The 56,603-nt window shown below is 40.5% G+C and carries 60 protein-coding genes and 3 pseudogenes (1 of these 63 running past the window's edge); 20 read left to right on the forward strand and 43 right to left on the reverse strand.

Annotated features, from left to right (window positions below):
• The coding region (locus tag HWQ58_RS02605) for a COR domain-containing protein (RefSeq protein ID WP_292857354.1) at window positions 1-2,111 on the forward strand (2,111 nt) is incomplete at its 5' end.
• The gene (locus HWQ58_RS02610) at window positions 2,095-3,780 is read left to right on the forward strand and encodes a COR domain-containing protein (protein WP_292857357.1); all 1,686 of its coding nucleotides are present in this window, start codon (window positions 2,095-2,097) and stop codon (window positions 3,778-3,780) included. The genes HWQ58_RS02605 and HWQ58_RS02610, both read left to right, overlap by 17 nt.
• 179 nt (window positions 3,781-3,959) lie before the next feature.
• Here HWQ58_RS02610 and HWQ58_RS02615 read toward each other — a convergent pair whose 3' ends face one another.
• Both HWQ58_RS02615 and HWQ58_RS02620 read right to left on the reverse strand, forming a co-directional pair.
• Complete coding sequence (locus HWQ58_RS02615; RefSeq protein ID WP_292857360.1) at window positions 3,960-4,565, reverse strand: Uma2 family endonuclease; 606 nt, start codon at window positions 4,563-4,565, stop codon at window positions 3,960-3,962.
• Window positions 4,566-4,768: 203 nt separating this feature from the next.
• The gene (locus tag HWQ58_RS02620) at window positions 4,769-6,382 is read right to left on the reverse strand and encodes an NAD(P)H-quinone oxidoreductase subunit 4 (RefSeq protein WP_292857363.1); all 1,614 of its coding nucleotides are present in this window, start codon (window positions 6,380-6,382) and stop codon (window positions 4,769-4,771) included.
• 997 nt (window positions 6,383-7,379) lie between these two features.
• Here HWQ58_RS02620 and HWQ58_RS02625 point away from each other — a divergent pair.
• Window positions 7,380-8,822: pseudogene (locus tag HWQ58_RS02625) on the forward strand (DUF262 domain-containing protein); the annotation flags it as partial.
• Between the two features lie 295 nt (window positions 8,823-9,117).
• Here the strand turns inward: HWQ58_RS02625 and acnB are convergent.
• From acnB to HWQ58_RS02640, 3 genes and pseudogenes are all read right to left on the reverse strand, one after another.
• Window positions 9,118-11,784 (reverse strand): bifunctional aconitate hydratase 2/2-methylisocitrate dehydratase, encoded by a 2,667-nt coding sequence (gene acnB, locus HWQ58_RS02630; RefSeq protein WP_292857525.1) that lies wholly within the window; start codon window positions 11,782-11,784, stop codon window positions 9,118-9,120.
• A 356-nt stretch (window positions 11,785-12,140) separates the two neighbouring features.
• Window positions 12,141-12,428 (reverse strand): annotated as a pseudogene (locus HWQ58_RS02635) (DUF4351 domain-containing protein); the annotation flags it as partial.
• A gap of 161 nt (window positions 12,429-12,589) precedes the next feature.
• Window positions 12,590-12,841, reverse strand: a complete 252-nt coding sequence (locus tag HWQ58_RS02640; protein ID WP_366837234.1) for a hypothetical protein — start codon at window positions 12,839-12,841, stop codon at window positions 12,590-12,592.
• 1,145 nt (window positions 12,842-13,986) lie between these two features.
• Here HWQ58_RS02640 and HWQ58_RS02645 point away from each other — a divergent pair.
• On the forward strand, window positions 13,987-14,178 hold the full coding sequence (locus HWQ58_RS02645) for a four helix bundle protein (RefSeq protein ID WP_292857366.1): 192 nt from the start codon (window positions 13,987-13,989) through the stop codon (window positions 14,176-14,178).
• Between the two features lie 175 nt (window positions 14,179-14,353).
• Here the strand turns inward: HWQ58_RS02645 and HWQ58_RS02650 are convergent, their stop codons facing one another.
• Both HWQ58_RS02650 and HWQ58_RS02655 read right to left on the reverse strand, forming a co-directional pair.
• Entirely contained in the window at window positions 14,354-15,427 is a 1,074-nt protein-coding gene (locus HWQ58_RS02650; RefSeq protein ID WP_292857369.1) for a GUN4 domain-containing protein, read from the reverse strand.
• A 3-nt stretch (window positions 15,428-15,430) separates the two neighbouring features.
• Window positions 15,431-15,922 carry a hypothetical protein gene (locus HWQ58_RS02655; RefSeq protein ID WP_292857530.1) on the reverse strand — a complete coding sequence of 164 codons (492 nt, stop codon included), beginning with the start codon at window positions 15,920-15,922 and terminating at the stop codon, window positions 15,431-15,433.
• A gap of 167 nt (window positions 15,923-16,089) precedes the next feature.
• Here HWQ58_RS02655 and HWQ58_RS02660 point away from each other — a divergent pair, with 167 nt between their 5' ends.
• The 3 genes from HWQ58_RS02660 to HWQ58_RS02670 all read left to right on the forward strand — a co-directional run bounded on the left by HWQ58_RS02660 (window position 16,090) and on the right by HWQ58_RS02670 (window position 17,502).
• Window positions 16,090-16,392, forward strand: a complete 303-nt coding sequence (locus tag HWQ58_RS02660; RefSeq protein WP_292857372.1) for a type II toxin-antitoxin system RelE/ParE family toxin — start codon at window positions 16,090-16,092, stop codon at window positions 16,390-16,392.
• The gene (locus tag HWQ58_RS02665; RefSeq protein WP_292857533.1) at window positions 16,385-16,678 is read left to right on the forward strand and encodes a hypothetical protein; all 294 of its coding nucleotides are present in this window, start codon (window positions 16,385-16,387) and stop codon (window positions 16,676-16,678) included. Before HWQ58_RS02660 ends, HWQ58_RS02665 begins: the two co-directional genes overlap by 8 nt.
• 113 nt (window positions 16,679-16,791) lie before the next feature.
• Window positions 16,792-17,502 (forward strand): Uma2 family endonuclease, encoded by a 711-nt coding sequence (locus HWQ58_RS02670; protein ID WP_292857375.1) that lies wholly within the window; start codon window positions 16,792-16,794, stop codon window positions 17,500-17,502.
• Between the two features lie 249 nt (window positions 17,503-17,751).
• On the opposite strand, the gene HWQ58_RS02675 is transcribed toward HWQ58_RS02670, so the two are convergent.
• From HWQ58_RS02675 to HWQ58_RS02685, 3 genes are all read right to left on the reverse strand, one after another.
• Window positions 17,752-18,036 carry a hypothetical protein gene (locus HWQ58_RS02675; protein ID WP_292857378.1) on the reverse strand — a complete coding sequence of 95 codons (285 nt, stop codon included), beginning with the start codon at window positions 18,034-18,036 and terminating at the stop codon, window positions 17,752-17,754.
• A 124-nt stretch (window positions 18,037-18,160) separates the two neighbouring features.
• Window positions 18,161-19,204, reverse strand: coding sequence for a GUN4 domain-containing protein (locus tag HWQ58_RS02680; protein WP_292857381.1), 1,044 nt, complete (start codon window positions 19,202-19,204; stop codon window positions 18,161-18,163).
• 3 nt (window positions 19,205-19,207) lie between these two features.
• Window positions 19,208-19,699 (reverse strand): hypothetical protein, encoded by a 492-nt coding sequence (locus HWQ58_RS02685; protein WP_292857536.1) that lies wholly within the window; start codon window positions 19,697-19,699, stop codon window positions 19,208-19,210.
• 375 nt (window positions 19,700-20,074) lie between these two features.
• On the opposite strand from HWQ58_RS02685, the gene HWQ58_RS02690 reads away from it, so the two are divergent.
• On the forward strand, window positions 20,075-20,785 hold the full coding sequence (locus HWQ58_RS02690) for a Uma2 family endonuclease (RefSeq protein ID WP_292857375.1): 711 nt from the start codon (window positions 20,075-20,077) through the stop codon (window positions 20,783-20,785).
• A 393-nt stretch (window positions 20,786-21,178) separates the two neighbouring features.
• Here the strand turns inward: HWQ58_RS02690 and HWQ58_RS02695 are convergent, their stop codons facing one another.
• Window positions 21,179-22,117 (reverse strand): GUN4 domain-containing protein, encoded by a 939-nt coding sequence (locus tag HWQ58_RS02695; protein WP_292857384.1) that lies wholly within the window; start codon window positions 22,115-22,117, stop codon window positions 21,179-21,181.
• Window positions 22,118-22,120: 3 nt separating this feature from the next.
• Window positions 22,121-22,633: a hypothetical protein gene (locus tag HWQ58_RS02700; protein ID WP_292857387.1), complete on the reverse strand. Its 513-nt coding sequence runs from the start codon at window positions 22,631-22,633 to the stop codon at window positions 22,121-22,123.
• 186 nt (window positions 22,634-22,819) lie between these two features.
• On the opposite strand from HWQ58_RS02700, the gene HWQ58_RS02705 reads away from it, so the two are divergent.
• From HWQ58_RS02705 to HWQ58_RS02725, 5 genes are all read left to right on the forward strand, one after another.
• Window positions 22,820-23,137 carry a 2Fe-2S iron-sulfur cluster-binding protein gene (locus tag HWQ58_RS02705; RefSeq protein WP_292857390.1) on the forward strand — a complete coding sequence of 106 codons (318 nt, stop codon included), beginning with the start codon at window positions 22,820-22,822 and terminating at the stop codon, window positions 23,135-23,137.
• Window positions 23,138-23,279: 142 nt separating this feature from the next.
• Entirely contained in the window at window positions 23,280-23,462 is a 183-nt protein-coding gene (locus tag HWQ58_RS02710; protein WP_292857393.1) for a hypothetical protein, read from the forward strand.
• 122 nt (window positions 23,463-23,584) lie between these two features.
• Window positions 23,585-24,649, forward strand: coding sequence for a DUF3326 domain-containing protein (locus HWQ58_RS02715; protein WP_292857396.1), 1,065 nt, complete (start codon window positions 23,585-23,587; stop codon window positions 24,647-24,649).
• 168 nt (window positions 24,650-24,817) lie between these two features.
• A complete protein-coding gene (locus HWQ58_RS02720) occupies window positions 24,818-25,414 on the forward strand; it encodes a CPBP family intramembrane glutamic endopeptidase (protein ID WP_292857399.1) in 597 nt (198 codons plus the stop codon).
• Between the two features lie 222 nt (window positions 25,415-25,636).
• On the forward strand, window positions 25,637-26,257 hold the full coding sequence (locus HWQ58_RS02725) for a CBS domain-containing protein (protein WP_292857402.1): 621 nt from the start codon (window positions 25,637-25,639) through the stop codon (window positions 26,255-26,257).
• 153 nt (window positions 26,258-26,410) lie between these two features.
• Here HWQ58_RS02725 and HWQ58_RS02730 read toward each other — a convergent pair whose 3' ends face one another.
• The 13 genes from HWQ58_RS02730 to HWQ58_RS02790 all read right to left on the reverse strand — a co-directional run bounded on the left by HWQ58_RS02730 (window position 26,411) and on the right by HWQ58_RS02790 (window position 34,006).
• Window positions 26,411-27,526: an LptF/LptG family permease gene (locus HWQ58_RS02730; RefSeq protein ID WP_292857405.1), complete on the reverse strand. Its 1,116-nt coding sequence runs from the start codon at window positions 27,524-27,526 to the stop codon at window positions 26,411-26,413.
• 224 nt (window positions 27,527-27,750) lie between these two features.
• Complete coding sequence (gene lptB / locus HWQ58_RS02735; protein ID WP_292857408.1) at window positions 27,751-28,479, reverse strand: LPS export ABC transporter ATP-binding protein; 729 nt, start codon at window positions 28,477-28,479, stop codon at window positions 27,751-27,753.
• 31 nt (window positions 28,480-28,510) lie between these two features.
• Window positions 28,511-29,008 carry an LptA/OstA family protein gene (locus HWQ58_RS02740; protein ID WP_292857411.1) on the reverse strand — a complete coding sequence of 166 codons (498 nt, stop codon included), beginning with the start codon at window positions 29,006-29,008 and terminating at the stop codon, window positions 28,511-28,513.
• Between the two features lie 256 nt (window positions 29,009-29,264).
• Complete coding sequence (locus HWQ58_RS02745; protein WP_292857414.1) at window positions 29,265-29,657, reverse strand: DUF309 domain-containing protein; 393 nt, start codon at window positions 29,655-29,657, stop codon at window positions 29,265-29,267.
• Window positions 29,654-30,019 (reverse strand): ferredoxin thioredoxin reductase catalytic beta subunit, encoded by a 366-nt coding sequence (locus HWQ58_RS02750; protein WP_292857539.1) that lies wholly within the window; start codon window positions 30,017-30,019, stop codon window positions 29,654-29,656. Before HWQ58_RS02750 ends, HWQ58_RS02745 begins: the two co-directional genes overlap by 4 nt.
• A gap of 210 nt (window positions 30,020-30,229) precedes the next feature.
• Entirely contained in the window at window positions 30,230-31,411 is a 1,182-nt protein-coding gene (locus tag HWQ58_RS02755; RefSeq protein WP_292857417.1) for a DUF58 domain-containing protein, read from the reverse strand.
• A 64-nt stretch (window positions 31,412-31,475) separates the two neighbouring features.
• Window positions 31,476-31,775: a type II toxin-antitoxin system RelE/ParE family toxin gene (locus HWQ58_RS02760; protein ID WP_292857420.1), complete on the reverse strand. Its 300-nt coding sequence runs from the start codon at window positions 31,773-31,775 to the stop codon at window positions 31,476-31,478.
• Complete coding sequence (locus HWQ58_RS02765) at window positions 31,772-32,038, reverse strand: type II toxin-antitoxin system ParD family antitoxin (RefSeq protein ID WP_292857423.1); 267 nt, start codon at window positions 32,036-32,038, stop codon at window positions 31,772-31,774. The genes HWQ58_RS02760 and HWQ58_RS02765 overlap by 4 nt, the downstream gene beginning before the upstream one ends.
• A 258-nt stretch (window positions 32,039-32,296) precedes the next feature.
• The gene (locus HWQ58_RS02770) at window positions 32,297-32,962 is read right to left on the reverse strand and encodes a transposase family protein (protein WP_292857426.1); all 666 of its coding nucleotides are present in this window, start codon (window positions 32,960-32,962) and stop codon (window positions 32,297-32,299) included.
• Window positions 32,937-33,203 carry a hypothetical protein gene (locus HWQ58_RS02775; protein ID WP_292857429.1) on the reverse strand — a complete coding sequence of 89 codons (267 nt, stop codon included), beginning with the start codon at window positions 33,201-33,203 and terminating at the stop codon, window positions 32,937-32,939. Before HWQ58_RS02775 ends, HWQ58_RS02770 begins: the two co-directional genes overlap by 26 nt.
• Window positions 33,197-33,598: a type II toxin-antitoxin system VapC family toxin gene (locus HWQ58_RS02780; protein ID WP_292857432.1), complete on the reverse strand. Its 402-nt coding sequence runs from the start codon at window positions 33,596-33,598 to the stop codon at window positions 33,197-33,199. The genes HWQ58_RS02775 and HWQ58_RS02780 overlap by 7 nt, the downstream gene beginning before the upstream one ends.
• Window positions 33,595-33,822: a type II toxin-antitoxin system Phd/YefM family antitoxin gene (locus HWQ58_RS02785; RefSeq protein WP_292857435.1), complete on the reverse strand. Its 228-nt coding sequence runs from the start codon at window positions 33,820-33,822 to the stop codon at window positions 33,595-33,597. Before HWQ58_RS02785 ends, HWQ58_RS02780 begins: the two co-directional genes overlap by 4 nt.
• Before the next feature lie 49 nt (window positions 33,823-33,871).
• Window positions 33,872-34,006, reverse strand: coding sequence for a hypothetical protein (locus HWQ58_RS02790; RefSeq protein WP_292857438.1), 135 nt, complete (start codon window positions 34,004-34,006; stop codon window positions 33,872-33,874).
• A 235-nt stretch (window positions 34,007-34,241) separates the two neighbouring features.
• Between HWQ58_RS02790 and HWQ58_RS02795 the strand changes: the two genes are divergently transcribed.
• The gene (locus HWQ58_RS02795; protein ID WP_292857441.1) at window positions 34,242-34,685 is read left to right on the forward strand and encodes a DUF29 domain-containing protein; all 444 of its coding nucleotides are present in this window, start codon (window positions 34,242-34,244) and stop codon (window positions 34,683-34,685) included.
• Between the two features lie 164 nt (window positions 34,686-34,849).
• Here HWQ58_RS02795 and HWQ58_RS02800 read toward each other — a convergent pair whose 3' ends face one another.
• Complete coding sequence (locus HWQ58_RS02800) at window positions 34,850-35,575, reverse strand: Uma2 family endonuclease (protein ID WP_292857444.1); 726 nt, start codon at window positions 35,573-35,575, stop codon at window positions 34,850-34,852.
• A gap of 16 nt (window positions 35,576-35,591) precedes the next feature.
• Here HWQ58_RS02800 and HWQ58_RS02805 point away from each other — a divergent pair, with 16 nt between their 5' ends.
• Window positions 35,592-35,735, forward strand: a complete 144-nt coding sequence (locus tag HWQ58_RS02805; protein WP_292857446.1) for a hypothetical protein — start codon at window positions 35,592-35,594, stop codon at window positions 35,733-35,735.
• Here the strand turns inward: HWQ58_RS02805 and HWQ58_RS02810 are convergent.
• The 8 genes and pseudogenes from HWQ58_RS02810 to typA form a co-directional block, all read right to left on the reverse strand.
• Window positions 35,717-35,959 carry a YgiT-type zinc finger protein gene (locus tag HWQ58_RS02810; protein WP_292857449.1) on the reverse strand — a complete coding sequence of 81 codons (243 nt, stop codon included), beginning with the start codon at window positions 35,957-35,959 and terminating at the stop codon, window positions 35,717-35,719. The two genes, HWQ58_RS02805 and HWQ58_RS02810, sit on opposite strands and share 19 nt — an antisense overlap.
• Window positions 35,960-35,963: 4 nt before the next feature.
• Window positions 35,964-36,203: a DUF4258 domain-containing protein gene (locus HWQ58_RS02815; protein WP_292857452.1), complete on the reverse strand. Its 240-nt coding sequence runs from the start codon at window positions 36,201-36,203 to the stop codon at window positions 35,964-35,966.
• Between the two features lie 192 nt (window positions 36,204-36,395).
• Window positions 36,396-36,629, reverse strand: a complete 234-nt coding sequence (locus HWQ58_RS02820; RefSeq protein ID WP_292857455.1) for a hypothetical protein — start codon at window positions 36,627-36,629, stop codon at window positions 36,396-36,398.
• Complete coding sequence (locus HWQ58_RS02825; protein ID WP_292857458.1) at window positions 36,613-36,888, reverse strand: BrnT family toxin; 276 nt, start codon at window positions 36,886-36,888, stop codon at window positions 36,613-36,615. The genes HWQ58_RS02820 and HWQ58_RS02825 overlap by 17 nt, the downstream gene beginning before the upstream one ends.
• An 85-nt stretch (window positions 36,889-36,973) precedes the next feature.
• Complete coding sequence (locus tag HWQ58_RS02830) at window positions 36,974-37,234, reverse strand: hypothetical protein (protein WP_292857460.1); 261 nt, start codon at window positions 37,232-37,234, stop codon at window positions 36,974-36,976.
• Window positions 37,231-38,400 (reverse strand): annotated as a pseudogene (locus HWQ58_RS38315) (GUN4 domain-containing protein). The gene HWQ58_RS02830 and the pseudogene HWQ58_RS38315 overlap by 4 nt, the downstream one beginning before the upstream one ends.
• A gap of 47 nt (window positions 38,401-38,447) precedes the next feature.
• A complete protein-coding gene (locus HWQ58_RS02840; RefSeq protein ID WP_292857462.1) occupies window positions 38,448-38,831 on the reverse strand; it encodes a hypothetical protein in 384 nt (127 codons plus the stop codon).
• A 195-nt stretch (window positions 38,832-39,026) separates the two neighbouring features.
• On the reverse strand, window positions 39,027-40,817 hold the full coding sequence (gene typA, locus HWQ58_RS02845) for a translational GTPase TypA (protein ID WP_292857464.1): 1,791 nt from the start codon (window positions 40,815-40,817) through the stop codon (window positions 39,027-39,029).
• A gap of 612 nt (window positions 40,818-41,429) precedes the next feature.
• Here typA and HWQ58_RS02850 point away from each other — a divergent pair.
• The 3 genes from HWQ58_RS02850 to HWQ58_RS02860 all read left to right on the forward strand — a co-directional run bounded on the left by HWQ58_RS02850 (window position 41,430) and on the right by HWQ58_RS02860 (window position 45,652).
• Window positions 41,430-42,800 (forward strand): serine/threonine-protein kinase, encoded by a 1,371-nt coding sequence (locus HWQ58_RS02850; protein ID WP_292857467.1) that lies wholly within the window; start codon window positions 41,430-41,432, stop codon window positions 42,798-42,800.
• Between the two features lie 68 nt (window positions 42,801-42,868).
• Window positions 42,869-44,335, forward strand: a complete 1,467-nt coding sequence (locus HWQ58_RS02855; RefSeq protein WP_292857470.1) for an ABC transporter substrate-binding protein — start codon at window positions 42,869-42,871, stop codon at window positions 44,333-44,335.
• 264 nt (window positions 44,336-44,599) lie between these two features.
• Window positions 44,600-45,652 carry a hemerythrin domain-containing protein gene (locus HWQ58_RS02860; protein ID WP_292857472.1) on the forward strand — a complete coding sequence of 351 codons (1,053 nt, stop codon included), beginning with the start codon at window positions 44,600-44,602 and terminating at the stop codon, window positions 45,650-45,652.
• Window positions 45,653-45,733: 81 nt separating this feature from the next.
• Here HWQ58_RS02860 and HWQ58_RS02865 read toward each other — a convergent pair whose 3' ends face one another.
• From HWQ58_RS02865 to HWQ58_RS02900, 8 genes are all read right to left on the reverse strand, one after another.
• A complete protein-coding gene (locus HWQ58_RS02865; RefSeq protein ID WP_292857474.1) occupies window positions 45,734-46,918 on the reverse strand; it encodes a M20 family metallopeptidase in 1,185 nt (394 codons plus the stop codon).
• Window positions 46,919-47,160: 242 nt separating this feature from the next.
• Complete coding sequence (locus HWQ58_RS02870) at window positions 47,161-47,724, reverse strand: pentapeptide repeat-containing protein (RefSeq protein WP_292857477.1); 564 nt, start codon at window positions 47,722-47,724, stop codon at window positions 47,161-47,163.
• Window positions 47,725-48,127: 403 nt separating this feature from the next.
• Window positions 48,128-49,888 (reverse strand): serine/threonine-protein kinase, encoded by a 1,761-nt coding sequence (locus HWQ58_RS02875; protein ID WP_292857480.1) that lies wholly within the window; start codon window positions 49,886-49,888, stop codon window positions 48,128-48,130.
• Window positions 49,889-50,138: 250 nt separating this feature from the next.
• Complete coding sequence (rpsU, locus tag HWQ58_RS02880) at window positions 50,139-50,327, reverse strand: 30S ribosomal protein S21 (protein WP_012407716.1); 189 nt, start codon at window positions 50,325-50,327, stop codon at window positions 50,139-50,141.
• 117 nt (window positions 50,328-50,444) lie between these two features.
• Window positions 50,445-50,768: an RNA-binding protein gene (locus HWQ58_RS02885; RefSeq protein ID WP_104909692.1), complete on the reverse strand. Its 324-nt coding sequence runs from the start codon at window positions 50,766-50,768 to the stop codon at window positions 50,445-50,447.
• Between the two features lie 629 nt (window positions 50,769-51,397).
• Entirely contained in the window at window positions 51,398-51,700 is a 303-nt protein-coding gene (locus tag HWQ58_RS02890; protein ID WP_292857484.1) for a hypothetical protein, read from the reverse strand.
• 184 nt (window positions 51,701-51,884) lie between these two features.
• Complete coding sequence (locus tag HWQ58_RS02895) at window positions 51,885-52,757, reverse strand: hypothetical protein (RefSeq protein WP_292857487.1); 873 nt, start codon at window positions 52,755-52,757, stop codon at window positions 51,885-51,887.
• The gene (locus HWQ58_RS02900) at window positions 52,757-52,990 is read right to left on the reverse strand and encodes a hypothetical protein (protein ID WP_292857490.1); all 234 of its coding nucleotides are present in this window, start codon (window positions 52,988-52,990) and stop codon (window positions 52,757-52,759) included. The genes HWQ58_RS02895 and HWQ58_RS02900 overlap by 1 nt, the downstream gene beginning before the upstream one ends.
• Before the next feature lie 870 nt (window positions 52,991-53,860).
• Here HWQ58_RS02900 and HWQ58_RS02905 point away from each other — a divergent pair.
• Window positions 53,861-54,043 carry a CsbD family protein gene (locus tag HWQ58_RS02905; RefSeq protein ID WP_292857493.1) on the forward strand — a complete coding sequence of 61 codons (183 nt, stop codon included), beginning with the start codon at window positions 53,861-53,863 and terminating at the stop codon, window positions 54,041-54,043.
• A gap of 463 nt (window positions 54,044-54,506) precedes the next feature.
• On the opposite strand, the gene HWQ58_RS02910 is transcribed toward HWQ58_RS02905, so the two are convergent.
• Window positions 54,507-55,601, reverse strand: coding sequence for a hybrid sensor histidine kinase/response regulator (locus tag HWQ58_RS02910; protein ID WP_292857495.1), 1,095 nt, complete (start codon window positions 55,599-55,601; stop codon window positions 54,507-54,509).
• A gap of 718 nt (window positions 55,602-56,319) precedes the next feature.
• Between HWQ58_RS02910 and HWQ58_RS02915 the strand changes: the two genes are divergently transcribed.
• Window positions 56,320-56,603: the 5' portion of a response regulator transcription factor gene (locus HWQ58_RS02915; RefSeq protein WP_292857498.1), read on the forward strand. Its footprint extends 436 nt past the window's final position; only the first 284 of its 720 coding nucleotides appear in the window; its start codon is at window positions 56,320-56,322; its stop codon lies off the right edge, out of view.

Consider the following 56,603-nt stretch of genomic DNA (forward strand, 5'->3'; position numbering starts at 1 on the left):
TGAATTTAAGCGGCAACCAATTAACGACACTGCCAGAAGCGATCGCCCGCCTGCAACAACTCACTTCCCTAGATTTAAGGGACAACCAATTAACGACACTGCCAGAAGCGATCGCCCGCCTGCAACAACTCACTTCCCTAGATTTAAGGGACAACCAATTAACGACACTGCCAGAAGCGATCGCCCACCTGGAAAAACTCACTTCCCTAAATTTAAGGGACAACCCCATCGAAAAGCCACCACCAGAAATTGTTGCAAAAGGTATTAAGGCGATTAGAGATTATTTTCGACAACTGGAAGCAGAAGGCACAGATTATCTGTACGAGGCAAAGTTACTAATAGTTGGCGAAGGAGGAGCAGGGAAGACAACACTGGCGAAGAAAATTGAAGACCAAAATTATCAACTCCGAGAGGAAGACTCCACGAAGGGAATTGAGGTGATCCACTGGAGATTCCCAATGGAAAATGGGCGAGAATTTCGAGTCAACATTTGGGACTTTGGGGGGCAAGAGATTTACCATGCTACTCACCAGTTTTTCCTTACTAAACGTTCTCTCTATGTTTTAGTAGCAGATACTCGTAAAGAAGAGACGGATTTTTATTATTGGCTAAATGTGGTGGAAATGTTGAGCGATAATAGTCCCCTGCTAATCATCAAAAATGAGAAGCAAAACCGCCACAGAGAAATCAATGAACGTGAGTTACGGGGGCAGTTTACTAATTTGAAGGAGACTTTATCAACAAACCTTGCTACCAACAGAGGTTTAGAACAAGTTTTAGAACAAATCAAGCATTATGTTAAAAACCTACCTCACATTGGCAGTCCCCTCCCGAAAACCTGGGTTAGAGTCCGGGAAGCTTTGGAGAGTGACCCACGCAATTACATCAGCTTGGATGAATATTTGAACATCTGCCAACAAAATGGGTTCACTCAAAGAAATGACAAGTTGCGGTTGAGCAGCTATCTGCACGATTTAGGGGTATGCTTGCACTTTCAGGAAGACCCACTTTTGAACAAGACCGTCATCCTCAAACCCAAGTGGGGAACTGATGCAGTCTACAAAGTGCTGGATAATGAAAAAGTGATTCGCAAACTGGGCAGTTTCACATGGTCTGACTTGGCAAACATCTGGTGTGAAGACGAATACGCCCCAATGCATGATGAACTCTTGCGCCTGATGATCAACTTCAAGCTGTGTTACAAAATTCCTGGAAGCCAAGGAAAGTATATTGCCCCACAACTGCTATCTGCTAATCAACCCTCTTATGATTGGAATGAAACCGACAACCTGATTCTGCGTTATGCTTACGAGTTCGTGCCTAAAGGGATTATTACGCAGTTCATTGTCGCTATGCATGAGTTGATTAATGAACAACAATGTGTCTGGAAAAGCGGCGTCGTTTTCAGCAAAGACCAGACAAAGGCAGAGGTAATTGAATATTACCACAGGCGAGAGATTAAGATTCGGATCTCAGGCCGCCACAAAAGAGATTTGATGATCATAGTTACATATCAATTAGATAAAATTCATGCTTCTTACAGGGGACTGAAATACAACAAGTTAATCCCCTGTAATTGTGCCACTTGCAAAAATAATCAAGAACCACATTTTTATCAATTTGAAATTTTACGGCAATTTGTAGTAAATAGACTAGACAGAATTCAATGTCAAAAAAGTTATCAAATGGTTAATGTATTAGGTTTGATTGATGATATTGACGATAGAAGGCTCATGGAAAACAAATCAGATAACATACCTATTTCAATATCATTAAATCAAAATTCTAGTAAATTTAAAAGTTATATCGAGCAAGTAAAACAAGGTGATGATGTGTTATATGAAGCTAAGATACTGATAGTAGGTGAACCAGGCGCAGGTAAGACATCACTGATGAGAAAATTGATAGATCCTAATTATAAAGTAATTCCTAAAATTGAAGAAGCGACTTTAGGAATTAATGTTTATTCTGGCTGGGAATTTCCATATTATAAAGATAAGCTTACTAGTTTTAATGCTAATATATGGGATTTTGGAGGGCAAGAAATTCAGTATACAATACATCAATTCTTTTTAACTAAGTCGTTCATTATATGTGCTAGTAGTAGATGATAGGAAACAGCGTACAGAGTTTGATTATTGGTTCAATATCATTAAAATACTTGGAGGAAATAGCCCTATTTTAGTTGTTTTTAATGAAATAGGATCTTCATCTAGTACTAATTTTGATTTAAACACTTATAGAGAACATTATAAAGAAGTTCTTATTGAACGTTGTGATGTTAATTTAGCGGCTGAAGATGGACGTTTTCAATATTTACTATCCAAAGTACAAGAAATGGTTTGTAAACTAGAACATGTTGGTGATAGACTTCCTATAAAGTGGATACAAGTCCGTGAAGAATTAGAGAAGTTAAAAAAGAATTTTAATTATATTAGGTTAAGTGAGTATTGTGATATTTGTCGAAGTAATGATATTTTAGAAGAATCAGATCATTTATTATTAAGTAGTTATTTACATGATTTAGGAATAATACTTCATTTTCAAAATGATAGTGAATTACATGACTTAGTGTTTCTAAATCCCCAGTGGGTTGCAAATGCAATATATACTGTTTTATCAGATAGAGATTTGCATAATAAGGGAGGTAAATTTAATAAAACATGGCTGTTTAAACGTTGGGATAAGAAAGGTTATATTTATGAGCAAAAAAATATATTATTAAATTTAATGAAAAAGAATAATTTTGATATTTGTTATGAGTTACAATTGCAAGATAAAGATGATAAATATTATATTGCCCCTCAATTGTTACCAATCGAAAAGCCATATTTTAGTTGGAATAATAAAAATAATTTAAACTTTCGTTTTCAATATCCCTTCATGCCAAAAGGCATAATCGTGCAGTTAATTGTGCGCTTATCCACTTACATTGCCCAAGAGAATGGCAGAGATTTAGTATGGCAAAAAGGAGCTATTTTTATAAAAAATGATTTAAACAGAAATCAAGCGTATAGTATCCAAAACATAGACATTACTAAAGCAGAGGTAATAGAGAATTTCAATACAAAAAAAGGACTGAACGTAATCAATATTAGAGTATCAGGATCGCCTCAAGAAAGAAAAGCGTTACTTACTATAATCTTGAAAGAAATAAGAGAAATACATAATAAATTTAAAAATTTAGTTGTGAACGAATTGATTCCTTGTAATTGTCAAATTTGCAACAATAATACTGAACCATTCTTTTATGATTATTATCTTTTATGTAAATATATAAAAAATAAAATCCTTGAAGTTAGATGTGAGGAAAGTACGAAAATGGTAAAAATTTTGTATTTGATAGATGATGTCATCGAGATAAACCAATTAAATCAACCAATTATGAACCCACAAATTTCACCTGCTGAACGTGGAATAGCTCTTGCTATGGCTCTAGCGGTCTTAATAGTCTTTATTGTTCTTGTACTAAACCCACGAGCAATGGAAGGTGGTACTCTAGCAATAATTAGATTTTTAGCAGCCGCATTTGCTGGGATATCAGGTTATTTATTGACAGGTAGTCTTGGTTTAGAAGCATATGTACCTTTAAGCAAAACTAATATTAAAGCTACAGGGGCATTTGCGGCGTTTGTCCTTGTATTACTTCTATTCTTTTATGGAGTCCCAGCATCCGAAAATTCAGATAAACCCAAGCCTATTTCAGATGCGAAGACAACCATCACAGCGATCGCCAGCGTGAATCAACAGAGCGATCGCACTGAAAGATTTACTAATTAAAAGCGATCGCACCACCCCAACATCTTACTGTTCTTCACCTTTCTCCTGAAGGAGCGCTTAAACCACATTTTATTGTTGTTGAAGTGCAAACTTCATATCTGTCAACTCTAATTTTCCGAATAAATACTGTTATTGTACTAATGCCAGTCTTTTTTAGTACTGTAAAACTAGCTTATTTCCTACCAAATCTGACTTAAATCCAAAACAAACCCAGGTAATAACGATTCATCATAAAGTGTCTTAGGGTTATCTAATTTCTCAACCGCAATATTAGGACGATAAATAAAAACTTGGCGTTGTTTTCTATCAATTAACCAACCAAGTTGTGTGCCATTATCAATATACTCTTGCATCTTGTCTTGCAAAATTCGCAAGTTGTCGTTCTCAGAACGCAATTCAATCACAAACTCAGGACAAATTGGTGCAAATTTTTTTCGCAGTTCCAATGGTATGTCTTCCCAGCGATCGCGTTTTATCCACGCTGCATCGGGCGATCGCACTGCACCATTAGGCAAAGTAAACCCACCACTGGAACCAAAGCCTACACCTGTACCATCTTGCTTTGTCCAAATACCCAACTGAACAATAATGTCAAAGTTATGCTGATCGGTTTCGGAACCAGTAGGTGGCATAATCATTAATTCTCCCACAGCATTACGTTCGATACGAAAGTCGGGGTTTAACTGACAAAACTCGTAAAATTGATCTTCGGTTAATGCGATCGCAGGTTGCAATTGCAAAACCATTGGTATAATTTCTGTGACTACAGGTAAATTGGTGGTCATAATTGCTGTTTGGCTACTTCACTTGCTTTCACTATAATCTCTTCACGCTCTAGGCGCTTTGCGAATGCGTCTACATGAATTGCCCTTACCTAAAAATCTATTTCAACTCAATAATGCCAAAATTTTAGGGGTGGTTATGAAACCACCCCTTTATTCTCCTAATATTTAGAATTTATTTGCAGATCCCTTAATGGGAAGTTAATTTACTCAGAAATGTTAATCGAACTTTCAACTTGAGAAGTCGCCAGTGTTGGTGTAGAAAAAATACGCCAGTACAGACTTGATGGTTGTTGATGAGCAATAACTGGTAGAACTTGACGAGCATGGGCGGCTAATTCTACTGCTTTCACATCATAAGTCTGCGTTGCTAATTTTGGATAAAACCCGATTCCGATGATTGGCAGTAGCAAACAAGCGGTAATAAATATTTCGCGGGGTTTGACATCAGATATTACAGCATCCAAGTGCAACTCTTTATTTTGCTCCCCGTAGAACACTTGACGCAGCATCGATAGTAAATAAATCGGTGTCAAAATCACGCCAACTGCTGACAGCAGCACGACTACAACTTTGAAGCTGGAACTGTAAACATCACTGCTGGCGATACCCAGAAACACCATCAACTCACCCACGAAACCACTCATTCCGGGTAAGGCGAGAGAAGCCATTGAACCAATGGTAAATAGAGCAAAGGTTTTGGGCATTACCTTAGCCATACCGCCCATTTTATCCATCATCAAAGTATGGGTGCGATCGTAAGTCACGCCAGACAGGAAGAACAAGCTAGCAGCAATCAACCCGTGGGAAACCATCTGTAACACTGCACCACTGATACCCAGCTCTGTGTAAGAGGCAATCCCAATCAGCACAAACCCCATGTGAGCAATTGAAGAGTAAGCCAAGCGGCGTTTGAGATTGGTTTGAGCAAAGGCACAGCAAGCACCGTAGACAATGTTAACCACACCCAAAACTGCTAACACTGGGGCAAAAGTCACATGGGCATTGGGCAACATTTCTACATTGAAGCGGATCAGAGCATAACCACCCATTTTTAACAACACACCAGCCAAAATCATTGAACCGGGTGCTGATGCTTCACCGTGGGCATCAGGTAGCCAAGTGTGTAAAGGGAAAATCGGCATTTTCACACCGAAGGCAATTAAGAAACCTGCATAAACCAACAATTCCAAGGTTTTGGGGTATTCTTTCATTCCTAGAGTCGCCATATCGAAAGTGACGGTATCTCCAGAGAAGACAAGTGCAAAACCGGCAATCAAGATAAATATTGATGCGGCGGCGGTGTAAAGAATGAATTTGGTAGCGGCATAACGGCGGTTCTGTCCTCCCCAGATGGAAATCAGCAGGTAAACCGGCACTAATTCGATTTCCCACATTAGGAAGAATAACAGCAAATCTTGGGCGACAAATACGCCAAGTTGGGCGCTGTACATCGCTAACATCAAACCATAAAATAATCGCGGCTTGGTGGTAACTTTCCAAGCCGCGAATATTGCGAGGGTATTTATTAAGCCTGTCAGAAGCAGTAAGGGCATCGATAAACCATCAACCCCCACAGCCCAATGCAAACCCAACTGCGTTATCCAAGGATAGTTTTCTATAAGTTGGAGTCTTGAACTCTGGAAGTCGTACTCATACCAAAAGGCATAAATTATTAGTGCAAAGTCAGCGATCGCAACTCCCAGACTATACCACCGAACAGTTCTACCTTCCTTGTCTGGGATCAGGGGGATGGCTAAGGTAGCCACCAAGGGTAAGAGGATTATGGCTGTTAGCCAGGGAAATTCAATAGTATTCATCACTTCTGACAATCAGTTTGCCTTATCACTTTTAGTTTCACTATATTAAGTAATCAATACTTTTGTAAATATTCTTTAACTCTAAAATATTAAATTTTTGACAAAGATAAGAACATATACTCATTGAATGTCAAATTTTCAGGATAAATAAGAATAAATACTTATCGAGTTTTGACGATTCCATTCTAAATGTAAACTTTTGCAACGTCAACAAAAAACGGCAGCTTAAGCCACCGTTACAATACAGTTACATTTCCTGCTTTAGCCGAATTGTCAGGGCTTATGAATTTCGTCGAACAATTGCAGCAAGTCCCAGACTATAAGCACATCCAGGGACGAAGACATGAATTATGGTTGGTATAAAAAATTAGTGAGATGGCGATCGTACAGCAATTAATATCCGAAGTCTAAGATGGGCTACCTTATGCACTTTGACGTAAACTTTCTCGATCTCGAAGATTTATCATACTAATTCAGTGTCTTTCACTGCCAAAAACTCATGTAATTCTTCTATAGTGAGTGAAGTATGGTAAAGATTAGGTTCGATTTTATAAACTTCGACAAAAGAGGCGATCGCTTCATTAAGTTGCTTGATCGCTGCTTCTTGATTTATCCCTTGTCCTACCAGTCATTTTCTAAGTATAAAGCAACCCAATAACCCGCACTCTTTCGCAAAACTGTTGTGTAGAAGTCCATAAATGTTTTCTAATGCAGTATTTCAATTCTGTGGTCACTTTATCTTTTGAAAATATTATTTGCTGGGAATCTGCGGAGTCATCGCATTGGAGAATTTAGAAGTGCAAACACGGCTTAATCTTAAGAAAATATTTAGGTATTAAATATAACTTGTTTTTACGTGTAGCTTTGTACTACAAATTAAGTTTGTTAAATACTGAATATGAGCATTACACCTCGCGGAATGAGCGTTACAGAAGCTTATCGGCTCTATCGCTCAGGTAGTTTATTAGTAAATAGAAAGTATTAAAGAAAGCTTGTATGGACGGTTTCAGAAAAAGAAAAACTAATTGGAAGTATTTTAAAAGGATATCCTATCCCATTGATTTTATTAGCAGAACGCCCTCAGATACACGGTAGTGGCAAATATGAAATTATTGATGGAATGCAACGTCTTAATGCAATTTTTAGTTTTATCGAAAATTCGTTTAGTTTTGATAATGAATATTTTGATATCGATGAATTTTCTTATGCTAAACAATTAGCAATTGATAGTATTCTGAAAATTCCAATTAACAAAAAAGATGATAAAAAACAAGCAATAAAGTTGCTATCTGGAAAAGAATGTGCCGATATTTTAGATTATCAACTTGCAATAACGGTATATACTGCAATGGCAGAAGAAGACATTACAGAAGTATTTGGTCGTATTAATTCTAGTGGTAAACACTTAAGTAGCCAAGAAAAAAGACAAGCGGGTGTAACAACTGCATTTGCAGAATTAGTGAGAACAATCTCTATGGAGTTGCGTGGAGATGTTTCAGATAAAGTATTACGTCTTACAGATATGCCAGAAATAAGTATTGATTCACAAAAAAGTAATCAAGGTTATAAAATTAAAGCTGAAGATACAATATGGTGTAAACAAGGAGCCTTAACTGCAAAACTACTTCGTGAAAGCGAAGACGAACAAATGATAGCTGATATTATAGCTTCTATTTTACTCAATGAACCTTTACCAGTAAGTACCGAACGTTTAGATAGTTTATATGACTTGAGTGGAAAATATTCTCAAGTTTTAGATAGTGCCTTAGCAACCTATGGATTCAAAAAATTAACTCAGGATATAATCACTACATTTGCAGTAATGCGAGAAACAATAGAAGCCTATAGTTCAGAACCTAAGTCTTTACTGCGTGTTGTCAATCCAAATAGTAATAATCCTATCAGAACGGCATTTTACACTATTTTAATGGCTTTTTTCGACCTAGTTATTCGTAAAGAACTTTCTCCTGTTAATCCAGAAGGTATAATGAATGGTCTCCGAGGACTTCAGAGAAAGTTGGATTTAAGTAGTCACTACACAACAACAGAAGACCGTAAGAGCAACATTAAGCAAACTATAGGTCTAATTCAAGATTGTTTTGCTAAAAAAGAACCATCTGCTTTAGGACATGGCGTTGAACTTGTACTTGATCTTGAAAATTCTTTGCGTCGTTCTCGTATAGAAACTTCAAGGTATGAATGTAAGCAAGGGTTACTCGATTTATCTCCAAAAAGAAACCTAAATAAAGATTTACTAGAAAGAATTGTTGAAACTATATGTGGAATAGCAAACTTAGGGTCAGATAGCGATGGATATATTCATATTGGAGTTACTGACTCTCAAAAAGATGCTGATAAAATCGAAATACAAGATAAGGTAAGACCTATTGAAATTAATGGAAGATATGTTGTAGGAATTGATAGAGAAGCAAAGTTATAAAAACAAACTATCGAGCAATATGTGAGATTATTGACGAATACGATTCAGAATTCTGCTCTTACAGAAACATTAAAGACGCAGGTACTAACTAAGTTTGATACGATATCATATAAAGGTCATTCAGTCATTAGGATTACTATCCCGGTACAAACTGAAGTTTCATTTCTTGGAGAAAAAGCCTTCACGAGGAAAGACTCATCTACAGTTGAGATACAAGGACGTGATTTAATAGCTATTTCTAAGCTTTTTCAAAAATAATTGATTTGAAAGGTGGGCATTGCCCACCAAACTTTAATTATCTACTAAAACTACTAGCTGGCATACCCAAAATATCCTCAATCTTAGGCATATCTTCCAGCGCAATCACTCTTCCTTCATCCTCAAAACCGACGATTTGATCAAAGTTCAAATAGCGATACAAATCATCTGCAAAAGGATGAATTCTCCTCGCCACAATGTCCAAATATTCCTGCACTGTTGGAAGCCGTCCCAGCAAGGCACAAACTGCGGCTAATTCTGCTGAACCAAGATACACTCGCGCATCTTTACCCATGCGATTATTGAAGTTGCGAGTAGAGGTAGAAAACACTGTTGTCCCATCAGCAACTCGCGCCTGATTTCCCATGCACAAGCTGCATCCTGGTATTTCTGTCCGCGCACCCGCAGCCCCAAAAATGCTGTATACACCTTCTTCTTTTAATTGGTGTTCATCCATGCGCGTTGGTGGTGAAATCCACAGGCGAGTTTTCACTTCACCTGCGCCTTCCAAAACTTTCGCTGTTGCCCGATAATGACCAATATTCGTCATACATGAACCAACGAATACTTCTTGCACTGGATCGTTAGCAACTTCCGATAATAATTTCACATTATCGGGGTCATTGGGAGCAGCAACAATTGGTTCTTTGATTTCGTTCAAATCAATTTCAATTATTTCGGCATACTCCGCATCAGCATCGCCTTCTAATAACACGGGATTTGCTAACCATTCTTCCATCTTGGCCACACGGCGCAGCATGGTACGCGGATCGTGATAGCCGCGTGCGATCATATTTTTCAGCAGCGCAACGTTAGAACGCAGATATTCCGAAATTGTCTCTACACTCAACTTAATTGTGCATCCGGCACAAGAACGTTCGGCACTAGCATCGGTGAGTTCAAAGGCTTGTTCAACTTTTAAATCTGGCAAACCTTCTATTTCCAGAATTCGCCCGGAGAAAACGTTTTTCTTATTCTGCTTGTCTGCTGTTAGCAAACCTTTTTGAATTGCCACGTAGGGAATGGCATTCACGACATCTCGCAGGGTGACACCTGGTTGCAACTCACCTTTAAATCTTACTAAAACTGACTCTGGCATATCTAAAGGCATGACACCCAAGGCGGCTGCAAAGGCTACCAACCCAGAACCGGCGGGGAAAGAAATACCCAAGGGGAAGCGGGTGTGAGAGTCGCCGCCAGTTCCTACGGTGTCGGATAGCAGCATCCGGTTTAACCAAGAGTGGATGATACCATCACCGGGACGGAGGGCGACACCGCCACGAGAAGCAAAGAAATCGGGGAGTTCGTGATGGGTTTTGATGTCTACTGGTTTGGGATAAGCTGCTGTGTGGCAAAAACTCTGAATCACTAAGTCTGCACTGAAACCAAGACAGGCGAGTTCTTTCAATTCGTCGCGGGTCATGGGGCCTGTGGTATCTTGAGAACCAACAGTAGTAATGATCGGTTCGCAGGATGTGCCGGGACGCACACCAGGTAATCCACAAGCTTTACCTACCATTTTCTGTGCTAGACTGTAGCCTTTGCCTGTATCAAAGGCTTGCTGGGGACGGGTAAAGACAGTGCTGGGTTCTAAACCAAGTGCAAGACGAGTTTTGTCGGTGAGGGTACGTCCGATAAGTAGGGGGATGCGTCCACCTGCGCGGACTTCATCGAGGATGGTATCAGGTTTGAGGGCGAAGGTGGAAATGATTTCGCCTGCTTCATTGGTGATTTCGCCTTTGTAGGGATGGATGGTAATTACCATGCCGGTTTCTAGTTTGGTGACATCGCACTGAATAGGCAAAGCACCGGCATCTTCTGCTGTGTTAAAGAAGATAGGCGCGATCGCACCACCTAAAACATAACCCCCAGCGCGTTTGTTTGGCACAAAAGGTATATCATTTCCCATGTGCCACAATACTGAGTTGATGGCAGATTTACGCGAGGAACCTGTACCAACTACATCCCCCACGTAAGCTACAGGATGCCCTTTTGTCTTCAACTCGGCAATGGTTTTCAAACTTCCCGGTTGCCGTGACTCTAACATCACTAAGGCGTGTAAGGGAATATCTGGGCGAGTTGTGGCGCTTTGGGCGGGCGATAAATCGTCGGTATTGGTTTCGCCAGGAACTTTAAAAACGGTAACAGTAATCGCTTCTTTTACTGTGGGGCGAGTGGTAAACCATTCAGCTTCCGCCCAAGAGTCAATCACCCGCTTGGCGAAAGGATTGGTTTTAGACAACTGTAAAACATCATGGAAGGCGTCATACACCAAAAGGATTTTGCTTAAGGCGTTGGCGGCATAAGCGGCGATGGGTTCCTTTCCTTGTCCACCCATCACTAGAGGTGTTTCAGATGAGTCTGAGACAGATACGGTGGGCCATTGCAGCAGTTCGATTAAAGATTGTACGTTGTAACCACCTATCATGGTTCCTAACAATTGCACCGCTTCTATGCGCGAAACCAAGGGACTGGTGATTTCCTTTTTGGCAATCGCGGTGAGAAATCCAGCTTTGACATAAGCTGCTGGATCAACACCAGGAGAAATGCGATCGCTTAATAAATGCAATAATATATCCTCTTGACCCTTTGGCGGATTTTTCAGTAATTCACATAATTCTGAGGTTTGCTTCGCATCCAATGGTAAAGGGGGAATACCGAGTGCTGCTCTTTGGGCAACGTGTTTACGATATGATTCCAGCATTTTTATGTTCTCCATTGGGATGTTCTACCTTTAATTATGAAATATTTTTAGGTAATACTTGGCTATAAAAGTTTAGCTTACTTTTATTACTAAAAGCCTTACTAGCAATCGGTTTTTTGCATTTTTTTTATACTTAAAGTTTAGTTTTTGTCAACCGAAGATTTTTACACTTTGATAGAATACGAGCAACACTGAACAGGGTTGCTGTATCCGAGTTACTTAAAAATTAATTAATCCAAATTGGCGGTGATTAGTTGAGTAGGTACAGAACTCCATCCCCAACCCCCTAAGAGGAAGCAAGGAGCTTGCTCTGATTAACTTATTTGATTATGAAAAGCTGTAATGATTTATCTTTATTATTGGTTTAACCAAGTTTCTAAATCAGCAACGCTAGAGAAGTCTAATAATGCTTCTCCTAAATTCTCTAATTGTTCAATCGATAAACTTTGGACTCGCTCAATTAATGATGCATCAATTTCACTAATACGGCGATTGAGTTGACGTATAACTAAACGTTGTTCTCCTTGTTTATTTCCTTCTCGTATAGCTTGTTCTTTGTCTTTTTGATAAAGTGGTTCTAGTCGCATAATTAACTCCCTATCATCTGCTTCTAATTCTTGATTTACTCTCAAGTTTTCGGTTAATGCAAAGTCTTATTATATAGCAGTCCTGAATCATTGGTGATGAAATAGATCCCCGATTTTTTTGAAAAGTCGGGGATCTGGATACCTTAAATTTTCACAGATACCATTCTAAAAAAGTTAAAAGCGGATTCTATAAGCCTTTTGACTTTTGCCTAGTGATACTAAGCGGTTATTGGATTTTCATCTGATATTTTATTTGTGTTAGATTTCAAGCGTGTCAATCTGCTTTTACGGATACGTTCGCTGTCTATAACGCCACCTGCAAGTTCATATTCATTGCTGTTTTTGCCGTACTTGAAACTAACCCCAGTCAGCATTTTATCTGAAACCTGACTTAAGGTTTTTTCCATCTCATCCAGCTTTTTTCTAGAAGAGTCAATCATAGCTATAGCAGCGTTATAATCATCAAGCATATTGTGAAATTTATCTATTAATTGAGTCAGGTTTTGCAAGTTGTAAGTATCATCAAAATTGATATTTGGATCGATAGCTTTCAGTCCGGCAACTCTAAACTCAGCTTTTTATAGAATCCGGGAACTACGTTTTCTTCGAGACATAAATTTACACCTTTAAAAGCTTTACAAAGCTATTTTGTCTCAATTAACCTGTATTCTAGTTCAGCAAAAAGCGCATTTTTTTTAACAAAGCTTTTTATCTATATCCGTGATTTATCGGAATTTAATCACCAAAAGCATTTTCAGCAAAATAATATCATGTTTAAGTTGCACGAAAACTACAATGTTGTTGTATGAGCGTAGGCATAGCCCGTCGTAGACATCGCACTTTTACTTCTATAGCGGTTCTAGTTTGGATGCAATACACAATAGGGCACAGAAAAAGCTCATTGGTGTCAACTTAACGTGAAACCCTTGTCAAGACGTGAAATTGAGTTCATTTATTTACCATTACTTACCGCGTCACCCAACCCCGGTTTTGTCTAAAGCCAAAACCGTCCCTCCTCTTGGTAAGGTAAAACTACGGTGTATATACAAGTCTCTTATAGTTTACTCACTGAGTTTTCGTGCAGTTTTACCCCACCCTAACCCTCCCCGTATGTATTGGGGAGGGAACTAGATTTCCTGTTTCCCCCCTTTATAAGGGGTAATTCGACTTTTGTGTATACTGTAGCTTGGTAAGGGGAAGGGTTGGGGGTGCGGTAAAACGTCTATTGGGTAAGCATTTCAGCTTAAGTTGACACCAATGAGCATTGCTGTGCCCCTACAAATGGTCTGTATTCCATGCAATTGAAAACCGCTATCAGCCATCGCTTTAACCTTAAGGCTTAATGTTGTAACCTTAAGGCTTAATGTTGTAACCTTAAGGCTTCATGTTCTAGCTTCAAGGCTTAATATTATGATCTTAAGGCTTGATGTTCTAACCTTAAGAGTTAAAATTATAACATTTTCTCAAAAGTTTGTTGGTGAGTGCATTATAGCAAGCAGCCCCGTTGGGGAAGTCAAAAGTCAAAAGTCAAAAGTCAAAAATAATAATTGAGTTTTGGTATACTTTTTACTATGAGTAATTATATCCCCATTCCTGATAGAGATTTGAGTTTGCTGTGAGAATAACAAAGCTTTGCTCTTATTTAGATAAACAACCAGGAACACCAAAATTATTAGCTGCTCAGTTATTCAGCTCGGGGACATCAATTGGTGCAATTATTGAAGAATCTCAGTCTGCTGAAAGTAATAGGGATTTTATCAGCAAGCAATCAATAGCTCTGAAAGAGGCAAAAGAAACAAGATACTGATTGAAGCTGTTAATTAAATCAGAAATGATGAGTGAGGCACAAGTTAAAAATATTTTAGATGAGTGTGAACAATTAATTAAAATTATTGACAAATCAATTGTAACGACTAAAGCAAAGTTAGGAAAATAAACCTTTGACTTTTCACTTTTGACTTTTGACTTCCCGTCAGGGCGTGTTACAGTTTACAAGTCTTGATGCGAGAGAAGAGACTCCAACACTCCCTCAACCTCCTCTCTCCCCCCAACAATACGATCCCACCAATTTGCCCCTTATCTTTCAGATCATTCCATAATCCCTTCAATCCCTCCTGCCCTTGGCGAGATATCCTAAGCCACCCATTCAAGGGGAGATGTCCTCTCGAAGATGAGGTAGTTACATTTGAATCAAAAATCCACTCTTGTTGCACTCTCCATCCTACGCGATCGCCAAACTTTTCCCAGGCTTCTCTGTAATACTGGCCGTCAGCTTTACCGCCAACGCTCAAGTAAATTTCCTTCTGGACGCTGAAGCCAAAGTTTCCACTGCTGTATTTTACCCACAGTCGGTCAATTGTGCGTAAGTCAGTGCAAGGAAAATTTAAGAGTTCGTCTGGGGTGAACAAGTCGCCATCTTCTTTACCTACAGCCCGAATCATCACCAGATAGGTTTCTTCATCGGCTTCTTCCCAGTGTTTTGCTGCTAATAAGTCGCGTAGTCTGGTGTAGTCGATGCCTTTTATTGAGGTTAGGTTATCTGTAGCAGTTGGTGGTTGAATAGTAGAATTGTAGTCAATGCTTTTTTCTGAGGTTAAGGCATTGACTGTTTCTGTTTCTCCTAACACTACACCAGCTTGTTTTAGTGCTTGAACAATTTTATTAATAACATTCTCAAGACCCTTGGAAGTATTCGCCGCTAATTTGTCAGCAAGAGTTGGAGAAAAATCTAAAACTTCCTTGTATGTAACTTTATGCCATATTGGAAGTATTACTTTTCCATACTGCGATTCTCTCTGCACCAGCCCTTGTAACTCCCACTGCGGCCAATGTTTTTCGATAAATTTTGGGCTAATAACAATTAGCCCAAATCTAGATTCTTTCAGTCCTTTATCAATTGAGCGACTTAAGCTATCTCCCATCGTCAGAGAAAATTCATCATACCAAATACGATAGCCTTTTTCTTGTAGCTTTTCTGCTAGTGGTCTCACAAAATCATCTTTATCTTCACTTGCATGGCTGATAAAGATATCATGCTTATAATTAGACTGTTCCACTTATTAATCCTCCACGCCTGCAATTTTTGCCAACGCCTTGGCGTAATCTTCCAACCCACCGCGCAAAACTTCCAACTCACTTCGCAACTTGGGTTCCTCCGACCAACTCTGCTCATGTTCCTTGGGACTCACCCCCAAAGGTCGTCTAGCTTCCCACGCTTGCAACAACGGATGCCATTTAGCTAAAAACGGCCTTAACCCATTATTCAACACTGCGATCGCAATTCCCCCCACTGAATCACGAGAAGCACCTACATCCGGCCCGGCGGCTTTGAGAACTTCGCGGGTAGTGCCAAATAAACTATAAAGAGAGTTCATCGCTTCTCGTACCAAACCCTGGTCAACTTCTAATGGTTGCACAGCAATGCGCGTTACCAATTCCACATAAAGCGACCAAGCGGCTTTCCGTTCTGTGGGGTCAACTTTCCAAGCCATCGAACCAATGCCAAAAGGCAGACTTACAGATACAGTCTCTAAAGAAACGCGATCGCGCATATTGATAGTAAGCAAATTTAACTAATTTATTTGCGTTTACTATAGTAAAATAGCTCATCATAGCTGCAAAATCAGCCATCTATCATACATATTGTCGCAGCAACGGGTGCGATCGCATTCTGCATTGATCAATGATAACGCGATCGGGCATTTGGGAAAATTTCAACATGGAAGTTCAACCAAAAGAAATCAGGAATTATTTAAGATTTGATCGTATAGATATTTTTTCTGAGTGGTTTGATTCTCTGCGGGATAGAAAAGTAAAGGCTGCCTCTTCAGGAAAGTCAAAATTCAAAATTCAAAATTCAAAATTAATAATCCCCATAAATAAATTTAGGGGCTTGTATCCTTTTGTTTTTCGGTCAACAATTATTATTCTTTTGTGTGGTGGCGATAAAAGCACTCAAGATAAAGATATTGCTAAAGCCAAGGAATATTGGAAAGACTACAGGAGTAGGGATGATGCCTAGAAGTACCAGCTATCACGAAAAACTAATACAAGACCTTCAAGATCCCCTAGAAGCAGCAGCTTATATTGAAGTTGTTTTAGAAGAAGGCGACCCGAAAATGTTAAGTAAGGCACTGAAAAATATCATAAAAGCGCAGGGGGAAATTGATAAATTTTCTGCACAAGTCAAGGAACTTTACAATAAACTTGACCAAATGCTATTAGAGAAAGGCGAAATTGAATTTTATAATTTAAATTCTTTGTTGGATGCTTTGGGGTTACAGTTAGCAGTAACAGTGAAGTCTTAATACAGGGCGATCGCACATAACTATAAATCAGCAACCCCTATGATAGTAATTACATCTGTGCATCCATCTGCAACCGTTCATCTGATCATCTTACCCTTAGCCCCAAGAAAGTCATGTCAGTTGGCCAAGAATTAGAACCAGCAAAAGATATAATATTTCCACCAGGAGATATCTACAGTGACGAACCTCCATTGGAAAGCGATTTACATCTGCGCCAAATTATTCTGTTATTACAATGCTTAGAATTGTGGTGGCAAAACCGTAATGACTTTTATGCGGCGGGAAATTTGACAATTTATTACAGCCAACGTCAACTTAAATCAGAAGAATTTCGCGGCCCAGACTTTTTTGTGGTGTTAGGATGCGAAAAAAAACCGCGCAAAATTTGGGTGATTTGGCAAGAAGATGGTAAATATCCGAATATCATTGTCGAGTTGCTTTCGCCTTCCACAAAAGCTACAGACAAAGGCTTAAAAAAACAAATCTATCAAGATATCTTTCGCACACCGGAGTATTTTTGGTTTGACCCGGATAATTTAGAATTTGTGGGGTTTCATTTAGTAGACGCTCATTACCAACCAATAGAACCGAACCCCCAAGGTTGGTTATGGAGTCAGCAGTTAGATTTATATTTGGGTGTGCAGGATAATCAATTACGCTATTTTACGGCACAAGGACAGTTAGTGCCGACACCGCAAGAATTGGCTGAACAAGAAAAGCAGCATGCTGACGAAGAAAAACAGCGTGCTGAACAGGAAAAGCAACGCGCAGAATGCCTAGCCGCTAAGTTGCGAGAATTAAATATTGACCCGGATCTTCTATAAAAGATGTAGCTTTGAAGCGAGTGACTAAGTTGAGAATTTTGATAGTAAGTGAGTTGGAAATGATGTAGTCAACAGCGATCGCTTTAACCTTAAGGCTTCATGGTGTAACCTTAAGCCTTAATGTTCTAGCTTTAAGGCTTAATCATATAACCTTAAGGCTTCATCTTGTAACCTTAAGGCTTAATCTTCTAGCCTTAAGGCTTCATGTTATAACCTTAAGGCTTAATGATGTAACCTTAAGAATCAACCTTATAACATTAATGACCAAAGTTTGATTTGGGTGCTATTGGGGAGGACGTTGCAAGAATGTGCCGCTAGATATCGCCAGTTTTGTAAGAAATATCGCCCAAAGCCAAAGCTAGAAAAATAAACTTTTGACTTTTGACTTTTGATTTTTGACTTCCCGTTAGGGAGGGGTAGTCGTTTTTTACCATCTTTGAAGAAGAAAGGTAAGAAGAAGTCACGCCCGACAGATGAGTTTACCGTGGGACAAGCAGAGAGTAACTGAAGATACTGAGGTGCAGGAGGTAGCATAAAATTTTATTGAGGCGAACTGTTATAACCCCGCAGTGCCAGGTATCGTAATTATGAAATGTTGATTCTACCGTGTATTAGGGGTAGGTAATAAATCTTTATAAATGTTTGAAAGCTTTAAATGTTACACTTTACAAGTCTCAATGCGAAAGAAGAGATACACAACAATATCACCCATTACTGAACCAATAAACGACAACATCGATTCAAACTCTGGAATATTACCCAATTTACCTCTACTACTGTATAAATACGGAAGATGTCCTGGCGTTGATGAGGTATCAAAAGTTACGTTAGTAAATATCCAACGACTATTCACTCTCCATCCTACGTGATCGCCATACTTTTCCCAGGCTTCTTTGTAATACTTGCCATCTGCTTTACCGCTTACGCTCAAGTAAATTTCCTTCTGGACGCTGAAGCCAAAGTGTCCATTGCTGTATTTTACCCATAAGTGGTCAATTGTACCTAAGTCAGTGCAAGGAAAATTTAAGAGTTTGTCTCGATCAAAGTAGTCGCCATCTTTTTTACCTACAGCCTGAATCATCACCCGATAGGTTTCTTTGTCGGCTTCCTTCCAGTTTTTTGCTGCTAGTAGGTCGCGCAGTCTGGTGTAGTCTATGCCTTTTTCAGAGGATAGGTCATCTGTTTTAGCAGGTGGCTGTTCAGGGGGTCTTGTCGGTGGTATAGGCTGAATTATTGGGGATGTCTCCGGGATTTGAATTACTGGTTGCGTTTGTATTACACTTCGACCTCTAATACCACGTATTAAATCTTCTAATGCTTCTTCATCATTTGAACTCTTGAAGTTTATCCAAGCCCATTGATTCAAATAAAATAAATCATCTGGAATATCATCAATCCCAGGAAGTAAGACGGGAATCACGCGAAAACCTTGTACTTTGTTTTTTTTCCGAAAATATTCAATTATTGCACCAAGTTCAAGATGCTCCTGAAAATTACCTAATCCATTTTGACTAATAAAAAAAGCACCTACCTTAGACTGCGAAATCCCTTGGAAGACAACTTTCTGAATATTGTCTCCCGGAAAAATTTGCTCCTTATCTAACCACGGCTTGAGATTGTAAAGCTTGAGTTTTTCAGCAATTGCTCTAACTTCTGGTTTGTCCAAACTATTGTGAGCCAGAAACACATCAAACTGTTCCACTTATCACTCTCCCACGCCAGCAATTTTTGCCAAAGCCTTGGCGTAATCTTCCAACCCACCGCGCAAAACTTCCAACTCACTTCGCAACTTGGGTTCCTCCGACCAACTCTGCTCATGTTCCTTGGGACTCACCCCCAAAGGTCGTCTAGCTTCCCACGCTTGCAACAACGGATGCCATTTAGCTAAAAACGGCCTTAACCCATTATTCAACACTGCGATCGCAATTCCCCCCACTGAATCACGAGAAGCACCTACATCCGGCCCGGCGGCTTTGAGAACTTCGCGGGTAGTGCCAAATAAACTATAAAGAGAGTTCATCGCTTCTCGTACCAAACCCTGGTCAACTTCTAATGGTTGCACAGCAATGCGCGTTACCAATTCCACATAAAGCGACCAAGCGGCTTTCCGTTCTGTGGGGTCAACTTTCCAAGACATCGAACCAATGCCAAAAGGCAGACTTACAGATACAGTTTCTAAAGAAACGCGATCGCGCATATTCATACTAAGCAAATTTAACTAATTTATTTGGGTTTATTATAGTAAAATTGCTCATCATAGCTGCAAAATCACCCTTAAATTATATTGTCGCAGCAACGGGTGCGATCGCATTCTGGATTGATCAATTTTCTGCACAAGTCAAATAGCTTTACAATAAACTTGACCAAATGCTATCAGAAAAAGGCAAAATTGAATTTTATAATTAAATTCTTTGTTGGATGCTTTGGGGTTGCAGTTAGCAGTAACAGTGAAGTCTTAATACAGGGCGATCGCACATAACTATAAATCAGCAACCCCTATGATAGTAATTACATCTGTGCATCCATCTGCAACCGTTCATCTGATCATCTTACCCTTAGCCCCAAGAAAGTCATGTCAGTTGGCCAAGAATTAGAACCAGCAAAAGATATAATATTTCCACCAGGAGATATCTACAGTGACGAACCTCCATTGGAAAGCGATTTACATCTGCGCCAAATTATTCTGTTATTACAATGCTTAGAATTGTGGTGGCAAAACCGTAATGACTTTTATGCGGCGGGAAATTTGACAATTTATTACAGCCAACGTCAACTTAAATCAGAAGAATTTCGCGGCCCAGACTTTTTTGTGGTGTTAGGATGCGAAAAAAAACCGCGCAAAATTTGGGTGATTTGGCAAGAAGATGGTAAATATCCGAATATCATTGTCGAGTTGCTTTCGCCTTCCACAAAAGCTACAGACAAAGGCTTAAAAAAACAAATCTATCAAGATATCTTTCGCACACCGGAGTATTTTTGGTTTGACCCGGATAATTTAGAATTTGTGGGGTTTCATTTAGTAGACGCTCATTACCAACCAATAGAACCGAACCCCCAAGGTTGGTTATGGAGTCAGCAGTTAGATTTATATTTGGGTGTGCAGGATAATCAATTACGCTATTTTACGGCACAAGGACAGTTAGTGCCGACACCGCAAGAATTGGCTGAACAAGAAAAGCAGCATGCTGACGAAGAAAAACAGCGTGCTGAACAGGAAAAGCAACGCGCAGAATGCCTAGCCGCTAAGTTGCGAGAATTAAATATTGACCCGGATCTTCTATAAAAGATGTAGCTTTGAAGCGAGTGACTGAGTTGAGAGTTTTGGTAGTGAGTGAGTTAGAGCTAATGTAGTCAACAGCGATCACTGTAACCTTAAGGCTTAATGTTGTAACCTTAAGGCTTAATGTTCTAGCCCTAAGGCTTAATGTTGTAACTTTAAGGCTTAATGTTGTAATCTTAAGCCTTAATGTTCTAGCTTTAAGGGTTAATCTTATAACCTTAAGACTTAATGTTGTAACCTTAAGAGTCAACCTTATAACATTGATGACCAAAATTTGTTGGTGAGTGCAATCATCGCTACATTATTAATAATACTTTTCACCAGACTTCAATGTTATTTATTCTACTCCAAACAAATTGCGAATTGCGAATTGCGAATTGCGAATTGATTTAGATGTTACAGTTTACAAGTCTCGATGCGAGAGAAGAGACCTAAATCAAAGGACACAGACCCCGACTGGAATGAGAGATAAAGGAGAGAAACAAAATCCACTGGAGCTGGTCCAGCGGGGAGGTGTCCCTTCTGTGCTGAGGTGTCATAAGTAACGTCCCTTGGATCTATCCAACTACTATTCACTCTCCATCCTACGCGATCGCTAAAGTTTTTCCAGGCTTCATCGTAATACTTGCCGTCTGCTTTACCGCCTACGCTCAAGTAAATTTCCTTCTGGACGCTTAAGCCAAAGTGTCCATTACTGTATTCTATCCATAAGCGGTCAACTGTGCGTAAGTCAGTGCAAGGAAAATTTAAGAGTTCGTTTTCCTCAAACCACTCGCCATCTTTTTTACCTACAGCCTGAATCATCACCAGATAGGTTTCTTGGTCGGCTTCTTTCCAGTTTTTTGCTGCTAGTAAGTCGCGCAGTCTGGTGTAATCTATGCCTTTTTCTGAGGCCAGGTTATCAGCTTGAACTTGGGTTATTGGCTTTTCTTGGGTAATCCCCCACACTAGATTGTCTAGCGCTTTAGTATCATCTAATCCATTGGCAAAACTCACCCAATTTAGCTGCTTAAGAAAGTCCAAATCGTCTGGAATTCCTTGCACCTGTGGTAACAAGACGGGAATTACAGGGATATCTGTATCTACAAGTTTAGCCATGAGTGATCGCAATTCCATTATTTGCCATTTTCCTAATCTTGTAGGACCAATGAAAATAGCAGCAGATTTAACACTTTGAATCGCCTTTTGGATCACATCTTGAAATGGCCGTCCCGGTGGAATTTGCTCCTCATCTAACCACGGCTTTAGATTGCGCTGCTTGAGTTCTTGAGCAATTTTTCTAACTTGAGGTTTATCCTCAGTATTGTGAGCAAGAAAAACATCAAATTGTACCATTACTTACTCCTCTACACCAGAAATTTTTGCCAACGCCTTGGCGTAATCTTCCAACCCACCGCGCAAAACTTCCAACTCACTTCGCAACTTGGGTTCCTCCGACCAACTCTGCTCATGTTCCTTGGGACTCACCCCCAAAGGTCGTCTAGCTTCCCACGCTTGCAACAACGGATGCCATTTAGCTAAAAACGGCCTTAACCCATTATTCAACACTGCGATCGCAATTCCCCCCACTGAATCACGAGAAGCACCTACATCCGGCCCGGCGGCTTTGAGAACTTCGCGGGTAGTGCCAAATAAACTATAAAGAGAGTTCATCGCTTCTCGTACCAAACCCTGGTCAACTTCTAATGGTTGCACAGCAATGCGCGTTACCAATTCCACATAAAGCGACCAAGCGGCTTTCCGTTCTGTGGGGTCAACTTTCCAAGCCATCGAACCAATGCCAAAAGGCAGACTTACAGATACAGTCTCTAAAGAAACGCGATGCCTACGGCGGGCTATGCCTACGCGCATATATATTTATAGTAAATTTAACTAATAATTTTAATTATAGTAATTAATGTTACTAGTCTAAAACTTGTTCAGAATTAGTGACTATAATCTCAGTATTTAACCTAAACTTTTATGCTAATATCTAGAGATTTTTAACTAATTCAGATAGAATAATAAATTTGTTCGTTGCATCACCTGACTTTGTATATGCCCAAAACTTACACCGTAGAAATTGATCACCAAGGCGAAATTCATACCTTGCAAGTTCCTGAAGATAAAACAATCTTATCAGTTGCCGATGCTGCTGGTTTGGAACTGCCGAGTTCTTGCAATGCTGGTGTTTGTACAACTTGCGCCGGTCAACTATCTAAGGGAACTGTCGATCAAACTGATGGCATGGGCGTTAGTCCAGATTTACAAAAGCAAGGTTATGTATTGCTTTGTGTTGCCAAACCCCTTTCTGATTTGAAAGTTCAGACGGAAAAAGAAGAAATAGTTTATCAGTTGCAATTTGGTAAAGACTAATAATCAGTAAACAGTTATCAGTATACTGATTGATTATTGATAACTGTTCGCTTGGATTACCAAAAATGATAAATAATATAAGTATTTACTAGCAACTAATATCAGCTATTCTAGAAATTACAAATCAACAGGATTTACCAAAATGACGACTCATTTTATTACCGCAGAAATTGATTTAGAAGAAACTCCCGCAGAATTACTAAAAGCAATTGAAACAGAGTTGAATAAACAAGGCGAACCCCTGCGTTGGGCAATTACCTCTGTAGATGTTGACGAACAAAAAGCTACAGTTGAAGCCGTGGTGACAAAGAGTGCTGAGTGCTGAGTAGTGAGTGCTGAGTTAGAAGTTGAGAGTTGAAAATTGGGAATTGGGAGTTAGTATTTAATGGTTTTTGATTTATAACTCAGCAAGGGCTAAACGCCCTGCTACCGCTAACAGCACTCAATATGCGTCCATACACCGCTATCTTAATTGTACCAACTGGCGTTGGGGCTGCCATTGGGGGTTATGCAGGAGATGCTTTGCCTGTTGCCAAAGTTATAGCACAGGTTTGCGATCGCCTAATTACTCACCCCAATGTCCTGAATGGCGCAAGTTTGTACTGGAATCTCCCTAACGCTTTCTATGTTGAAGGTTGCGGACTCGACAAATTCGCTTCTGGATGCTGGGGTTTACGTCCAGTCCGCACCAACAAAATAGGTTTGCTTTTAGACCAAGGCATTGAGCCAGAGTTACGGCTACGACATATACAAGCCGCCGATGCAGTCAGAGCAACTTTGGGATTGACCCTAACAGATTATGTAATTACTGATGCGCCATTAAATGTAGAATTACGGACTACAGCATCGGGAGCTAGTTGGGGGACAATTGGCAACCCGGATAGCTTATTACGGGCAGCAGAGATATTAATTAAAAAAGCGGGGGCAGAAGCGATCGCAGTTGTTGCCCGTTTCCCCGATGATATGGATGAGGAGGCAGTACAAAAATATCGCCACGGTGAAGGCGTAGATCCTTTAGCGGGTGCAGAAGCCGTAATTAGCCATTTGCTAGTGCGAACCTTTCAAATTCCTTGCGCCCATTCTCCCGCCCTTTTGAGCGAACCTCCACAACCTGATTTATCTCCCCGTTCCGCCGCCGAAGAATTGGGCTATACCTTTTTGCCCTGCGTCCTTGTCGGATTAAGTCGTGCCCCACAATTTATAGTAGAGAGAGGAGCAATAGGATCACAGCAAGAAGATATTTGGGTAGATGAAGTGGATGCTGCGATCGTACCTGCAAATGCTTGTGGTAGCAGTGCCTTACTGAGTTTAAGCCAAAGACGATGCCAAATAATTACAGTAGAAGAAAATAAAACTCTGATAAAAGTTCCTGCCCAACCCTTGGGGATCAAATCTATACAGGTAAACTCATATTTAGAAGCAGTAGGTGTATTGGTAGCACACAAAGCAGGTATCAATCCCTGCGCTCTCCGTCCCACATTATTACCTTTGCAGTCAGTAATTAAAAGTTAGGAGTTAGGAGTTATAAGTTATGAGTTAGGAGTTGTTATCTCCCTCATCTCCCTCATCTCCCACCCTACGGGAAGTTAAAGCTACATCTTTCCCAGTCTTTTTCTTCAATTTTGAATTTTGAATTTTGAATTTTGAATTGATTTCTCCCTCATCTCCCCCTAAAAACCCGTGATTGAACAACAAAAGCAAGAGCCAGAAATTCCATACCTGACGCGCATCCAAGTACTTGGGGCGATGGGAGCGACTGCAATCATTTTGTTGATAGTCGCCAAACTTTCGTTATACTTTGGCAACTTTTCGTTATTTTCTTGGGACTTGAACCAAAGAGAGTTGCTGTTAGGTGTAGGGTTGGGGTTCCTCATCACCGCGTTAAGCGGCTTAACTTATCACCTGTGGAGTGCCTATCGTAAAAGTGCAAATTATTACCTGGAAGTGGTACTGAAGCCTTTAGCTTTACCAGACTTAATTTGGCTGGGGTTGCTACCAGGGTTGAGTGAAGAATTATTATTTAGAGGTGTGATGCTACCAGCTTTAGGCTCCAATCTTACAGCTGTAATTGTATCCAGTCTTTGCTTTGGCATTTTGCATTTTAGCGGTTCCCAACAATGGCCTTATGTAATTTGGGCAACGATTATCGGGATGATATTGGCATATAGCGCCCTGCTCACAGGTAACTTGTTAGTGCCAATTGTCGCTCATATTATTACCAATTGGATTTCTAGCTATTTCTGGAAAATGCGGCAATTTTCGGCAATTAAAAAATAAATATTTGTCGATCGCCAGAATGTTATCACAATTTATGCCTAGTTTTTGGGCATTGGTTACATTAGATAACATCAGAAGTTGACAACTGGTCTAATTTATTGTTGTAGCTGGGCAAAAGTTCAACTTTTTTACTTTCTAGTTAGCCAACTGTGCGTTGCAATGCTTCGATACGTCCATGAGGGCGCTGTGCTGCACCGGACTATTAACCAGGAGACTACAGCAATGATGAAAGCTGAAGATATCATGACCAAAGACGTAGTTACCATTCGCGGTTCGGCAACTGTTGCTGAAGCGGTGGGGCTGATGAAGGATAAAGGATTGCGGGCGCTGGTTGTGGATCGTCGCTATGACAATGATGCTTATGGTATTGTCACAGAAACGGATATTGTCTATAAGATAACAGCCTACGGGAAAGATCCAAAGCAAGTGCGGGTTTATGAAATTATGAGCAAACCCTGCATTGTGGTCAATCCTGATTTGGGTGTGGAATATGTAGCGCGGTTATTTGCTAATACTGGTATTCATCGCGCACCTGTGATTCAAGGCAAGTTGTTGGGCATCATCTCGATTACCGACATTTTGACTAAAAGCGACTTTGTGGAAGCGCCAAAAGCGCTACTGCTGGAGGAGAGAATTCAAAAAGCAATTGAGCTTGCTCGTGCTATTTGCACTGAACAAGGTGCTTATTCTAAACCCTGTGCAGCTGCCTGGGATGAGGTAGAAGAACTTCAGGCAGAAGCAGCTCATCAGAAAGCTGAGGGTATGATATCAGCGAAAGTTTCTTTTGAAGAATACTGCAAGGAAAACCCCGATGCACCACAATGTCGAAATTATCATCCGTAATTGAAGTGGGGGGATGAGGGAGAATAATAGACATCTGGTGAAAAAGAATGTAGAGACTTACCACTGCTATGTTTCTGCAAGGGTTATGGATAACGCATATTTAATTTCACCAGGTGTTTAATATTGTTTGTGTACTTCTGCATCCCCCTCAATTTACCGTCTCGCAACTCGCATCAATAAGAATAAACCTATTCCCAAAAAAAGAAAGTTGGGCAACCAAGCCCCCATAAAGGGAGAGAGGACACCTGCTTGTGCGATCGCCCCACTAACAAAGAAAATTAAGTAGTACGAAAATATAACTACGACACTAATCCCAAAACTGGTACCTCTCCCCGTTCGCTGGGGTATGCTTCCCATCGCTGCACCTACCAAGCCAAAAACCACGCATACAAAGGGCAAAGAGATTTTTTGTTGAATCCGCACTTCAAGTTTACGAATTTTTTGGCGATCGCCACCAAGATTTTCCACTTCTAGTTGATTTAGTGCTTCAGAAATATTCATTTCACCATAATCGCGGCTTTTTTCTGCCAAACTTAATGGCGTGCGCGGTAGTTGCAGTTGTTGGTGTTCAAATTTGACGATGTTACGATAAGAGCGATCGGCAGCAACAAAATAGATTGTACCATTGTAAAAATCCCAGACATTTTCAGAAGGATTCCACTGAGCAGATTCTGATACCACAATCTGATTCAGATTTCTTGTTGAGCGATCTATAATTGTCAACCCTGTCATCCGCTTACCATCAAATTGGTCGGCGTAAAACAAGCGTGTCAATATCCGATTCTTAGAACCATCTGGCTGGGCAACATCCTGGTATTCAGGATAGAAAATATTTTGCTGTTTAAAAGTTGGCTTGTCTGATTTCAGGGCTTTCTCTAAAGTCATCGCCGCTTGATAATTTGCTGCTGGTGCAATTTCTTCGTTAAACACAAATGTCATTCCTGTGACTACAAGACTTAACATCACAGCAGTTAGCACCATGCGATAGACACTGACGCCACAACCACGCAGAGCAATGAGTTCGCTCTCGCTAGAAAGACGACTGTAGGTCATCAAAGTAGCCAGCAGCGTGGACATGGGGAAAGCTAGAACGATAAAATTGGGAAATTTTAACAAAAAAACTTGAATAGCAATGTCTATGGGTAGCCCAGATTCGACAATTTTTCTGACGAGATCAAATACAGCATCAATAGTGACGCCAATTGATGAAAAAGCTCCGACACCAAAGAAAAACGGCGCTAACAATTCGCTGGCAAGATAGCGATCCATGATCGTAAAAGGCAGCAGCGAATAGAGACTGTGGAAACTGAGCTTCTTTGATATCATAAGCAACTTTAAAATTCAAATATTGGCAACCCTGGCAAAGCAAAGCATCTCTACTGTATTTACTATCAAAATTAAATACTTAATGGCTAAAAGCTAACTAATAAATTCATGCTGAAGAATCAAAAATCAAAATATCCTTTGAAATTATTAACTAAATAATTATTAATTTAGACTTGAAAATTATCCCCTAAATAATATTGCCGCACGAGGGGATTGCTGTAGAGTTCGTCAGCAGCGCCAAAAGCGAGAATTTGTCCCTCACGCATGATGTAGGCGCGATCGGTAATGGCTAGGGTTTCACGGACATTATGATCTGTAATTAAAATTCCCATGCCGCGATCGCGCAGTTGTGCTACGATTTGCTGAATTTCTGAGACTGCGATCGGATCAACTCCCGCAAATGGTTCATCCAAAAGTAAAAATTTTGGCCCTTCTCGTCCAGCAGCTAAAGACCTTGCTAATTCCGTCCGCCGTCGCTCACCACCAGAAAGTTGAATTCCTTTACTCCTAGCTAATTTTTCCAACCGAAACTCCCGCAGTAAAGTATTGAGTCGCCTTGACCACTCCCATCGTGGCACATTAGTTTGTTCTAGCACTAACAGAATATTATCCTCTACTGAGAGTTGGCGAAAAACACTTGCTTCTTGTGCTAAATAGCCAATACCCAGTCGTGCCCTTTCATGCATTGGCATTCCCGTCACCTCTACATTACCCAGCCAGACTTTTCCTAGATTGGGTTTTTCTAAACCTGTAGCAATGTAAAAGGTTGTGGTTTTACCAGCCCCATTGGGGCCTAGTAAACCAACAACTTCACCCTGAGCAACAGAAAGGTTGACACGATTGACAATTACTCGCTTGCCGTAAGATTTGTGAATATTTTCTAAAACAATTTTCACGCTGGAAGCTACCCTTTATTAGTGGTAAATGCTAATTAGAAGGCTTCAAAGGTGGTGTCTTTGGGGCAGGTGTCGCAGTTTGTCCATTATTATCTGATTCCTGCACCATGTAGATGGACTCTACCTGACGGTTGGATTGGGGTAAAGCAACAAATCGCCCTTCATCAATTAAATAGGTTACTTTCTCCGCCCGAATACTGTTACCGCCCTGTTGCAAAATATAGACATTGCCACTGAAATCAATTCGGCGTTCTTTACTAAAATACTGTGCTTGGGCAGATGTTGCCTGAATTTGGCGAGCCGGATACAACATTTGCACATTACCGCGAGCCGTGATTACTTGATTTTTCGCGTCATATTCTTGCACATCAGCGCGGATAGTGAGGGGGCGATTTGCCTGAGATGTTTGTGCAGTAGCGGTTTGCACTTGGGTAGGGAAGGCAAAAGCGCCCAAAAGTGCAGCTGGCAGCATTAAAGCTAATCCAAAGCGACGTATCTGGGATAAGGGCAATTGATAGCAGGGCATCATAGCAATTGGGGATTTAGGATTTCAGCTTGCATTCTAATTATCTCAAGTACTTTATCCAGATATGAAATATACAATCTGGAGTGATTTCCGATAACTACTGGCTGAAATAGTGACGCTACCCCCAACCTCAAGGTTTCAGGTAATTGACATAACAAGTGAAAATGACGCAGGCAGAGTATTGTGCCTTAAGCCGCTTTACGTCTACATGAATTGTGCCTACCAGGGATTTCGGGCAACGCATAATTTCACCAGATGTCTAATCAATAGTCAGCACAATTTTAGGCAAAGATAAGACTTGATTTTCACCCAACTCACCAGATGTAATCAAGTCTTGCCCTATTTGTTGTAAAGTTGTCAACAAAACTGCGCTCTGACTCAATAGCTCATCTACGTCAATGCCGCCGTAAGTAGATGGGTAACGGCGTAGGCGATTGCTGCCTTCTCCCAATAGAATTACAGCACCTCGCCAGTTCCGATTTTCCAAATGATACAGTGCTACAGCAATTTGGAGAATTCCCTGATAAAAGGTTTTTTCCGGTTCGCCAGCTTCAATCCACAAAGCCTCTAAAGTGTCATGACAGGCGTAGAACTGTCCAGAATTGAACTGGTCTACGCCTTGCCAAAACTCTTGGGGAATGATTTCGCTCATCCCATGCTGTCTCGTACTTCTTTGATTGTTTCCAGAGAGATTTCTTGTTTTTCTCCAGCAAACTCATTGTCAGGGGTGAGGAATAACATGCAATGGCACTCTTTGCGTTCTCTCATCGGCACACAAGGACAGTTCCAATATGTGGCGTGAATCTCAGCTTCTTTATCTTCGTAATGGCGACAAGGACATAAAGGCGCACCTAGATCGTCTTTATGTTTGGCTAATCCTTCAATCACAACTGCGGTGACAGAAGGTTCAGAACAGAAGTATGTTCCAGTACGCTTGGCGTATTGTTCGGAAAAATGCCGCATTGCCTCTAGGCTTTTATCGCTGGATTTTGTATTATGTTCTGATGTGATCATGTCGCTCATAATTTAAATATTTCTTTGCATTCATTGTACCTTAGCCTCACTAAGGGATTACTGGGTGTATTTCCCCAACCTTGCCTGCTCAACTTATTTTACCTTTGCTCAAAGGCTGATATATCCGCTGTACTGGGATCGGAGAAAATCCCAGAAATCGCAGAAGCTTAAGTTGTCAGCAGTCTTTGAAATTATAAAATTTGAATTGATTTATGAATGTAATGTTTTTTGTAGTTGGGTTTGCAGTGAGCGTAAGCCTAGCCCGTCGTAGACATCGCTTTGTAAAACTATACCAGGGTGTTCCCAATTGATTACCTCTTGTTCTGCTGGTGAGGAAATATTTGGCCACAAAACCCAGCGACTGCCTTGAGGAAGAGTAGCAAGGCTTAGAGGATTCTGAGTCAGCCAAATCAAAGGATAGCTTTTAGGAACAACTGAACTGGCATCTTCTAGAGATGCGATTGCTGCCAAGGTTTCTAGAACAAAGCAATCGCCTTTGATTAAATTTGTTGATGCTGTCCACAGTTGCACCTGTAATTGCTGTTTTTGTGCATAAAAGTACAGCGATGCTGCGGTAATTACTGCTTGTTCAAAGTTTTCTTCTTCCCACTTGCTAGCACTGTCAAGGGCAATAACTATTTCTTGTCCACCTGTTACCATTTCTAACTCCCGCACCCTTAATTCACCATAACGGGCACTAGTCCGCCAGTGAATCAAGCGAGTAGGATCTCCTAAACGATAAGGACGGAGCGATCGCACCAGCCCTGTTGTCGCTGTCTGCAAGGGTCTACCACGAGGATCGCCCCTTTTGCTCTCTTCTTGCCCCATTTCGTCTACTAGGGGGCAGCTAGCCAAGGGCAACACTGTCGGATAAACGATCGCTGTAGCAGCACAATCACGCTGACGGCGACACCAGAACAATCCCAAAGGCGCACCAGAACCAAGTTCGACTGTGTGCCAGCGATAAACACCCCGGCGCTGGGTAGGGTGGTAATATACCCAACGGTAACTGCCTTGGCTAGGAATTGTTTCGATTGCCTTTTGTACTGGTTTCCCTAAGACGAAGGGCAGTGTATCTTCAACTTGCAATAAGCTTACAGGCTGCTGTGTCTGATTGCAGATTTCTAATTCCACCGTAAGATCGTCGCCTGCTGATACAGGTTGTATGGGACGGCGGGTGATGGATAGACCTGTGAGCGATCGCGGCGGTAAGATGGCTGCTACACCCAAAAGGGCAAAACTAATGCCGCTAATGGCGTAAAGCCAGCCAGCCATCGTATTGATACCTGCGCCAAAAAAACAAATAGCCGTTGCTGCTAGTACCCAACCGCCATAAGCAGGGGCACTGGCGCGGGTTTCTAACCAATTGGTGATGGGTTTGATAATTTTCATGTTTCTTTTTTAACCCAACACCACCCAAAATTCACAGTATCTCAGGGGTTCGCCAAAAAAGCTTTTAGTTGGATTCCTCAAAAAGAGATGGAAAGTTACGACGACCACTTACAACTCTTAGAATTTCGATACCATCATCTAATACTCTGTAGAAAACGATATAACCTTGCAAGGATACACCTCGGAGGTCTGGACGAATTTTTGCGTAACTTTTACCACTGTTTGGAAAGGTAACAAGTTGTTGGCACTTGCGGTTGAATTCACTGAAAAATCGCTCTCCTGCTTCAAAGTTAGTTTCAGCAAAGTAGTCAGCAATTTCATTGATATCTCGGCTGGCAAGAATGTTGATGACGTAGCGACTCATGCTTGCGCCTGCTGTCCTTGTCGAAACCGCTCTAGAATTTGGTTTACAAATGTCTCTCCATCAATAGGAGGCGTTTGGTCTGAAGCTAAAATCGCCGCATCAATTTTTTCTCTTACATTCTCGACCCATTCAGCATCGGCGCGATCGTATTCATCAAGCAACCGTAAGGCAATTTCAAGGGCTTCCTCTGCGGACTGATATTTCCCAGACTGGAGCTTGGTTTGAATAAAGCGTTCTTGATCGGGTGTCAGACTGATACTCATAGAAAACCTCTATTCAGATTATTCACCATTTTAAATTAAAAAACTCACCCTGCTTTTTCGTTCAGTTAAGGTTTATTCAAGAAACACAGTAAGTCATATTCCCATTTGCCAATAACTTCTATTCTGTATAAATGCGGTACAATTCACCACAATATTTGCACAGGATAACTTTCAAACACACTGTCTCTAGTAATTAGACTTGTCGCTAAATAAGACCTAAAAAACGATGAAATGGATTTCTCAACTTGACTCATCAACTTATGCAGCCATCAAGTAGAAATTCCAGAGTCCGGTGGCAGTGAGCATGAAGCGATCGTCCAAATCATCAATGCGATTTCTGTACAATGCTGTAGCAGCATTGTATCTCTTAATGCCTGATATAGTGTGTTCGCATTTAACGCGATTGCTACTTTTGTCGCGATTAGATTGTTTCTGTTCCTCAGTCAGTTCTTTACCTCTAGGTTTTTTATCAGGAATCTTGATGTTAACAAATTCATTTTGTAAATCTTGGAAACCCGAGTCTACATGAATCGGAATATTATCTGGCACAAAATCTGCTAATTTTTCCTCGTTCAATTGTCGTTTGTCATGAACCTTACCTTCCCTTGCATGAGATAGTACTAACACCCGTTTATTTTGGTCTGTCATCACTAAGTGTTTGCGAGTATGGCGCTTTTTTTTACCCGAATAATGCATTGGGTGCTTGTTTTGGTCTTTGGGACGCTGAATGGGTCGTTCTGTCCCATCAATCATCACTTCTTGGGCGGATGGAAAACGAGTCGTAAAATCTTCAATACTCTCCAATTTGCGTTCTGGTAAGACCATTTTCTGACCCAAGACACTCTCCAGCAATGGTTGTAGTCTTAACATCCAACGGTGTGCCCGACTGCGGTGTAGGTCAAAAAGCACTCCTGCAACAAACATCAAAGGTGGGATAGCACTTGAAATAGAACAATATGAAAAATAGCTTGTCTTCTACTCGCTGCAATCGAGCTTTTCTGCCCCCACCTATAGACCGTTTCCGAGGCTTTTCGCTTTTAGCGATCGCTTCAGTGTTGAGTACAATTTCAAAGGCAACTGACAATTCATCGAATGCCTTATGATTCAGCCCAGTTAATGCTCTTAGCAGACGATCTTCCTTTAGCACCCGATTGATGTCTAGCATTTTCCTGTCTCATCCCAACCGCTAATCGCTGATTTTACCTTATTAAGCGACAGGTCTAATCTATGGATGCTCTCCACTAAACTTTGAGAAATTATGAGCCGATCAAATGGATCTTTATGATAAGAAGGCAACTTTGCTAACTCATCTAAATGTTCTGGTCGTATTTCAAGCAATTCAATAGCATTACCATAAATTTGTTGCTTGACCAACTCAGTAAAAGTCATTTCCAGTTTTAGCTTGTCGATACTGACCTTGATAGAAATTTCCCAAAGACTCGCAATGCTCAAAAATCTTTGATTTCCCCGATCTTCAATAAAGTTTTTTGCTGTGTCACTGAGGTTGAAACTGCCCTCAATAAACCATAAAAACGTATGAGTGTCGAGCAGGAGCCTCATGGAGCGTATTCCTCAAAATCTGCCAACGGCTCATCAAAATCATCTGACATTTTTACTAAACCCCTAGCACTACCAAACTTGGGGCGTACTTCTACTCCATTAAGTGGCACAATTTTGAAAGATGTCCCATCATTACGCATGATGATGACTTCTTCTCCAGCAGCCGCCTCTTCAATTAATTCTGCTAGGCGAGTCTCAGCTTCTTTCAAATTAACTTGGTGCATTGATAGTCTTTACCAAAACCCTATATTTTGAATATAACTTTTTTGTCAGTTATTGACTCAAGGATCTTTTCATGTGGGCAATACTGAAAAACTCCTCAGTTAACAGAGGAATATCAGATGTATCGATTCCCTCCTCTGTGAGTAAGTTAACTTTGTCCGAGTTCGTCCTTGAGGAATTGTTCATAGGGGCTGCTGGCGCTGGGCGACTCGGATTAAGAACCTTAATGCCTCATTCACTTCTTCATCGTTGGGAAAAGCTTGGGCAACATCAGGATCTAACAGTACAAAGTTACAGATAGCGAGAGTCAGTTACGAATTGTATGCACAACTTAACAATTTATCTGTATTTTGGTGGTTTGCATCTATAAATTTATAATTGTATATGATTAGATTATGGAATTTAGGGAGAAGGTGGAAATATGACCATTACTACCAACTTAAAGCAACTCTATGAAACCGATGAGAATTTATGGTTGGAAGAAACTATTGAATTATTAAAACAAAAACAGTTTAACCAACTTGATTTAGAAAACCTCATTGAGGAATTAATCAGTTTGGGAAAAAGAGATTTAGCGAAAGCAAAAAGTCTATTAAGGCAAATTATTATTCATATATTATTATTCCAATATTGGCAGGTAGAATATGAAAGAAACTATCGTCATTGGATTGGAGAAATTAAAACCTTTAGATATGACTTAAATAATCATTTAACGACAAATTTAATAAACAAGTTACAGAATGATTTAGAAAATATTTATCAAAGTGCGGTTGATTTTGTGAAAATTAAAACCGATTTAACTAGTTTTCTAGAAAAGTGTCCTTATACTCTTGTGCAATTATTAGATGAAAATTATTTACCTTAAATATATCAGTTTTATTTGATTTTTGTGAAATGAAAGCAGCACCGAGAGGCGATGTCTACGACGGGCTACGCTTACACACTGTAAATCTATGCTGCTAAGAAAGCGATCGCTTTCTGTAAGAATCCCTGCTGACTAGCGATGTCTACGAAAAGCTCGCCTATGCGTTAAATCTCTCGACGAAATGCCCTAATAGCTTCTCCAGCATCAGTCTCAGCCATCAAAATGTAGCGTCTCAGTAAATCCAAATTTAGGTCATTGAGTCCGGGCAGTTGGCTGCGCTCAACGCATTCATAGCTGCCGTCATGCAGATGATAGAGCGTTAACAGCCCATCTTCCCAAAACCAGACTTCCAGTACTCCCAGAGCTTTATAGCGCTCTAACTTGCTGATACCACCACTAGTAAAAACGACTTCGATAGACAAATCTGAAATCGGTTTAGCGCTGCCAATACAGTAAGACTCGTCTGCTTGAACCGAGACAACCCCTTCTTTTTCCTGCGTCATTGATCGGGTTGGCTGAAAGAAAATGCCTTTTTCGACGAGAAAGGTTGTCACTAAATAACCGATGATACTTGCAAAAATTTCATGTTCGCGTCCCGGCATGAGAATCTCGATTGTATCGTCATAGTAAAACAGTCGCACACCAGGAGAACCGTCAAAACCCTTTTGGATGAACTTGAACTGTTCCCACGTCCCATAATGGACGATGCGTTGATCGGTAGTTCGGTCAAGTAGTGGGGGCATCGCATTCACCTCTAGCAATCCCTGCCTGAATTGTGACATACTCTTTGCCAGCATGACTATGCATAGGCTTTGAAAATAATTGATTTGTTTGCGATCGCTCCTTGATGATTTGCTGTATTGCGACGCCGAATAGCCCGTCGTAGACATCGCTTTGTGTGAAAATATGCCAAGGAGGAATCGCACTGTAAATCTCTGCTATAGTTTGGCGATCGCTTTTTATAAAAATGCCTACTGGCTAGCGATCTGTCTTTACCAACAACTTGAGCAGCTAACGTTACGCGGCGTTGATTATGCTGATTCTAGATGAGTGACCGGAATTTGTTCGGTTCTTTCAGGGAGTTTCGCTCCAGTTGCAACAGCATGAACCGCATGAAGAATATCGGCAGAATAGTACCGATTGCCACAGGTATTACAAACACCAATCGTCACATCTTCGAGGATGACAAATCCATCTCTATGTTTGAATGCCTCGCGCTTGACAATTCGAGGTTGAACAGTTCCTTCGCAATACTCGCATCTATATCCATACATACAGCTAGCCTTGGGCTTCAGTGACTTGATAAACAGTGATAATTAAATAACGTCTGTTGCTTGCAAAACGCCCAACAATCCCAACAGGCGTTTGTTGATCTAATGCAGTTCCTACTACTATATATTTTCTTCCTCTTCGGTCATCTTTTTCAACTCGAATGACTTGACCTTTCAGAACCGCCTCTTCCACATCTAAAATCGTCAGCATATCCTCAGCCATTTCTTCCATTGCATGGGCTGACATATCATATTGGCGGAGTCTAATCTTTTCTCTTATGCAGTCAATATCACTGCGAGGCACTTGTTTATTCAGGTAACATTCTGCTAATGATACCAAGTCTTAAGACTACACCTTGTGATGCTCAACAGTTGCCATTTAGGAATTTGAGTAATCACTTTTCATATTTAGTGTCATGTATAAAAAAAGGGGAATTGTTCATAGCGTTGTGTTGGGCTGCTGGCGCTGGGCGACCTGGATTAACAACCTTAATGCCTCATTCACTGCTTTATCGTTGGGAAAAGCTTGGGCAACATCGGGATCTAAAAGTACTAGGTTCGTTTTTGTACGATATCGCTCAACATATTTACCTCTAACCCCGCTTGCCATTTGAGCGAAGTCGTACTCAGGACGTAATTCATCTTCCATTTCGTTTTCAACTTTCTTGTTCATAAAACCTCTTCTCCTGGCGAGTAGCATTTCGGGCGCTGATAATTCGTATCTTTTCCCCTCTATCAGTATGTGCAACAACTAAAAGTTGTTCAAACTTAGATAAGCCAATAATAACGTAGCGACTTTCTCTAATGGAGTGGTCAGGATCAGGAAAAGTTACGGATAGCGGGTCATTAAATACGGTTGCAGCTTCCTGAAAAGAAACACCATGTTTCTCAAGGTTTAGTGTTGCTTTGTCTGGATTCCATTCAAATTTCATTTACAAATCTCTTTGCCTTTCCTTTCCAGAGTTTAACAGGCTGTTTGTTGATCAAAAGCCAGAACGACTCCTGCATCGCACAGGATCATAGCTCTAGCCCTTGTTGCCGATACTTGTTAAATAGGATTTGCTGATAGTTGCTGACTGGTTCAGATGGAGATATGTCTAGGCAATCCACAGCCTCAAACCATTGTGACCATTTTTCCACAAGTGTTTCATCAGGCTGATTGTCAGCAATTTTAACTTGATGTTTGTGGATCACAAAATCAATGAAATCGGTCACTTCTTGCAGGAGTGGTTCGGAAAGTTGCTGCAATTTTGCGATGGTAGTTTCACGAATAGTCATGATATACGCCCAACAATGACTTCTAGTATTTGAAAATCAATATTACATCGCTCGGATTTACCTGAGTTTAGCATTAAACATATTGGAAGATGCCCAGATGGTGCTGTCCGCCAGTAGTGAATATCAGAGTAGTATACCCAATCTCCTTCTTTACGCCAGCCAACTTCATCACCAAATTTATTTTGTATTTACCGACTATTATAAGTAGTGTCAGAACCACCACCAATACGTTTCCAAATGCGTTTTTGAACACTAAACCCAAACCGTCCATTGCTATACTTTAACCAGAGTTTATTTATATTATTTAAATCTTTTCGGGGAAGAAATTTTATATATTCTGAGCAAAAATAATTTGTAAGGTAAGTTCTGTATGGTGAAGTTTTTGGTAACTCTTTATGAGATATCACATAGATGATCTTAGCTGTTTCTAAATCAGCCTCTTTCCATTTCCTAGCTTGAAGTAATTCATCTAGTTTTTGATAATACCCCGATACTACTTCAGTGAAATCTTTAGAAGAAGTATGACTATAAGCTGTAGCACTAGTAACAACTTCTCTTGCTACTTCAGTTTCATCATTAGTTTTCGTAGTGTTAGTACTAAAAGATTTTTTCCACATAAAAAGCTTTTTTCTAACCTTGGGCTTTTTACGGGCTTCTTCTGCTAATTCAGTTGCAATTTCTGTTTTGGCATCTTCTTCACTATAACCCTGATTTTTTAGTTCAGTTATTAACTCACGAATTTCCTGAGCAATTTCTGAAAAATCCTGATTTATGTTAATAACATCTCCATATATCTCAATTTGATCGCCATTAATATTAATATTTTCGTTGTAATTACCTTCTGTATAAATATTGCGAGGTTCATTTATATCATCATCTATTAAGCTTTCATCCAAACTGTTTTGCTTATATCTAGCTCTTGAAATATATAAATAGAAACCTAATCCAAATATTAGTATGGCTAGTACGCCGAAAAAAATAGCAAAAATCATCTGATAATTTGCTAAAATATAATCGATGGCTTTTTTCGATAAATTAAGAATAGTTAGGTATACAGCCCTAACTAAAGCTATGCTAAACAAACCGTATATTAACTTCTCTACCAACGAAAGCCGATTTATCAGAAGATAGAACTCTCTGAATATTTGCTTTATTGGAATTTTCATATTTTAACTGTTGATAGGTGCTTTAGGGTATAGGAGTAATTGACAGTTTAAAATGGCAGAGGAATGCCTAATAAAGCAAACACTAATTTAATTACATCTAGCGTAGCTTCTCCTATAACAGCACTTGCAGCAGCATCACGTATAGATTGCCCTAATTTAATAAGTTTACCTTTAGCTTTGGGGTTATTTTTAACTTCATTTGCCCAATCTTTAGCTACCTTCTGTTGAGCATCTTGGTGATTATAGCCCTGATTTTCTAGCTGCCGTAATAACTCTTGTATTTGTGTAGCAGCTTGAGATAAATCCTGACTTATATTTATGTAATTACCATGTACTTGTAAATAATCACCTTCAATAGAAATAGATTTGTTAAAGTTACCACCAGCCCCTAAATATATATTGTAAGTATTATTGTGATTTCCATTGCTCATATAAAAAACCTTTAGCTAGTATGTTTGCGAATCGAATTTACTGACTCGCTCTAAATGGATTAATTTATTTATAGTAGCGTATAGTACTACATTTAACTACTACAAGATTACTAAACGAAAAAAGCCTGCGTCAGCAGGCTTTGTTTTGTGATGTTATTAAATGAGTGGGTGAGCAAGAACAGCCACCGCTATGAATTACCGTTTCGCCAACTTCTTCGACATCTTCCGCAGACGAATCGATTGGGGCGTAACTTCCACCAATTCATCGGGGCCAATGTATTCCAAAGCACGCTCTAGGCTCATATCTATCGGTGCTTGCAGTTGCACTAGTTCATCGCCACCAGCAGCGCGGTGGTTGGTCAACTGCTTGGTCTTACAGATATTCAGTTCCAAATCTTGCGGACGATTGTGTTCGCCTACAATCATGCCTCTGTAAACCTTTGTACCGGGAACAATAAAGAATGCTCCTCTATCTTCAGCGTTCCTCATGGCGTAGAAGGTAGAAACGCCTTCTTCAAAGGAGATTAAAACGCCTTTGTTACGGGCTTCAATATCACCACTTAGTTGACGGTAGTCTAAGAAGCTGTGGTTCATGATGCCTTCGCCACGAGTCATCCGCATGAATTCACCCCGGAAACCAATCAAACCACGGGCGGGTATGACAAACTCTAGCTGGGTGCGATCGCCACTACCTGGTTGCATATCTTGCATTTCGCCTTTGCGTTGTCCCAGGCGCTCAATACAGCTACCCACACCATCAACAGGAATGTCTAACACCAAGAGTTCATAAGGTTCACAAGGTTGACCGTTGACTTCGCGGTAAATTACCTGTGGCTGAGATACCTGAAACTCGAAGCCTTCCCGGCGCATGGTTTCAATTAAAATACCCAGATGGAGTTCTCCCCGACCGGAAACAAGGAATTTATCGGGAGAATCGGTTTCTTCAACGCGCAAAGCCACGTTGGTTTCAAGTTCGCGGAATAAGCGATCGCGTATTTGTCGTGATGTCACCAACTTTCCTTCTTGACCAGCAAAGGGTGAATCATTCACCCAGAAGGTCATTTGCAAGGTTGGTTCATCCACTTTAATTAGTGGTAAAGCTTGGGGTTCGTTAGGATCAGTAATCGTTTCCCCAATATAAGCATCAGCGAAACCAGCCACCGCCACAATATAACCTGCGGTTGCTTCTTCCAGGTCTACGCGCTTGAGTCCTTCAAAGCCCATCAACTTGGTAATTTTACCTTTGACAATAGTGCCGTTTTCTGTTACCAAAGCCGCTTGCTGTCCTGAACGGATAGTACCGTTGTGAATTCTGCCAATCACAATCCGTCCCAGATATTCAGAATAATCTAGGGTTGTGACTTGCAATTGCAGAGGCTTCTTGCTGTCGCCTACTGGTGGTGGAACGTGTTGCAGAATCGCATTAAACAGGGGTTGCATATCTACCGATTCTGCTTCCAAGCTTTCTTTCGCAAAACCTCCCATACCGGAGGCAAACAGATAGGTAAAATCACACTGGTCTTCATCTGCCCCTAATTCCAAGAACAGATCCAAAACTTTATCAACAGCAACGTGGGGGTCAGTTTGTCCACGATCGATTTTGTTGATTACAACGATGGGGCGCAGCCCTTTTTCTAAAGCTTTTTTCAGAACAAAGCGTGTTTGGGGCATGGGGCCTTCATTGGCATCGACAATCAGAAGACATCCGTCAACCATGCCGAGTACCCGTTCAACTTCGCCACCAAAATCAGCGTGTCCCGGAGTATCAACAATATTAATTAGTGTTTCTTTGTAGCGAACCGCCGTATTTTTGGACAGGATAGTAATACCCCGTTCCCGTTCTAGGGCGTTGGAGTCCATAACGCAATCCGGAACGTCTTCGCCTTCGCGGAAAATGCCGGATTGTTTGAGGAGTGCGTCAACCAGTGTGGTTTTGCCGTGGTCAACGTGGGCGATAATGGCGACGTTGCGAATTGGGAGCGTCATAGAAGCTTTTGGTGAACTGTAGAGGGGGTTTATAAGATTTACATTTGAATGCTAGGCTGTTTTAACAGAATTGAGAACGATCGGCAAATTCTGTAAAGAACCTTTAATAATTCTAGCGTAATCGTCACAATTGCGGGGAGTTTTGTAAACCCCACAATGGAGATGTGTGGTAATTACGGCGTTGGTGGGATAACAAAAGCTTCTGTGACAAACAAATGTTTGCTGAAGGGCTGTATTACTTTTGAGAATTGCGGTTGATTCGCACAGAGGAATTTGTAGTTAGAAATGCTTTGGTGAAAAGTACGATCTTTGATTAATAGAGATGAAGTTACTGGCTACTAAAAGTCAAGTTATTTCGTGTTTGGGATCGAAGGGCAGCGATCGCCAAGCCTGGTTTTTTTTGACTAGAATGGGGTGGGTATCTCTACAAAAATATTCAACTTACACAGAATTCTCAGAATGTAGAGTTAGGTCAATTGTTTAAAAGAGCAAGAAGCGATGTCTACGACGGGCTACGCCTACGTCATTATCTATGTAGAGACTTTACAATATAACGCCTCTAGAGAATTTAAGGTATATTCTAAAAACTAATAAAATGACAGCGATAATTATATGGTCTGCTGCCTAAATCCTAATTGCGAGAATCCCAAAAATCCTGACGGGGCAAATTTTTGCCTCAGTTGTGGCACAGAGTTGGTGTCGCTATTGAGAAATCGTTACCGAATCATCACACCATTAGGGAGAGGAGGTTTTGCACGCACATATATCGCCGAAGATATAGACAAGCTAAATGAACGATGTGTTGTTAAGCAGCTGGTTCTAAGTCAATTTTATGGCAGTCAGGGTAGTCAGGCACATAAAAAAGCGACTGAGTTGTTTGAACGAGAAGCCAAACGTCTCAAAGAACTAGGAGAACATGTCCAAATTCCTAATTTGTATGCATATTTTAAGGAAGCTGAATATCTGTATTTAGTGCAGCAGTTTATCGAAGGGCAAAATCTGTTGCAAGAATTAAAACAACAGGGGGTTTTTGATGAAGCCAAGATTCGAGATTTTTTAAATGATTTATTATCTGTACTGGTAGATATACATCAACAACAAGTAATTCACCGAGATATTAAACCAGAAAATATTATTCGCCGTCAAAATGATGGAAAATTAGTACTAATTGATTTTGGGGTGGCAAAGCAAAAGACGGAACCTACAAACACTACAATAGGGACAATTATTGGTTCATTAGGTTATGCACCAATTGAGCAAATGCAAACAGGTAAAGTTTTTCTGTCTAGTGATATTTATAGTTTAGGAATAACTTGCTTTCAACTACTGACCAATATTTCTCCTTCGAGTTTGTGGATGAAACAAGGCTATGGTTGGACTTCTAATTGGCGGCAGCATTTAACGCAACCCATAAGTCAAGAATTAGAGATGATTCTTAATAAGTCACTACAAGAAAATCACGAACAGCGTTATCAATCTGCACAGGCTGTCTTACAAGACTTGAATAAGTTGCCACCGCTAAGGTATACATTAGCTTCTACAGTTATTCCACCTACTCTGCCATCAAGAGCGCAACCACAAAATCAACATAAATCAACTCGATATCTACCGCAATTCTCTAACAGTAGATTATTGTCTGGAGCAATAATAGCTGGATCGGGTAGTTCATTTTTAGCGATCGCACTTATAAGTTTTCTCGGAACTACTTGGATTAGCTCTGGATTGTGGTTGCTAATTTTAGGAGGATTAGTCTTTATTCAATCTCGCCCACTTTTGGAAAAAGCTTATTTAATTGTTGTTGCTATCATCGCAAATTTACTCATTGTCTTTATTTTCAGAAATATCCTAACTAATAATCTTCTCAAAGCTGGTTTAAATGGACTGTTACTCGTAGGATTGCTAGTTATTATGGCAGGTTTGTTGACAGTTATTATAGTGGGTGTCTCTGAAATAATAAACAAAATAATTTCTAAATATCTTTAGTTTTTTGGTTTTGCTCAATTGTCATAAATTTCTTTCAGATAAACTTTGTAAAAGTTGGGTAATTATTCATGAAAAATCAAAAAGAAAACTTGAGACTGCTTATTTCTCTTGGTCTGGCTGGGGTAATGGTAGCAGCTATTTTATGGTTAATTAGCAAAGTTTCTTCTACTATCATAACAACATCATCAAACCCGACACAAACTTCATCTTCATTGACAAATAAGCCTTCACTAATGAATTTAGGTACAAGGATTTTGGTGAAAGTGCAAACATCCCCAGAAAAAACAGATGGAGTTAAAGCTTTTGCTGAGAAAGATTTCAGTACTGCCGTTAAAAAATTTACTGATTCTCTGAAAAATAATCCAAACGATCCAGAAACTTTAATTTATTTAAACAATAATGCCAAAATAGCACGAGATAATTCAGAAGCTATAAAAGTTGCGATCGTCGCACCAATTAACTTCGATCCTAGTTTAGCAGAAGAGATTTTACGTGGTGTAGCTCAAGCTCAAAATGAAGTTAATACTCAAGGAGGAATTAATGGTAAAAAATTGCAAATTGTAATTGCAAGTGCTGATAATAGAGAAGATTCTGCACGCCTAGATAATGAATTAGTTCAAGATAAAAGCCTTGTAGCTGCCGTGGGTGTTAGACGTAAAGCAGAAATATATAAAGAGAAAGGTTTGGTTTTAGTCTTGCCCGTCGAGCTACCAAATCAAGCAGAAAATCCAGCAAAATTAGATAATAATACAGTAAATAGTCAGTCTAATAGTTCTACAAGTAACTACTTGTTTCATGTAAATCCTTTATATAATAATTTAGTAGATACTCATTCTCGCTACATTGCTCGACAAGCAAGAAATGTTGCTATTTGTGGCGATGTTCGTAGTTCAAGAGATAATTCAGCCTCTTCATCAAATCAGATACTTGTAGAACAGTACACTCAAGCTATCAAAAATTATGGCAGCAACGTTATTAGTACACCTTGCAATTTAGCAGACAAAAATTTTGACCCTAAAGCTTTTGTGGATAAAGCCATAGAAACAGAAAATGCAAGTGGTTTTTTACTAATGCCTTCAATCAGAAATATATACTTTGCCACCAAAGTAGCACAAGAGGTTAAAGGTAGAAAGCCACTGTTTGCTTCTGAAACTATGTACAGTGCTACAACTTTACAAAATGGCAAGGATCTAGAAGGAATGGTATTACCTGTGTATTGGCATCGTAATGCTAATAAAGATAACCCATTTGCGAAAAATGCCTTTCAGCTTTGGAATGCACAAGTAAATCAGAGAACGGCGGGAGCTTATGATGCACTTCAAGCAATTATTGCTGGCTTAAAAGAAGACGGTACCCGCGAAGGATTACAAAGGGTATTATCTAATCCCAATTTTTCAACATCTGGAGCAACTGGAATGATTCAGTTTTCGCCCTCCGGGGAGCGTCAAGGAGAAGCAATGCTAGTCAAAATTGAGCGTTGTGAGTCTTGTTCTAGTGGAACTGGTTACGATTTTGCCCTCTTGAATAAGAAATAGTTTTTTTGATGTTAATTTTCATTCTAAAGATATAGATTGCTCCCAAATAGGTAATCTATTCAATTTGAATGTCATACTAAACTTATTGATTTGATTGCAATCAAAAATTGAAGCGATCGCTTCAATTTTTCTCTAACAAAAAGTTTTGTTTATCTACCCAGAGTTGTGAGAGCGATCGCTCAAAAGAAAGATGGAATCTCCATAAATTCTGTGTCAAGGTTATATCAGTAAGAATTACGAACACTTTGCCGACGGAGAACACAGATGGTAGCTACATTAGATGATACTAAACGCAATGCTATTGCTGTAAAACTTGCAAGTATTAAAGCTCTGCAACAGTTGCTCATCGAAAATGAAAAATCGCTTTTGACGCAAGGGCTTGATGCCGAAATTGCCGATCGCATCCGAAATTTTATCAATGATGATGAAAAAAACCTTGGTATTTTAGAAACTGTAATTGGTCAGTATGGGATTCAGGCTGAACCCAAAAAAAACGTTACACAATTCCTTGAAAAAGCTCGCGAATTGTTCAAAGGTTCTGAGTTAAGCCTGTATGAAAAAATCTCTCAGCATGAATTGCTGAAACATCAAATAGTAATGAGTGGCTTGATAGTTCACAAAGCTGCTCAAAAAGTTGGTGCTGATGTGTTGCTAGCGATCGGGCCTTTGAATACCATAAACTTTGAGAACCGCGCTCACCAAGAGCAACTCAAAGGCATTCTGGAGATTCTGGGTGTCCGCGAACTCACTGGACAAGATGCAGATCAAGGAATTTGGGCACGTGTTCAAGACGCTTTGGCCGCAGTTAGTGGTGTAGTAGGTAGTGCTGTCACCCAAAACAGCGACAAAAAGGATCTAAATATCCAAGATGTCATCCGCCTCGATCACAACAAGGTAAATACCCTATTCACCGAACTACTACAAAGCAACGATCCACAAAAGATCCAAGAGTACTTCGGTCAAATTTACAAGGATTTAACTGCCCACGCTGGAGCTGAAGAAGAAGTTGTCTATCCAAAAGTACGTCCTTTCTACGGTCAAGATAACACCCAAGAACTGTTTGATGAACAAGCTGAAATGAAGCGGGTGTTAGACCAAATTAAGGCTATTAGCCCTTCTTCATCTGAATTCAAAGATCAAGTTACACAACTTATGAAAGCTGTTGGCGACCATATTCGTCAAGAAGAAAGCACAATGTTTACCGCCATTCGCAACAACTTAAGCACTGAGCAAACTGAACAACTGGCGACTGAATTCAAAGCCGCTAAGACCCGAATTCAAGAGAAATTGGGCGTTGTTAGTGAATCGAATGTGTAGGACGCTTTTGGGCTTTTTATATCCGCTAAAAAAAGTTAGTTAAACAAAAACTCCCAGCGCTGATGTGCTGGGAGTTTTTGTTTAAAGATTTTGCTGACAATATTTATAAGCGGCATAAGCCATAGTTACAACGCCAGTGATAATGGCAGATTCATCGACTTCAAATTGGGGATGGTGTAAGGGGTGGTTAATGATTCTTTCTTTGTAGCCTACACCTAAGCGAAACATGGAACCAGGGACGTGTTCCAAATAAATAGAAAAATCTTCAGATCCAAGGGAGGATTCCGGTAAAACTTGAACGCGATCGCTACTCCAAGCTTCTTCTGCGGCTGATTGTAACAATTGCGTCAAGGTATAATCATTTTGGACGCTGGGTACACCTTGGCGATAATTGACTTGATACTTTGCCCCATAGGTATGGCAAACATTAGATACAATGTTTTCAATCCAGTTTGGGAGATGGGCACGAGTTTCGGGATGGAGCGATCGCACAGTTCCCAATAACTGCACTTTATCGGCAATTACATTCGGCGCTCTGCCACCATTAAATTTCCCTATGCTCAAGACTAGAGGACGCAAAGGATTCTGCGTCCGGCTGATGGCTTGTTGCAGTGCAGTAATCACTTGACAAGCAATCCAAATTGCATCAATCGCCTCATGGGGACGTGCCCCGTGCCCAGATTCTCCCATAATCAGAATCTCTAAATCATCAGCAGCGGCTGTCAAAGCCCCGTAACGCACGCCAATAGAGCCTGCGGGTATAGAAGGAAAAACATGAACCCCTAATAAAGCTGAGACGTTTTCCATCGCTCCATCTTTCACCATCCAGCTTGCCCCTTGAGCAATTTCCTCGGCTGGCTGAAATAAAAACCGCACTTTGCCACCCAACTCCTGTGCCACTTGCGATAGCACCATTGCCGTTCCTAACCCCACTGTGGTGTGGACATCGTGACCGCAAGCGTGCATAATACCATCTGTACGAGAGGCATATTCTAAATTTGTGCCCTCTTGAATTGGCAAGGCATCCATATCAGTGCGAATTGCCAATAAACGGTCATTTTGGCTAGTGCCTTGCAGTTCTCCAATTACGCCCGTTTTACCAACTCCCTCTTGTACGTGCAGCCCACTAGAAGACAAAACACCAGCTACGAAGGCTGCTGTTTGGTACTCCTGACCGCTAAGTTCTGGGTGAGAGTGGATGTGGCGGCGAATTTCAATTAAGCGGGGCGCTAGTTTTGCGGCTAAGTCTTTAATACGGGTAAGCATCGATTTAATTAATCTATAGGCTTTTTTCCCATGATAAAGAAATGTTAACAAACAAAATGCTCTTTGCCATACAAGGATAGTTGAGAACAAGCAGAGGGCAAGGGAGCAGGGGAGACGAGGAGACAAGGGGGACAAGGGGGACAAGGGGGAATTATTGAACAAGTCTCTCCCTTATCTCCCCCCTCTACCTTGTCTCTTCTCAATGCCCTGTTTGGCCCATGCCCCATTTCCTACTCCCCAGTTTATTTTGAGTAGCAGGTTGTGGCTAAAGTATTTTCGGGTTTGTACTCGTTACATTCTCTGGGATTTTGACGCTCTAACGACCAACCATAAGGTTTGTCGGAGGTGACAACACCATTATTTAAAGTTGTTAGTCGGTAGTTAGCCCCCCGAAAATTAGTAAATTGCAATTTGGCATCTTTTAAGTTCGCTGCTTCTAAATTGGCACTGATGAAACCGGCATAAGACAGATCGGCATTTTCCAGGGATGCTGATTTCAAATTTGCTCCTGTTAAGGAAGCACCACTGAGATTAACCGAATTCAAAACCGCACCTTCTAAATTTGCACCGGTGAGATCGGCATTCGTGAGATTAGCTTGAGATAATGTAGCGCCGCTCAAGTCAGCCCCTCGCAAATTTGCTCCAGTTAAATTCAGTTTAGTTAGGTCAGCGCCACTCAAATTACACCGAGGACAGGCACTTGTTGCTTTCAACTGATCCAAGTCTAGCTGATTTAATGCAAGAGCCTGCTGTGCAAACGCTAAACAGGCTAACAGGGAGACGGTGGCAACAATCTTAAGTTTCATATTTTTACTGATATTTACAAAAATGACAAGTTACGAATATCACGTATTGTCATCCTTACATATACTGCTTCTCTAAGGAAGTGCAGGGATGAAGCATTGATTAAGAAGCTGTAAAAATACTATAAATTATAATAGTAAGACTACTCAAACGGAAATATAGGCTATAGAATCAAATCGTAAGGAACTATACCGAACCAATTATAGACTACCAAATATGTGATCCCCCTAGCTCGATTAAAAATACGACTAGGGGGATCTTGTTTTTAGGCATTGGGCAAAGGGCATGGGGAATGGGAAATGGGCCAAACAGGGCATTGAGGAGAGACAAGGTAGACAAGGAGAAGGGAAAGACTTGTTGCAAGTTCTAACTTTTGTCACCTTGTCTTCTGCTCCCCTGCTTTCTTCATCGCCATCCTAAAAGGCGCAGTCCAGGGACAATTAGGTAATAACTCACTCCTAACCAGAAGCTGGTAAAGAAGCCTACAAAGCCAAAAAAAGTCAGAGGCAAGTATAACTCTGACCAGGCTGGTTGACTAGTAAATTGGAAAATAGGAGGTGCTAACTTCAAAAGAATTAAAACTGCATAGGCGATCGCACTGCCAAAGGCCGCGAACACCGCATACACTACATGATGGCTGCGAAGTCCTAAACTCAACGTAAGCAGGCAAACTGCCACTAAAATCACTGCCACTAAGCCCTCGCCGCTATCTTTTGGGGTGATTAATTGCAAAATCAACCAGCCGAAGCCATAGCTAATCATGCCCATCAGGGAAGCCACTAAAAACCGCCGCCGTTGACCAAAACACCCAGATACTGTCAGTCCCCATGCGGTTCCCCAGCCTGCAGCGACGAACACCAAAATATCTGCCCCAAAGACGGGTTGAGTATTTGGTACTAATTGGTTTAGCTGACTCCCAATCAATTCCACAACCTGACGCCCCAAGCTGGTGCGATAGGCCAAAATAAAACCAGCGATCGCACCAAAACAAGCGCCGATACTACTCAGGATCATTGCCCAAATCGTCGCCAAACAAGCTCGGAAAATTTTGATGATTGTCTGAGCGATAAAAATAACGGTTTTGGTGACAGCTTGGCTAAAGTTAGCTAAAACTTGTTCAATAGCTTGTGTTATCAGTGTAAATCTCTGGGAAGCTTGCGTTGAGGCTTGCTTAATCTTGTCTCGCAGTTGGGCAAATAACCCTGGTGGCGGTAATGGTTGAGAAATCTTCGCCAAACGTTTTTGAATTATAGCTGCATTTGCTGGACGCGATCGCACATCCTCCTGCACCATCTCATCCAGCAAATCTGCTAGTTGCGGGTTGACATTCACCGCAGTTCGCCAGCGCAATTTACCCGTTTGCTGATCTTCCAACTCTAGCGGGTATTTGCCTGTTAGTAATTCAATCACCGTTCGACCAAGGGCATAAAAATCGGCACTTGGGCCAACAATACCTCCAGTCACTTGTTCTGGTGGACTGTAGCCAGAAGAAAATAATCGCGTGGAACTAGACACAGAACGCAGCTTAGAGGTACTAAATTGTTTCGCGCCACCAAAATCAATTAGTATCACGCGATCGCCTTCTGTTTGCCCTTGAGACGGGGTTACAGATGGCGAAGATGTACCCAGCATTAAATTAGAAGGTTTGATATCCCGATGAAGAATCTGACGTTTGTGTAATTCTTGTAAAATCTGCACAGCTTGGGCAAACCAGTTTAAAACCAAATCCTCTGGACAGCCTTGGGGAAACTTTTTTAATATTTCCTCTAAAGTCCGCCCATTGATTTTTTCCATTACCAGACAAGGCAATTGGTGCGGTTTGGGATTAAACAGTTGTACCTGAAAATAACCATCGTTATCGACTGTGGGAACACCCTGATGCTGCAAGCTAGATAAAACTGCCGCCTCTTGGGTAAATAATTCCAGTGCCTTGGGCGAATCTTCTACCAATACTTTCAATACTTTCTCTGTTTGAGTTTTTTCATCCCAAACTGTGTAGATTTGAGCAAATCCTCCCGATCCCAAGGGCTGAAGTGGAACATAGCGGTCTAACAACTCTAGCGGTGCGCCACAGCTGTTGCAAAATTTGTTTCCCCAAGGCTGAGGATAAGGACGTTGACAATCAGGATTTATGCAGTGAACCGCACTCTGAGTGATGTGGGACACAACCGCTACAATACAAAGGCTGACTTGATTTTAACGTTTCTTTAGGTTTCCTGATTTTAAAATAGACAAAAGGAAAACCCTCATAAAATTTATGAGGGCATTCGTTTATATTTACAACAGAATTCAAGGAAGGTGAAGTACACAAGCTAAGTCTCAAAGCAAGGTTATAAAGCCTGTTTGACTTCTGTTAGCGCAGCGGGGCGCAGCCCATTCTGAATTCTGACTCCTGAATTCTGCTGTATGTCAGCCCTTAATTGCGAAAACTTCTCTTACTTTGTCTGTGCTTGGCAACTTCTTTGCGCTTGCGTTTTTCTAAGGGTGTTTCAAAATGACGATGCTTTCTCATGTCTGGAAAAATTCCCGCCTTGGAAACTTCTCGTTTAAATCGTCGTAAGGCTGACTCAATGTGTTCATTGTCACCTACAATTACTTGGGTCATTATTTCTCCTACTAAGTTGACTTCATCAATGGCTATGCAGGCGGTAACACTACAAAAAAAAGACAGACTCTTGTTTGTCTGACCTTAAGACTCTTGGTAAGTTTTTTGTTTCCAAGATTAGTAGCGTCCGCCGCGTCCACCGCCGCCGCCGCCATATCCTCCTCTGTTACCACCAAAGGAACCTCTATCACCTCTGTCTTCCTTGGGTTTAGCCTTATTCACTTTCAGGTCACGACCCATCCACTCAGCACCGTCGAGAGCTTCAATGGCAGCAGTTTCTTCAGCTTCAGTTCCCATTTCCACAAAGGCAAAGCCCCGCGGACGACCTGTTTCCCGATCAGTAGGTACTTGAACGCGCTTTACAGTACCATATTCTGCAAAAATACCACTTAAATCTTCTTGTGTAACGTCATAAGAGAGGTTACCTACATAAATTGACATCGATTCTCTCCAAAATCATCACTGTGTAGAGATTTTAATTTATCTCAGAAGTCTGTAAATACTAAAAGGAAAAAGCCTTTCAATACTAAAACCAAAGACATCACTGAATTAACTCTCATAAATCTAGGATGACATACGAGCCAACTCTTTGCATCCAGTAGATAGTTAAACAGTGAGGCGATCGCACCTAAGCGATCGCCCGCCCCCACATACCCTAAGTACAATCCACCGCAAAAAGGGGTTGGAAATGGAAGAAGATAAATTCTGTAGGGTGATATAGAAAATCAGACATGCAGGGGCGCATCTTTAATATCCGAATTGAACGTTTGACTGCATTAACCATGAAGCATTACTTCAAAATTTTAATACGAAAGGCAAAGTCAGGCAACAAATATAAAACTATTGTGACTTGTACTCTTTTGGAAAACCTGCTATGAAAGTAACTGCGATGCTTACGGCGGCAAGCTACGCGAGTCTTTTTCTTTGGTGCTAGCCTCTGTTTTTGGAAATTACGGTGTACACACAAGTCGAAAAAAGCTTAATTTTCCATTGTTTTCTCGTTGATCTCGTTCCCATGCAGAGCATGGGAATGCCTGATTTAGAGACTCTGCCTCCAGTCAGACATTGAGTCAGAATTTAGCTTCGGGAGCAGGAGTTTTTAAAATGGCATCCCAATCACTAAAGCGTGTCTGAATCAGCATTTTGCTGCCCAGAAAGCCCTCAAGCATTGGTGCATACGGATCAATTGCAGTAGCACTTGCAACTAATTTATCTGCGGATTTAAGAGCATCTTCATATCTTCCTGCCATGCTACTAGCCACCATGAGGAAATGTACGTTGTGGTTGTAATACATCATGGAGTAAGTGCCCTGGACTTGATATTTTTTGATGTAAATATCATCTTGAGCGATCGCCTGCTCGTTTGCCTGCATTGCCCGAATGGCACTAAGAAAACGTGAAACTCTTGCTGTGACTGGGTTGCATCGTGGTAGGGGTGTGGGGTGTAGGGGAGAGAGTTGATTTATAAGTATTATTTGATTTTTAGTTCTTGACCGTGCAACCCCTACCCCCTTACCCCCTTACACCCCAGAAGCCAGCTATATTAGGGGTTTGTGCTTAACAAGAGTGCCATTCCTGCATTGCCCCTTGATAATCTCCCACACGAAAATAAATATGACTTGGCATGTGTACCAAGTGTCCCGCCGCTGGCGCTAGAGTTCCCAGTCGTTTAGCACTGACAAGGGCCCGTTCTGGAGAAGGTGAGGCTTCCACTGCATGGATATAGTAATGATTAGCTCCTGCATGATTCGGGTTACGTTTGAGAACTGATTCTAAAACAGCGACAATTTCTTCTGTATCTGGCTGTGGCTTACCATCTTTAGTCCAGTGCTGCCAAGGATGCAGATCCATCAGGCTTTCAGCGTAAAGTGTCGCTGCATCCAAATCATCAGGATAGCGCTTGACTAGGTTTCCCATTGCTTTGGCGTAGTAAAGCGCTAGTTGATACAAATCAGCATCGGCATCTTGAGAGTAACGTTTTGCTAAGGCGGTAATGTAGTCTCGTTCTTGGGTGGAAGCTTGGGTAGAAAGTGCCAAAGCTTGCTGTACTGCTTGGTAGGCAGCTAATTCCCGATTGGGGTCTATTTCTGAATTAATGTTGGGCCCCAAGGCTAAAGCAACACCCCAATATGCGATCGCTAAATGCGGATCGAGTTTGGCAGCATATTCAAAAGAACGCACTGCCTCATCATGATTGAAAGCGTAAATTAAATTTAATCCCTGATCGAAAAACTCTTGGGCTTGGGCATTAGAAGTAGAAACTGGATGGTGGATTGTGCCAAGTCCAGATATTAAGTTGTATGGCTGTTTTACTTCAGCGTAGACTTGTTGGTGTAGGCTCTCGTCAAGAAGCAGCTTGTTGTCAGATATTGCCGCACTAGGAGCGACTAAAGAGAATATAAGCACCCAAATTAGAAATAAGTACTTCATTATTTTTCTTCAAGCTCTTTTTTAATATTCAAATGCCACAGTTTCTCTAAATAAGCAACTTGTCGGCAAAAAACAGCAGCCTGGTATTTCTTATAGAAATTAAACCCGACAAACACAATCATTGGAATCAAGATAGAATATCCGATGAAAATGTTAACAGATGAATCAGTTTGCATCCTAGAGTCTATATATTGGGAGTTGGCAATTGGTTGAGTACTAGAATTTGATTGCATAAATATCTTCATAAATACTACAAGTCAGAAGCTATAAATAAACGTGGATAATTGTTCCTGCTGTCTTTGAGCAGAAATTAATCACAAGTTCTATGAGGTACTTCAAAGCCGCTGTTTAGACTTCTCTATGCCTTCTTGCACTAGCTAAACTATTCTTCAGTTAAAACCTGAAAAATTATGTTGATTTCTGCTAAATTTTGTGACAAAATCCTTATTCTACAAGCTAATGCTCCTAAAGTATTTACTGAGATTTCAACTATTTTTAGTGCCAATTATTTCTAATAATTGCTTAAGTAGTCAGAGTTGCAGAAGTAATATACAGCGGATTACAAGTTAATAAGTGACTTGTTAAGAAAGATGTGACTAATGTATAACCAAGCTATCGAGGAGAGTGCCCGATAGGGCGGGTGGCAATACTTCTCAGTTAGGCATTTTTTAATTTGGAATCGGGTTTTGGGAAAAGGTTACTGGGTTTGGGTTAAAGGTTTTTTCTTTCCTCTTTCTCATTAACCGAGAAGTATTGGGGCGGGTGGGTAGTGTACTCGACTTAGATAAAGAGCGCTTTATTTACCATACCCAGTGGTAATAAGCCTTGCGGTTTATTTTCATGGCTGTCTACCTGAAGTGATAAATGATTTTGCCTGAAGATAGAACAATAAAATGATCCTTTCCCTCTTTTGGATATTACTTGAATTTCCAAAGATGAATTTCAAGGTTAAATAACTATGTACAATGGACACAAATGTTTGTCATAAAAACATCATCAGATAGAAGAATTAAAAGTATTCTAGAAGTAATCTATAAACATTGCAGCGCTTCTCGATCAAGCAAGAAATAATCAACACTTAACATACTTTAGGAACAAAAAATATGAGTATCGAAGATAAAGCAAAAGCTTTTGCTAAAAACGTCGAAGGAAAAGTACAAGAGGCAATTGGCGAAATAACTGGCGATCCTAAAGATAAAGCTGAAGGTAAAGCTAAACAAGCTGAAGCTCAAGTCCGTCACACCGCTGAGAATATCAAAGATGAAGTTAAAAAGACTTTAGAATAGTACAGCGTGATAGAGGTTTTCCTCGCTGTAACAAGTTTCTCAAGTAGTTAGATTTTGGCAAAAATATACATAGGTGAAATTTTATTTAGGAAGAAGGTTTAAGTTAAATAATTATTTACTGAACCTTCTTCCTTTATTAACTCTGTTTTTTACCTAAGATTTTCAGCCATTTGGACAATAACGAGCGCAAAACATTTTCTCAATCTATTACTGATTTTTTCAAAGGTGCTAATTCATAATTAATATTCTATTTACCTATCTTTTAACAGACATCTCAACATCACTTGGTAACTCTACTTATTCTATTGTACTAACAGCGTTATTAGGATTAGGCTTTATCGCTGCTGTAACTATAGGATCAATTGCCTGGTACAATTCCAAACGTCCTGTAGGTTGGGAAGATAAAGAGCGCCCTGATATTGTTCCAGAAATTGATCGGTAATAATTTTTTGTCTGCCTACTTTTAGTTTTCGTCAGCTAAAGGTAGACGGATAGTAAATGTACTACCCTTGCCTGGTTCAGATGTCACATCGATTGTGCCTTGATGTGCTTCGATAATATAGCGAGAGAGATATAGTCCCAAACCACTACCAGAACGTTGGTGTTTCCCTTGACGAAATCGCTCGAATAATATTGCCTGATCTGGTTTAGAAATTCCTGGCCCTGTATCTTGGATATCAATATTCACAGCTACCGGAGTCAGATAACAGTGAATATTTACAGAGCCTTTGTCTGTAAATTTAATAGCATTGCCGATGAGATTTGTCAAAACTCGCCGCAGTTCTAAGCGATCGCCCATAATAGTGCTTGCAGTTTCACCTCGATCGATGTTTACAGCTAATCCTTTTTCTTCAGCTAAAGGAGTTAATTCTTGGGAAACTTCACTAACTAATTCCTGAATATTGCAGGGAGAAATTTTTAAGGTTTTACAGCCCGCTTCATGACGATAAACTTCTAACAAGGTATTTACCATTTCCAGCAGGTCTTGATTGCTGCCAATCATGGTATCAATTATCTCTTGCAATTGTGGCGAAACATCGCAAAATCTGCCTTCCAGCAATAATTTTAATACGCGGTTGGAGGCTACCAATGGTATACGTAAATCGTGAGTAAAACGCGAGACGAAATCTGCCCGGAGGTTCGCCATCTGATCTCGTTCGTCGATACTATGCTTGAGGCGCAGGAGCGATCGCACCCTTGCATGTAGTTCATCAGGATCGAATGGTTTACGAATGAAGTCATCTGCACCAGCGTCAAGTCCTTCAACAACGCTAGACTCATAGTGAGCTGTGAGCAGCAGAATCGGGATAAATGGCAACGCCTGATTCTGTCGGATGCGCCGCGTAAATTCATAGCCATCTAGCTCGGGCATCATCACATCTAAGAGAATTATGTCTGGCGGTGACTCTTCAACCATAGCCAGAGCAATCTTACTATCTTCTACCAAGCTAATTTCATAGTCCTCATCTTCTAGGACTGCTTCTAAGACCAGTAGATTGTCAAAAATATCATCGACAACGAGAATTTTATCTTTTTTGACAGTTTTAGGTAAAAACATGGCTAAATAAAAAAAGAAGTGCTTGGCTATCCCTCGCAAATCTAGTAATAGCTTACTTCACCAGCGCTGAGATTATTAAGGATTAACATTTTCTTTTGGAGTTTCCTGAGTTAAATACCTATTTTCTACGTAATTAAAGTGGCTTTTTATATATTTAATGTGCTAATTAGTTAAAATAACATATTTTTTATAAGTATCTTAGCCGCCTGAATTATCCAATTAATACCAGTACCTGGGTGCTAGAGTGAGTTATTTTAGTCCCTTTTGTGTGCATAATCCCACTCAAAGCAAGGGTAACTACTTAATAGTCACCTACTTTTGCTTGCTACCAGATTTTTCATGAAAAATTGTTTAGCATAAAACATCGAGCGTTAGGTTAATGTATAGAAATTTTTTTTGATTAACTTAAGTAGGTCGGCAGAATAAAACCAAACTATGTTAACAAAAATGAACGAGGCTAAAACCCTCTTCCCTCCTGCTTCCTGCCTCCTGCCTCCTGCCTTATCCCAACGACAAATATTTACTTACGCCCACCTACTTTTGTCATATCGAAACTCTTGCCTTAGAAAAGCTTACGAGATAAGGTTATCTATGTCTAATGGTAGATGAAGTTCAGGGAACAATACCAAACGCATTGCTTTTTGTATAAGATCCCGAATAGAAGAATGAGATTATTTTAATCTGTACTTTAGATAAATAACAGTAAAGTTAAACAACTATGAGTGAAATCAAAATCCTTGTGATTGAAGATCACAACCTGACAAGAATCGGCTTGCGGTCTGCTTTACAAACCCAAGCAGAGTTTAACATTGTTGGTGAAGCAGCTAATGCAACCGAGGGCATCAAGCTTCTGAAAACTCTCAAGCCGGATGTTGCTACTATTGACATTGGTTTGCCTGACATGGATGGTATTGAGCTAACACGCACATTTAGGCAATATCAGGCAGAGAATGAGGACTACACAACAAAGCTGCTAATTTTAACGATGCAAAATAGCGAACA

This window comes from Nostoc sp. LPT (genome assembly GCF_017115165.1).
Lineage (GTDB): Bacteria > Cyanobacteriota > Cyanobacteriia > Cyanobacteriales > Nostocaceae > Nostoc.

Excerpts from the sequence above, each read along its gene's own strand:
- HWQ58_RS02865 (WP_292857474.1), bottom strand. The coding sequence starts at position 46,918 with ATGCTTACCCGTATTAAAGACTTAGCCGCAAAACTAGCGCCCCGCTTA.
- HWQ58_RS02765 (WP_292857423.1), bottom strand. The coding sequence starts at position 32,038 with ATGAGTATCAGTCTGACACCCGATCAAGAACGCTTTATTCAAACCAAG.
- HWQ58_RS02750 (WP_292857539.1), bottom strand. The coding sequence starts at position 30,019 with ATGATCACATCAGAACATAATACAAAATCCAGCGATAAAAGCCTAGAG.
- HWQ58_RS02885 (WP_104909692.1), bottom strand. The coding sequence starts at position 50,768 with ATGTCAATTTATGTAGGTAACCTCTCTTATGACGTTACACAAGAAGAT.
- HWQ58_RS02900 (WP_292857490.1), bottom strand. The coding sequence starts at position 52,990 with ATGCAATCAAATTCTAGTACTCAACCAATTGCCAACTCCCAATATATA.
- HWQ58_RS02690 (WP_292857375.1), top strand. The coding sequence starts at position 20,075 with ATGTCAGTTGGCCAAGAATTAGAACCAGCAAAAGATATAATATTTCCA.
- HWQ58_RS02815 (WP_292857452.1), bottom strand. The coding sequence starts at position 36,203 with ATGTCAGCCCATGCAATGGAAGAAATGGCTGAGGATATGCTGACGATT.
- HWQ58_RS02905 (WP_292857493.1), top strand. The coding sequence starts at position 53,861 with ATGAGTATCGAAGATAAAGCAAAAGCTTTTGCTAAAAACGTCGAAGGA.
- HWQ58_RS02620 (WP_292857363.1), bottom strand. The coding sequence starts at position 6,382 with ATGAATACTATTGAATTTCCCTGGCTAACAGCCATAATCCTCTTACCC.
- HWQ58_RS02715 (WP_292857396.1), top strand. The coding sequence starts at position 23,585 with ATGCGTCCATACACCGCTATCTTAATTGTACCAACTGGCGTTGGGGCT.
- HWQ58_RS02790 (WP_292857438.1), bottom strand. The coding sequence starts at position 34,006 with ATGAACAATTCCTCAAGGACGAACTCGGACAAAGTTAACTTACTCACA.
- HWQ58_RS02775 (WP_292857429.1), bottom strand. The coding sequence starts at position 33,203 with ATGCTAGACATCAATCGGGTGCTAAAGGAAGATCGTCTGCTAAGAGCA.
- HWQ58_RS02825 (WP_292857458.1), bottom strand. The coding sequence starts at position 36,888 with ATGAAATTTGAATGGAATCCAGACAAAGCAACACTAAACCTTGAGAAA.
- HWQ58_RS02755 (WP_292857417.1), bottom strand. The coding sequence starts at position 31,411 with ATGAAAATTATCAAACCCATCACCAATTGGTTAGAAACCCGCGCCAGT.
- HWQ58_RS02805 (WP_292857446.1), top strand. The coding sequence starts at position 35,592 with ATGCCAAGGAGGAATCGCACTGTAAATCTCTGCTATAGTTTGGCGATC.
- HWQ58_RS02800 (WP_292857444.1), bottom strand. The coding sequence starts at position 35,575 with ATGTCTACGACGGGCTATTCGGCGTCGCAATACAGCAAATCATCAAGG.
- HWQ58_RS02745 (WP_292857414.1), bottom strand. The coding sequence starts at position 29,657 with ATGAGCGAAATCATTCCCCAAGAGTTTTGGCAAGGCGTAGACCAGTTC.
- HWQ58_RS02850 (WP_292857467.1), top strand. The coding sequence starts at position 41,430 with ATGGTCTGCTGCCTAAATCCTAATTGCGAGAATCCCAAAAATCCTGAC.
- rpsU (WP_012407716.1), bottom strand. The coding sequence starts at position 50,327 with ATGACCCAAGTAATTGTAGGTGACAATGAACACATTGAGTCAGCCTTA.
- HWQ58_RS02785 (WP_292857435.1), bottom strand. The coding sequence starts at position 33,822 with ATGCACCAAGTTAATTTGAAAGAAGCTGAGACTCGCCTAGCAGAATTA.
- HWQ58_RS02855 (WP_292857470.1), top strand. The coding sequence starts at position 42,869 with ATGAAAAATCAAAAAGAAAACTTGAGACTGCTTATTTCTCTTGGTCTG.
- HWQ58_RS02730 (WP_292857405.1), bottom strand. The coding sequence starts at position 27,526 with ATGGATCGCTATCTTGCCAGCGAATTGTTAGCGCCGTTTTTCTTTGGT.
- HWQ58_RS02675 (WP_292857378.1), bottom strand. The coding sequence starts at position 18,036 with ATGCTACCTCCTGCACCTCAGTATCTTCAGTTACTCTCTGCTTGTCCC.
- HWQ58_RS02830 (WP_292857460.1), bottom strand. The coding sequence starts at position 37,234 with ATGACTATTCGTGAAACTACCATCGCAAAATTGCAGCAACTTTCCGAA.
- HWQ58_RS02740 (WP_292857411.1), bottom strand. The coding sequence starts at position 29,008 with ATGATGCCCTGCTATCAATTGCCCTTATCCCAGATACGTCGCTTTGGA.
- HWQ58_RS02890 (WP_292857484.1), bottom strand. The coding sequence starts at position 51,700 with ATGCAGGCAAACGAGCAGGCGATCGCTCAAGATGATATTTACATCAAA.
- HWQ58_RS02705 (WP_292857390.1), top strand. The coding sequence starts at position 22,820 with ATGCCCAAAACTTACACCGTAGAAATTGATCACCAAGGCGAAATTCAT.
- HWQ58_RS02870 (WP_292857477.1), bottom strand. The coding sequence starts at position 47,724 with ATGAAACTTAAGATTGTTGCCACCGTCTCCCTGTTAGCCTGTTTAGCG.
- HWQ58_RS02640 (WP_366837234.1), bottom strand. The coding sequence starts at position 12,841 with ATGCTTGATGATTATAACGCTGCTATAGCTATGATTGACTCTTCTAGA.
- HWQ58_RS02820 (WP_292857455.1), bottom strand. The coding sequence starts at position 36,629 with ATGAACAAGAAAGTTGAAAACGAAATGGAAGATGAATTACGTCCTGAG.
- HWQ58_RS02760 (WP_292857420.1), bottom strand. The coding sequence starts at position 31,775 with ATGAGTCGCTACGTCATCAACATTCTTGCCAGCCGAGATATCAATGAA.
- acnB (WP_292857525.1), bottom strand. The coding sequence starts at position 11,784 with ATGCTGGAATCATATCGTAAACACGTTGCCCAAAGAGCAGCACTCGGT.
- HWQ58_RS02780 (WP_292857432.1), bottom strand. The coding sequence starts at position 33,598 with ATGAGGCTCCTGCTCGACACTCATACGTTTTTATGGTTTATTGAGGGC.
- HWQ58_RS02810 (WP_292857449.1), bottom strand. The coding sequence starts at position 35,959 with ATGTATGGATATAGATGCGAGTATTGCGAAGGAACTGTTCAACCTCGA.
- HWQ58_RS02725 (WP_292857402.1), top strand. The coding sequence starts at position 25,637 with ATGATGAAAGCTGAAGATATCATGACCAAAGACGTAGTTACCATTCGC.
- HWQ58_RS02695 (WP_292857384.1), bottom strand. The coding sequence starts at position 22,117 with ATGGTACAATTTGATGTTTTTCTTGCTCACAATACTGAGGATAAACCT.
- HWQ58_RS02665 (WP_292857533.1), top strand. The coding sequence starts at position 16,385 with ATGCCTAGAAGTACCAGCTATCACGAAAAACTAATACAAGACCTTCAA.
- HWQ58_RS02660 (WP_292857372.1), top strand. The coding sequence starts at position 16,090 with ATGGAAGTTCAACCAAAAGAAATCAGGAATTATTTAAGATTTGATCGT.
- HWQ58_RS02655 (WP_292857530.1), bottom strand. The coding sequence starts at position 15,922 with ATGCGCGATCGCGTTTCTTTAGAGACTGTATCTGTAAGTCTGCCTTTT.
- HWQ58_RS02685 (WP_292857536.1), bottom strand. The coding sequence starts at position 19,699 with ATGCGCGATCGCGTTTCTTTAGAAACTGTATCTGTAAGTCTGCCTTTT.
- HWQ58_RS02615 (WP_292857360.1), bottom strand. The coding sequence starts at position 4,565 with ATGACCACCAATTTACCTGTAGTCACAGAAATTATACCAATGGTTTTG.
- HWQ58_RS02710 (WP_292857393.1), top strand. The coding sequence starts at position 23,280 with ATGACGACTCATTTTATTACCGCAGAAATTGATTTAGAAGAAACTCCC.
- HWQ58_RS02895 (WP_292857487.1), bottom strand. The coding sequence starts at position 52,757 with ATGAAGTACTTATTTCTAATTTGGGTGCTTATATTCTCTTTAGTCGCT.
- HWQ58_RS02795 (WP_292857441.1), top strand. The coding sequence starts at position 34,242 with ATGACCATTACTACCAACTTAAAGCAACTCTATGAAACCGATGAGAAT.
- HWQ58_RS02770 (WP_292857426.1), bottom strand. The coding sequence starts at position 32,962 with ATGTTTGTTGCAGGAGTGCTTTTTGACCTACACCGCAGTCGGGCACAC.
- HWQ58_RS02860 (WP_292857472.1), top strand. The coding sequence starts at position 44,600 with ATGGTAGCTACATTAGATGATACTAAACGCAATGCTATTGCTGTAAAA.
- typA (WP_292857464.1), bottom strand. The coding sequence starts at position 40,817 with ATGACGCTCCCAATTCGCAACGTCGCCATTATCGCCCACGTTGACCAC.
- HWQ58_RS02700 (WP_292857387.1), bottom strand. The coding sequence starts at position 22,633 with ATGCGCGTAGGCATAGCCCGCCGTAGGCATCGCGTTTCTTTAGAGACT.
- HWQ58_RS02840 (WP_292857462.1), bottom strand. The coding sequence starts at position 38,831 with ATGAGCAATGGAAATCACAATAATACTTACAATATATATTTAGGGGCT.
- HWQ58_RS02910 (WP_292857495.1), bottom strand. The coding sequence starts at position 55,601 with ATGTTTTTACCTAAAACTGTCAAAAAAGATAAAATTCTCGTTGTCGAT.
- HWQ58_RS02670 (WP_292857375.1), top strand. The coding sequence starts at position 16,792 with ATGTCAGTTGGCCAAGAATTAGAACCAGCAAAAGATATAATATTTCCA.